The following is a 47,876-nucleotide window of genomic DNA, read 5'->3' on the forward strand; positions in this document are numbered from 1 at the left end:
CTGCGTTTTGCGCCCGTATCCATTGCACCTTCCTGATAAGAAGTCAGAAGGTGTAAACCTTATTCAGGACGAGACAGCGAGCACAAAAAAGCCCCTGAACCTTTCGATTCAGGGGCTTTTTGATTTTGCTGTCTGGCTTACGACCTGGACTCGAGCGGAACCGTATTTTATTGGAGTTCTTTCGATATCGTTGGATCAGGAAAAAACATTCCAACACGAGCATTTGAGTCGTCTCGCTGCCAGCCGCCTCCCAATGCTTTGAACGTGGCCACTGCAGCGCGAGCCGATTCAATTTGTGCCTGGGCTCTGCCATCAGATGCCGCTAGGAGATGTTCATCGGCATCCAGCACTTCGATCAAGCTGACCACGCCTTTTTCATAGGCGGCAAACGACGTCGCTCTGGCTTTCGCATACGCCGACTCGCCCTGGGCGAGCTGGGTCGATTGTTGCTCGCGGTTGATCCGTGCCGAAACAGCGCTTTCCACATCTTCGCAGGCTCGCAGAACGGACTGGCGGTAAGCGGCCAAGGCTTCGGCTTCCTGGCCCTTTGCCAAATCAATCTGGGCGTTGATGCGGCCAAAATCGAACAGCCGCCAGCGTAATCCCAGTGCCGCCGAAGCCTGACTGGCGCCGTTGCTGAACAGGTTTGCGCTGGATACCGATGTAGCGCTGCCGAGCAGCGCCCCCACAGACAGTTTGGGGTAGTACTCGGACATGGCTTCGCCGATGCGCGCGCTGGATGCCGCAAGCCGGCGCTCAGCGACGATCAAGTCTGGACGCCGACGCAGCAGGTCGGCCGGAGAGCCCATGTAGGCGAGACCGGGCACATCAGGGATGGGCGCCGGCTTAGTCAACTGCGCGCTATAAGTGCCCGGTGCCTTGCCCAGCATGACATCCAGCGCGTTCATTGCCGCGTCAAGGCCAGCTTGCAGTACCGGCACGGTGGCCTGCGCTTGATTCAGCGCGCCTTGGGTCTGGTTCAACTGCAATTCAGCTGCCAGGCCTTTTGCGTAGAGGTGTTCGATAGTGGTGAGCAGTTGTTGTCGCGTGTCTACTTGATGCCGGGCAATTTCCAGGCGTGCTTGAAGGCCACGGATGCTGATGTAAAGATCGGCTGTCTGCGCAACCACTGCCAGGCGTGTGGCAATCGCTCCGGCTTGCGAGGCCTGATAATCGGCGAAGGCGGCTTCTTTACCTCGGCGCAGCCCGCCAAACACATCCAGCTCCCAGCTGGCATTCAAGTTCGCCTCATAGGCACTGCCGTAGCGATTATAGGAAGGGTCTGAATTCAGCACTTGGCCCAACGGAGTCTCCAATGACTGATGGGCCCGGGCCGCTTGACCGTTGACGGTAGCCGACGGCAGGAGAGCTGCGTTAGCTGCGCCCAAACCGGCGCGAGCCCGCTCGATCCTTGCGCTTGCCTGGGCTAAATCGAGGTTCTGTTCAAGTGCTCGATTTATCAGCTGACTGAGTATTGGGTCATTAAATGCGTTCCACCAAGCGGCGAGATCGGCATTGGCGGCGCCCAGTTGTCGTGCCTTGGACGTTTGCGCCGAGAAATGCTCGGGCAATTCCATACTGGGTTCTGAGTAGTCGGGGCCCACTGCGCAACCTGCAACCATACCCAAACACAGTAAGACGGCGAAACGAGGAGGAGGGGGCATGCGGCACCTACGAAAGGGTCGGTTTGTGACGATATTACAATTTGGTCACAAGTTGTCAACCATCTTTGGGATGAGTAAGCTGTTCGCATGAATCAGTCATCAGTTTCTTCGCCCAGCGCCCGTGGCCCAGCCGATCACGACATTCGAGATCAGATTGTTGCGGCGGCCAACGAACATTTCAGTCAGTACGGTTATGGCAAAACAACGGTGTCTGACCTAGCCAAGGCCATCGGTTTTTCCAAGGCTTACATCTACAAGTTCTTTGAATCCAAGCAGGCGATTGGTGAAGCAATCTGTACAAATTGCCTGACTGAAATCGTTGCAGCTGTGGAGCAGGCCATCAATGCAGACGGCCTCTCGCCGACTGAACGTTTTCGGCGCCTGGTCAAAACCTTAATCGCTACAGGTGTGAGTCTGTTCTTTAACGACCGTAAACTCTATGACATCGCAGCGTTCTCCGCGTCGGAGCGCTGGCCTAGCTCGCAAATCTATGACGCTCAGATCAAGAGCTTCGTGTTGCAAATCGTGCGTGAGGGGCGAGAACTCGGCGAGTTTGAACGCAAGACACCGCTGGACGAGACGGTAGAGGCGATTCATCTCGCTCTGCGGCCCTTCATCAATCCTCTGCTATTGCAGTACAACCTCGATCTTGTTGAAGAAGCCCCTTCTCTCATCTCCAATCTTGTTCTGCGCAGCCTGATGCCTTAAACCATCTGCTGATGGATGCGCTGTGCATCCGTCTCAACGTGCGCGCCTGAAAAACGGGGATCTTCAACCTTTCTGCGTTGCTCTGATCAACAGGGCGACGTTGATTTGTCTAAATGGTGACTATTGACATAATTGGTCACTTGAATAAGCATGAGGCATCCGCTACTAAGAGGTCTCTATGATCCAGCGCCACCACCTGTCATTAATTTTCATTGGCTTGTTGCCGTTTGCCCTGACGGCCTGCAACGAGGCCACGCCTGCAGATCCTCGTCTCCAGATGCCCTTGGTGCGCATCGGCGTGGTTCAACCCGCCGCGCCTGCGGCACGGGTATTCACCGGTATCGTCGCAGCTCGAGTTCAGAGCGATCTCGGTTTTCGGGTGTCAGGGAAAGTCTTGGAGCGCTTGGTGGACGCTGGGCAGAGTGTCAAACGTGGGCAGCCACTCATGCGCATCGATGCCAACGACCTGACGCTGACCGCGCGGGCACAGCAGGAAGCAGTACTGGCCGCCATGGCCCGAGCTCGGCAGGCCTCCGATGACGAGCTTCGCTACCGTGATCTGGTGTCCGTCGGAGCGGTATCTGCTTCAGCTTACGCAGGGTTCAAAGCAGCTGCCGACTCGGCGAAAGCCCAACTCAACGCTGCCCAGGCCCAGGCTGATGTGGCGAAAAACGCCACCGGTTATTCGACGTTGCTGGCGGATGCTGACGGGGTGGTAGTGGATACCTTGGCGGAGCCTGGGCAGGTAGTTGGCGCAGGGCAGGTGGTGGTACGCGTTGCCCATTCAGGGCAGCGCGAGGCCGTGATCCAGTTACCCGAGACGCTACGTCCTGCACTGGGCTCGGCGGCGACGGTTGAGCTATATGGCCAGCACCAGACTGCAGGTAAAGCGCGTTTACGCCAGTTGTCCGACTCTGCCGACCGACAGACCCGAACGTTCGAAGCGCGTTATGTGCTGGAGGGGGCGCTCTCCAACGCCACACTGGGTTCGACGATCTCAGTGGTTATCGCTGACACGGATGTTGCTGATGCCAAGGAATTACAGGTGCCCATGGGGGCTCTCCACGACGCCGGTAAAGGCCCGGGGGTCTGGGTGGTGGGCGGGGAACCTGAGCAGGTGGCATGGCGCCCGATCAAGGTTCGCGGCCTGAATAATGAGGCCAGCGTGCGCGTGACGGGTGATCTGCAGGTGGGTGATCGTGTTGTCGCATTGGGTGCTCACTTGCTGAGCGAGGGAGAGAAGGTCAGGACTGAACTTGCCGATGCTCCGCAAAATTCAGTGGTTGAGGTGAGTCGATGAGCGGCTTCAATCTTTCGGCGCTGGCAGTGCGCGAGCGCTCAATCACCCTGTTTTTGATCCTGCTGATTTCTGTGGGTGGGTTATATGCCTTCTTCAAACTGGGGCGTGCGGAAGATCCCGCATTTACCATTAAACAAATGACGGTAGTCACTGCCTGGCCTGGGGCGACGGCCCAGGAGATGCAAGACCAGGTGGTAGAAAAGCTGGAAAAACGCATGCAGGAGCTGCGTTGGTACGATCGGACCGAGACCTTTACCCGGCCCGGCTTGGCATTCACTACGGTATACCTGCTCGACAGCACGCCGCCCTCAGCCGTCCAGGAGGAGTTTTATCAGGCGCGCAAGAAAATTCTGGATGAGCAGAAGGGATTGCCGCCTGGGGTGATCGGCCCGATGGTCAATGATGAGTATTCCGATGTCACCTTCGCCCTCTATGCGCTCAAGGCCAAGGGCGAGCCGCAACGTCTGTTGGTGCGCGAAGCCGAGAGCTTGCGCCAGCGTCTGCTGCATGTGGCGGGTGTGAAGAAGGTCAACATTATCGGTGAACAGGCCGAGCGCATTTTTGTCGAGCTGTCCTACGAGCGTTTGGCGACACTGGGCATTTCCGCACGAGACATCTTCAGTGCGTTGAGTGCGCAAAACATGATAACCCCGGCAGGTTCGGTAGAAGCGAAGGGCCCACAGGTTTTCATCCGCCTGGATGGCGCGTTTGATGACCTGCAGAAGATTCGTAATACCCCACTGACGGTGCAGGGCAGAACGCTCAAGTTGTCCGATGTGGCTGAGGTCAAGCGTGGTTATGAGGACCCCGCGACGTTTCTGGTGCGCAACAACGGCGAGCCGGCCCTGTTGCTCGGCGTGGTCATGCGCGACGGCTGGAACGGCCTGGATCTGGGGAAGTCGCTGGACGCTGAGGCCACAGCGATCAACGAGCAGATGCCTTTGGGCATGAGCCTGACCAAGGTCACGGATCAGGCGGTGAATATTGGCGCCTCCGTCAACGAGTTCATGGTGAAATTTTTTGCTGCCCTGGGCGTGGTGCTGCTGGTGTGTTTTCTCAGCATGGGCTGGCGTGTCGGCGTTGTGGTCGCCGCAGCGGTGCCGCTTACCCTGGCGGCCGTGTTCATTGTCATGGCGGCCACGGGCAAAGACTTCGATCGAATTACCCTGGGCTCGTTGATTCTGGCGCTGGGGCTGCTGGTGGACGATGCAATCATTGCCATTGAAATGATGGTGGTGAAGATGGAGGAGGGCTACGACCGAATCAAGGCCTCCGCTTATGCCTGGAGCCACACGGCCGCGCCGATGTTGTCGGGGACGTTGGTGACGGCGATCGGCTTTATGCCCAACGGTTTTGCCAAGTCGACCGCTGGTGAGTACACCGCGAACATGTTCTGGATCGTTGGCATTGCGTTGATCACTTCCTGGGTGGTGGCCGTGGTGTTTACACCTTACCTGGGCGTCAAACTGCTGCCGCAGATCAAGGCGCCTGAAGGCGGGCATACGGCGATTTACGGAACACCGAACTACCAGCGTTTCAGGCGCCTGCTGGGCAGCGTGATCCGCCGCAAAGGCCTGGTGGCGACATCCGTCGTGGGCTTGTTTGTTGTTGCGATTCTGGGCATGGGCGTGGTCAATAAGCAGTTCTTCCCAACGTCCGACCGACCTGAGGTGCTGGTTGAGGTGCAGATGCCTTACGGCACCTCTATCGAACAGACTGATGTGGCGGCGGCCAAGGTTGAGGCGTGGTTGGCTCAGCAGCCAGAGGCCAAGATCGTCACCGCTTACATTGGCCAGGGCGCGCCGCGCTTCTACTTGGCGATGGCCCCTGAACTACCCGATCCATCCTTCGCAAAAATCGTCGTCCTGACCGCGAATCAGCAAGAGCGTGAGGCGCTCAAGCTCCGCCTCAGACAAGCGGCGGCCGATGGCTTGGCGCCTGAGGCCCGGGTGCGGGTGACGCAGTTGGTATTTGGTCCTTATTCACCGTATCCGGTGGCTTTTCGGGTGATGGGCGCCGACCCCGCGGTGTTACGAGATATCGCCGCGCAGGTGCGTGCGGTCATGACCGCCAATCCCATGATGAGGACCGTAAACACCGACCTGGGCGAGCGCACACCGGCGCTTCATCTCACGCTGGATCAGGATCGCCTGCAAGCATTCGGCTTGACCTCGACCGATGTCGCGCAACAGCTGCAATTCCTGCTCACGGGGGTGCCTGTCACCGAGGTGCGTGAGGACATTCGCTCGGTGCAGGTGGTGGCTCGCTCGGCGGGTGAAACGCGTCTGGATCCGTCGAAAATTGCCGCCTTCACGCTGACCGGCGCCCAAGACCAGCGCGTGTCCCTGTCCCAAGTAGGGGCGGCGGATGTGCGCATGGAAGAGCCCATTCTGCGACGTCGTGATCGTACGCCGACGATAACCGTGCGCGGTGACGTGGCTGAAGGTCTTCAGCCTCCCGATGTCTCCAATGCCTTGATAACGCAGTTGCAGCCCATCATCGAAAAACTGCCGGCGGGCTACCGCATTGAGTTTGCCGGCGCAATCGAGGAGTCAGGTAAAGCAAACAAGGCATTGCTGCCGTTGTTCCCGATCATGATCGCGCTGATGTTGCTGACCATCATCATTCAGGTGCGCTCGATGTCGGCAATGATGATGGTGTTTGCCACCGCGCCTTTGGGCCTGATTGGTGTGGTGCCAATTCTGCTGCTGTTCCAGCAGCCGTTCGGGATCAACGCCTTGGTGGGACTGATTGCCTTGTCAGGGATTCTGATGCGTAACACCCTGATCCTCATCGGCCAGATTCACTCCAATAAGCAAGCCGGCCTGTCGCCTTACAACGCCGTGGTCGAAGCCACTGTGCAGCGCGCGAGGCCCGTGATTCTCACGGCGTTGGCGGCGATGTTGGCGTTCATTCCTCTGACCCATTCGGTGTTCTGGGGAACGCTGGCCTACACCCTGATTGGCGGTACGTTTGCCGGCACAGTGCTGACCCTGGTGTTCCTGCCAGCGATGTACGCCCTCTGGTTCAAGATCAAGCCTGAGCCCGCGCATGAACTTGCAGTGAGCACTCATGTTGCTTGAGGCATGGGCCGGATTTACTACCATTCAAGTCCGCGCAGTTTTATTTATAGGCCGATTACAGTGGGTGGTTCATAGGTGCGCAACCTGAGCGCTGTCTTATGAATAAGTACTAATTTATGATGCTGCATCAATAAATTTGGAAACGGCATCATGAGTACACGTTCCGACCTCCTGACCAGTGCTGAGATCCTGTTGCGTACCAAGGGCTACGCAGCCTTCAGCTATGCCGATCTGGCGGAAGACATCGGTATCAAGAAGGCGAGTATTCACCACCACTTTCCCACCAAGGAAAGTCTGGCGATTGCCATCGTTGAGAGTTATCTGTTCCGGTTCAAGAATCAGCTGGAATGCATCAATGATGAAAATACCGGCATTATCGATCGGCTCAATGCCTTCGCCTCGATGTTCGCACAAAGCAGTAAAAACGCGATGCTTCCGCTCTGCGGCGCTCTGGCGGCGGAACTGCTGGCTTTGCCTGAAAGCCTGAAGGAGTTGACGCGGGACTTTTTCGAAATCCATCTCAATTGGCTTCAGGCCAATATCGTACTGGGCCAAGCGGCAGGGGAACTCAAAGCTGAGCTGGACGGCGTGAAGGTTGCCAGGTTCATCTTGAATACGTTGGAAGGTGGCAGCTTTGTATCTTGGGCGCTGAGCGACAATTACGAACAGTCTTCTGGATTTGATTTCATTTTAGATGGACTTCGGGTTATCGAAACGCCTCACTAAGGTTCAATCAGCTTTTTTCTGCGTCATAAAACGACCGATTCTGCCCCTGCGGGCTCGGTCCGTTTTCCCGCCTCGTAAGTGGTTTCAGCCACTTAGCTCACGCTTTCTGATCTAGTCTCGCATTTGGATTGCGGATACCTATCCATGTCTGCACTTTCGGTGTGTGACCCACAGTTATCCTATCGGTTGAAGCTGTTTTTTGGGCGATTGGTTATAAGGAAAATAGTCTCTTGATAGCTTACCTACTAGTTGGTAGGCTTGTTTCTCTCCGGGCCAAAGGCCCAGTCCATCCGAAGAGGAACGAACACATGAGCAACAACCTGAATGGTATCGATGTCGCCGCACTCCAGCAGTTTGCCCAAGGCGTTGCTGAGGATGCGATCAAGCGCCACGCGAGTTTCAACGTAAAGACTCAGTGGAAAGGCCAGACTCGCTCTGTGGCCAAAGTCAATCGCTACAGTCTGGCCGGTGAAACCTATTCGCGGGATTTCGAAATCGTCGCCGATGAGCCTAATGAATTGCTGGGCCAAAACACTGCGCCTAATCCTCAAGAGCTGCTGATGGCCGCTCTCAACGCCTGCATGTCGGTCGGTTATGCCGCCAACGCCGCGATGATGGGTATCAAGATTCACAGCCTGGAAATCGAAACGGACGGCACCCTTGACCTGCGAGGCTTTCTGGGCCTCGACGAGAGCGTCAACCCAGGTTACGACGAAGTAAGCGTGATGATTCGACTGCACACCGACGCCTCCCGTGAGCGCGTTGAAGAGCTGCATAAAGTGGTGCTCAAAACCTCGGTCAACTATGCCAACTTCTCGAAAGCCATCCGCATGGTGCCAACCCTCGAAGTGCGTGAGGGCTGATTCGCTCGTTTCAAAGAGATTTAAACCTTGCCTGCACCAGCAGGCAGCCAGCCCACCGTGGTGCCGACACTAATTAGTTCGGGATAACCGGAGTCTGCAATGAACGATTTTTTCAAAGGTAAAAAACTGCTAGTTGTCGGCGGCACTAGTGGCATGGGCCTGGAAACGGCCCGCATGATACTCAAGGCAGGCGGCAGCGTGGTACTCACCGGCAGCAAGCAAGACAAGGCCGAAGCGGTGCGTCACGAGCTGAGTCCGCTGGGCCCTGTGTCGGTGATCGTCGCTAACCTGATGACTGAAGAAGGCATGAATTTCGTTCGTAAGGAAATCAATGCCAACCATAGCGATATCAGCCTGATGGTGAACTCCGCCGGGATCTTTATTCCCAAGCCGTTCACCGAGCACGATGAGGCCGAGTACGACATGTACCTGTCTCTCAATCGTGCGACCTTCTTCATCATTCAGGCCGTGGTCAAGAACATGCTGGCCGCCAAGCTTGAAGGGGCAATTGTCAACGTCGGCTCCATCGGTGCACAGGCTGCATTGGCAGGTTCGCCAGCCTCTGCCTACTCCATGGCAAAGGCAGGTTTGCATGCGCTGACACGCAACCTGGCAATTGAGTTGGCTCACTCGGGTATTCGGGTCAACGCTGTCTCGCCAGGGATCGTTCACACCTCGATCTATGAGGGGTTCATGGACAAAGAGGCGATCCCGGAAGCGATGAAGTCGCTGAACGATTTCCACCCGTTGGGACGAGTCGGCGTTCCCGAAGACGTCGCGAACACCATCCTGTTCCTGCTGTCGGACAAGACGTCTTGGGTGACCGGCGCAATCTGGGACGTGGATGCTGGAATTATGGCCGTTCGGGCCTGACCACTGTGTCGAGCGCGGTCTGACGAAAGCTCCTATCGCGGGAGCTTTCACGCCTTCACTCAGTTCAAGTGAAAGAAGTCTGGCCGCAGGAGTCTTGAATGTCGATCCCGACAAATTGATTTCTTTGAGTACAGGACGAGTCATGCAAACTTCTTCAAAAAAATATGCAGTGGATATCTGGTCTGATTTTGTTTGTCCTTGGTGCTGGGTAGCCAAGCGTCGATTCGAGCAGGCGCTCGATAAATTTGCGGAAAAAGACAATGTACAAATCAACGTCAGGGCCTATCGTCTGGCGGCGAATCACGCGCCAGAGCCTATGATCGCTGCCCTTAAACGCAAGCTCGGCAATCCGGATTCCGCTATCGCGATGATGAACACCGTCAGTAAATATGGTCGGGCCGATGGGCTTGATTACCGCTTTGACAGCATGCTGTTTGGCGATACCGCAGATGCCCATGTACTGGTCAAGGCGGTTGCGGACGAAGTCGTTAAAAAACGCTTGGTCGAGGCGTTGTATGAGCAAAGCACCTCCCATGGTCAGTCGCTGTTTGATCGCGGCAGCCTGGAGGCCATAGCCAAGGCAGGCGGTGTTTCGGACGCGTTAATCCAGCGGGCGTGGTCATCCGTTGAATTGCGCGAAGAGATGGAGGAAGACGAACATATCGCCGCGCAACTAGGTTCGGGCGTGCCTTTGTTTGTATTCGATAATGCCTTCTCGTTGTCCGGTGCTCAGCCTGAGGCTGCCTTTCTTGAAGCGCTGAACAAGATGCAGGAGAACTCGAAAGTCGAAGATGACGCATTCAGCAGTCAAGTCTGCGGCATAGATGGCTGCAAAATTTGATCAGCAGAAGCGGTGCGGCACTGGGTTGTGCCGCCCTTCATCCATATTGAGAGCGAGATCCAAATGAGCCGTATCGTCGAGTTGAGTGCTCAGCAGTTCGCACGCTTTGTGGCCAAAGGCAGCAGCGTCGTGCTGTTTTCAGCGTCCTGGTGCAAGCCGTGTCAGGAGATGAAGCCGGTCTTTCATGCTTTGGAAGAAAAGCTTCACTCCCGGGCGGCTTTTGCAAAGATTGATGTGGCGGTATCTCCGACGATCGCGCAAATGTACGGTATCCGAGCGGTGCCATCCTTGGCGGTTTTCCATGAGGGGCGGCTGCTGCGGGTCATGCCCGGATCCCGTTCAGTTGGAACAATTAAAAAAAACATTCTTGCGGAGTTGGAAGAGGCGATTTAACCGAGCCTTCTCCATCTGCGGTCAGGCTGATCAGCCTGGCCTTTTTTTTCATCCATCGAGTGTGGATTTGCCCCTGACCAGTTATCGATGGGATGAGCGCGGTCTTCGTTGAAGTCTTCCGCTAACAGCGCGTTGGCCCGTTTGTAGGCGTCATATTTGAACTCAGTATCATTCACCGGCGGTGCGGCCATTTCTTCCAGCATTTCCTGGGTTCAGGCGACGGAATCGATCCACTCGTTCCACGACAAATCGCGAGTTCATTCAGAACGAAAAAACTCTCTGGTCGTTGGGGATGAAGATGCCCAACGACCAGAGAGTCGCTTTTTGGGGGTGGACCCCTTTACTTACCTGCTTGCAGTTTCAATACGTCCTGCGCAGTCACGGGTTCGGCAGCGATTCCCCAATCTCCGCTTTTGACCTCTTCGAAGATGACCCAGGTGAGGGCGCGCATGTTTTCCCCTTCCACAGACACCATGGCGTCCGTCACTTTCTGGATGACTTCGGCTTTCTGCTTGTCGGTAAAAACGCCTTCAATACCTTTGATGGTAACGAGAGGCATGGTGTGCTCCTTAATGTCTGAAGTGGGCGGTGGTGAAGCAGCGAATAATCAGGCTTTGGCTGCAACGTATTCCGGGTAGTCGGTGTAACCCTTGGCAATACGATCGCTGACACCGTAGTAAGTCGCGCGATCACCCTCTGCCAGTGGCCAGCCGTTCTGCATGCGCTCCACCAAATCGGGGTTGGCGATGTAGGCCGTACCGAAGGCGATCAAGTCAAGTTCACCTTTAACCAGTTCCGACTCAGCGAGGGCTTGGTTAAACCCACCGGCGGCCATCAAGGTGCCCTTGTAGGCTTCGCGGAACGCGGTGCCGAACCCCAGCGGCGTTTCAGCGGCGACGATGGTTGGTTGGTAGTTCAGGTGGACGTAGGCCAGTTCGCGTTCATTAAGCGCTGCCGCCATGCTCATCCAGGTTTCTGCTTCACCTTCGTACACACCAAAGTCATACAGGCGGCCAAACGGCGAGAACCGTACGCCAATCTTCGAGCCGCCGATTTCGGCAGAAATCGCGTCAAGGGTTTCCAGCAGAAAGCGTTGGCGATTGGCGATCGAGCCACCGTACTGGTCGGTACGGGTGTTCAAGGCGCTGCTGAGGAACTGATCGAACAGGAACCCGTTGGCAGCCATGATTTCGATACCATCAAAACCGGCCGCCATCGCCATACGCGCAGACTTCACAAAGTCAGCGATGACACGTTTCACTTCTTCCGTTTCCAACGCACGAGGCACGCTGGGTTGCACAGCGCCGGATTCGCCAGGCTCGATCCAGGCATACACCGTGGTATCGACCGCCGGCTGGGTACCCGAAGAAACCGGAACCATGCCATGCACCGAAATATGGGACATACGGCCAACGTGCCATAACTGCGCGAAGATCTTCCCACCCTTGGCATGCACCGCCTCGGTGACCTCACGCCAGCCGGGCAAGTGTTCGTCGGCATAAATACCTGGGGTGTACAAGTAGCCACGGGCTTCGTCGGAAATCGGCAGGCCTTCAGTGATCAGCAGGCCAGCAGAAGCACGCTGTGCGTAATACAGCGCGGTGAACTCATTAGGGATGTTGTTTAGTGTCCGGGTGCGGGTCATGGGGGCCATGACGACCCGGTTTTTTAGCGCAGTACCGGACAGATCGTAAGGGGTGAGCAGCTTATTCATGATGAGTCTCGAAGTCGTTAGCAGGTTGAAAGTCAGCGTTTGATTTACGATTTATCGAATGCGTCCAGCACATGTGTGCTGTACACCAACGCGGCACCGGCGTTCATGTTGATTGCCACGCTCAGTGCTTCGGCGACTTCTTCACTGGTAACGCCAAGTTTCTTGGCTTCGGCGGCGTGGAAGGCGATGCAACCGTCGCAGCGGGTGGTCACGGCCACGGCGAGGGAGATCAGTTCCCGGGTCCTCGCGTTCAGGTGATTGGTCTTGCCGCCGGCAGCGCCAAGCGACGCCATGCCTTTCATTGTTTCCGGAGACAGGCCGTTTAGTTCTACCAAGCGGGTATTGATGTCCTTGCGGGTTTGCTTCCAATCGTGCATGGGATTCTCACAGAGATGGTGTTGATTACAGTTATTTAGAACTGTTAACAAGCTACCATCCAGTTGGTAGGCAATCAAAGTGCTCGTACCGATTTTCACTATTAACGCAATCGAAGGTATTGATAATTTGCTCCCATGCAACAGGAAAATCGCTCCATCGGCATGACATGACTGGACTGTTGATTGTCGGAGGCTGCGCTGGCTGACGGGACTTGGCGCCGCGAGATCCTGAGTCGGGTGAAGGCAGTGATGCGACCAGGCCGTGCCTGCCTGACTGTCAGGCAGGCAGGCAGGTGCAATCCATTCCGTGGGCTTCGGCACCATCATCTGCTGTCACGCCGGTATCACGAGGGGAAATGCCTCAATGTCTTGACGAGTTGGCTGCAGCAGTGGTGGGAGCGCATGAAATGGTCAAGTGGATAAGTTGCTGCAGAACAGCTAGGAGGGGGTGTGAATTGTCGCAGTAGGCTGTGTCTCGCGCATGATGCTCTGTAGGTAGTTTTGTACCCTTAAAGCAATGTCTATCTCAAGGTACCCACCGGAATCCGACAGAACGCCAAAACGAAAAAACCCGCCAGAAGGCGGGTTTTTTGGTAGTTTCAGAGATTTTGAAAGCCTTCTCTGGAACCTTGTCTGGCTCCACGACCTGGACTCGAACCAGGGACCCAGTGATTAACAGTCACTTGCTCTACCAACTGAGCTATCGCGGAATGGCGTCTATGTTACTGATTCAAAAAGAGAAGTCAAGCCTCTATTGGCAGCTTGATGTTTTCATCGGATCAGAGGGAGTTATCAGCCATTGGCGGTTACCAGAATCGCGGTAGAGGTCTACCATGGTCGCCCGGAAGTGGTGACACGCGCTGCCGGCCCTCAGCCGAAAAGGTACGCGCCATGAATCACCCAAGCCTCACACCAGAAAACAGCGGGGTGTTCGCATGAGCATCGCTCAGATCAGCCTGCCCAAAGGCGTTGGCCCGCACGCCGAGAAATTGTTCGACGCCATTACTCAGGCCAGCACCGCTGACGAATTGAACCGCGCGGGCGGCAAGGCCGAAGGTTTTGTTTTGGGCCTGGAAAGCGCCAAGGCGATCAAAAGCCAGGTAGCCGAGTCGCTTTATGTGGCCTATGACGACGCAGCCAGCCAGCGCGCGAGCGAACTGGCCTAACCGCCGAAGGTAATGGTGCCGAGCATTAGCTTGGCGTACAGCATCGTGGCGGTCAGTTGCACCAGCCACAACGCCAGGCCGCCCAGGAACACGCCTGCAGCCACTTGCAGCACCAGGTTGTTACCGCGCTTGGCCGAGGAGCGGGGCACGAAATGGTCCAGCTCGTCGCGATCGGCGCGTAGGTCATCGTTTTTCATGTCGTTTCTCAAGAATTCTCGGGTTTACTCATAACCTGTGGGAGCGGGCTTGCCCGCGATAGCGGTCGATCAGCTAACATCAATGTTGAATGTGATGGCCTCATCGCGGGCAAGCCCGGCTCCCACAGTGGGATGGTGTGCAGTCTAGAGTGACCGGTCGCCGAACTGGGAATTATCAAAGACAAATAAAAAACGGGAAGCCACATGGCTTCCCGTTTTCACATCATGCGACCATCAGATCACCTGAACGATGGCCTTGGTCACGGCTTCGATGTTGTTCTGGTTCAGCGCGGCAACGCAGATGCGGCCGGTGTCCAGGGCGTAGATGCCGAACTCGCTGCGCAGGCGGGTTACCTGCTCAACTGTCAGGCCGGAGTAGGAGAACATGCCGCGCTGGCGACCGACGAAGCTGAAATCACGCTGTGGAGCGTTTTTCGCCAGCAGGTCGACCATCTGGGTGCGCATGCCGCGAATCCGCAGGCGCATTTCTGCCAGTTCTTCTTCCCATTGGGCGCGCAGTACCGGGCTGTTCAGCACGGCGGCGACGATGCTTGCACCGTGAGTCGGCGGGTTGGAGTAGTTGGTGCGGATCACGCGTTTGACTTGCGACAGCACGCGCGCGCTTTCTTCTTTCGATTCGCTGACGATCGACAGGGCGCCGACGCGCTCGCCGTACAGCGAGAAGGATTTGGAGAACGAGCTGGAAACGAAGAAGGTCAGGTCCGACTCGGCAAACAGACGCACGGCAGCGGCGTCTTCATCGATACCGTCACCAAAGCCCTGGTAGGCCATGTCGAGGAACGGCACGTGACCTTTGGCCTTGACCACTTCCAGCACGTTTTTCCAGTCCGCCGGGCTCAGGTCCACGCCGGTCGGATTGTGGCAGCAAGCGTGCAGCACAACGATGGAGCCGGACGGCAGGGCGTTCAGGTCTTCCAGCAGGCCGGCGCGGTTAACGTCGTGGGTGGCGGCGTCGTAGTAGCGATAGTTCTGCACCGGGAAACCGGCGGTTTCGAACAGCGCGCGGTGGTTTTCCCAGCTTGGGTCGCTGATTGCCACGACGGCGTTCGGCAGCAGTTGCTTGAGGAAGTCGGCGCCGATTTTCAGCGCGCCGGTACCGCCGACGGCTTGGGTGGTGATAACCCGGCCAGCGGCGATCAGCGGCGAATCATTGCCAAACAGCAGTTTCTGCACAGCCTGGTCGTAGGCAGCGATGCCGTCGATCGGCAAGTAGCCACGGGAAACGTGTTGAGCGGCGCGAACCGTCTCGGCTTCGACAACGGCGCGCAGGAGTGGAATTCGCCCCTCCTCGTCGCAGTAAACACCGACCCCCAGGTTGACCTTGTTGGTACGGGTATCGGCATTGAATGCTTCGTTGAGGCCCAGGATTGGATCGCGTGGTGCCATTTCGACAGCGGAGAACAGGCTCATTATTGCGGCGGCTCTGAATGGAGTGTGGAGGGACGTGTAGCGCTCCAGCCGAATGCACTAGAGCGGTGCACAAACGGGGAGCTAGTATAGAGGCCATCAGCGATTGAAGGCGACAGGCGATTCGGCTTTTACGGTAAGTTTTTCCAATTATTTTTCGATCGTTGGTCGAGCGGTGTCATCAAAGGTTTTATCCGATGTAGGGCGTTTGCCTTGAAAGCGAGGGCAATCGGCTCCACATTGAGCGCAATCCAGTTTTTTCCTCGGGCGACATCGGTCGTTTGCGGTCTTTTTCGTTGCTGTCCGGTTTGTCCGGGCAGGCGCGAATCCAGAGGTATGTATGTCTGAATTCCAGCTAGTCACCCGCTTTGAGCCCGCCGGCGATCAGCCGGAAGCCATCCGCCTGATGGTCGAGGGCATTGAGGCCGGGCTGGCGCACCAGACGTTGCTCGGTGTGACCGGCTCGGGCAAGACCTTCAGCATTGCCAACGTGATCGCCCAGATACAGCGCCCGACACTGGTGCTGGCGCCCAACAAGACTCTGGCCGCGCAGTTGTATGGCGAATTCAAGGCGTTCTTCCCGAACAACGCCGTTGAATACTTCGTGTCCTATTACGATTATTACCAGCCCGAAGCCTATGTGCCGTCATCCGACACTTTCATCGAGAAGGATGCCTCGATCAACGACCACATCGAGCAGATGCGCCTGTCCGCGACCAAAGCGCTGCTGGAGCGCAAGGACGCGATCATCGTCACCACGGTGTCCTGCATCTACGGTTTGGGCAGTCCGGAAACCTATTTGAAGATGGTGTTGCACGTCGATCGCGGCGACAAGCTCGACCAGCGTGCGCTGCTGCGTCGCCTGGCCGACCTGCAATACACCCGCAACGACATGGATTTCGCCCGGGCGACCTTCCGGGTGCGCGGCGATGTGATTGATATCCACCCGGCGGAATCCGATTTCGAGGCAATCCGCATCGAGTTGTTCGATGACGAAGTGGAGAGCCTGTCCGCCTTCGACCCGCTGACCGGTGAAGTCATCCGCAAACTGCCGCGTTTCACCTTCTATCCGAAGAGCCACTATGTAACGCCGCGTGAAACCCTGCTCGAGGCCACCGAAGGGATCAAGGTCGAATTGCGGGAGCGCCTGGAATACCTGCGTTCCAATAACAAACTGGTGGAAGCTCAGCGACTGGAGCAACGCACCCGTTTCGACCTGGAGATGATCCTCGAACTGGGCTACTGCAACGGCATCGAAAACTACTCGCGCTACCTCTCGGGCCGTGAGTCCGGCCAGGCGCCACCGACGTTGTTCGATTACCTGCCGGCCGACGCCTTGCTGGTGATCGACGAATCCCACGTCAGCGTGCCGCAAGTTGGCGCCATGTATAAAGGTGACCGTTCCCGTAAAGAGACGCTGGTGGAGTACGGTTTCCGTCTGCCGTCCGCGCTGGACAACCGGCCGATGCGTTTTGACGAGTTCGAAAGCATCAGCCCCCAAACGATTTTTGTCTCGGCCACGCCGGGCAATTACGAAGCGGAGCACGCTGGCCGAGTGGTCGAGCAATTGGTGCGACCGACTGGCCTGGTGGACCCGCAAATCGAAATCCGTCCGGCGTTGACTCAGGTCGACGACTTGCTTTCGGAAATCACCAAGCGCGTGGCCCTGGAAGAGCGGGTGCTGGTTACCACGCTGACCAAGCGCATGTCCGAAGACTTGACCGACTACCTGGCCGACCACGGCGTGCGCGTGCGTTATCTGCACTCGGACATCGACACCGTGGAGCGGGTGGAAATTATCCGTGATTTGCGTCTTGGCGTTTTCGATGTGCTGGTAGGGATCAACCTGTTGCGTGAAGGCCTGGACATGCCGGAAGTCTCGCTGGTGGCGATTCTTGACGCCGACAAGGAGGGCTTCCTGCGTTCCGAGCGCTCGCTGATCCAGACTATCGGCCGGGCGGCGCGCAACCTCAATGGGCGGGCGATTCTGTATGCGGATCGCATCACCGGTTCGATGGAGCGGGCGATTGGCGAAACCGAGCGTCGTCGCGACAAGCAGATCGCCTTCAACCTGGCCAATGGTATTACGCCGAAGGGGGTGTTCAAGGACGTCGCCGACATCATGGAAGGCGCGGTCGTGCCGGGTTCGCGCAGCAAGAAGCGCAAAGGCATGGCCAAGGCCGCCGAGGAAAGTGCCAAATACGAGGCCGAACTGCGCTCGCCGAGCGAGATCAGCAAACGCATTCGTCAGTTGGAAGAAAAGATGTACCAACTCGCCCGCGACCTTGAATTCGAAGCCGCGGCGCAGCTGCGCGACGAAATCGGCAAGTTGCGGGAGCGGTTGATCGTGGTTTGAGATATGCAGTGAAGGGTCGGGCCTCATCGCGGGCAAGCCCGCCCCCACAAGGATTGAGGGTATTCACACCATATGTGGCCACCTACGGATCCTGTGGGAGCGGGCTTGCCCGCGATGAGGCCCGACGGAACACTACAAATATCAATTGTGCACTTCCCAAGCCTTCAGCCCTGCCTGCAACCTCCTAGTAGCTCCCCCAATGCAATATTGGCTTATATGCCCTGCTGACTGGAGCCGGGCAGCTATCGCCTGTTACCATTCGCCGCTTATCTGATCTTCGCTTTTATTCTTTTCGAGACATGCCATGACCACCGTCCGCACTCGCATCGCGCCATCGCCTACCGGGGACCCCCACGTAGGTACCGCTTACATCGCTTTGTTCAACTACTGCTTTGCCAAGCAGCATGGCGGTGAGTTCATCCTGCGGATCGAAGATACCGACCAACTGCGTTCGACCCGCGAGTCCGAACAGCAGATTTACGACGCCCTGCGCTGGTTGGGTATCGACTGGAGCGAAGGCCCGGACGTCGGTGGCCCGCACGGTCCTTACCGTCAGAGCGAGCGCGGCGATATCTATCAGAAGTACTGCCAGCAACTGGTCGACATGGGGCATGCCTTCCCGTGCTTCTGCACCGCCGAAGAATTGGACCAGATGCGCGCCGAGCAAATGGCGCGTGGCGAAACTCCACGTTACGACGGCCGTGCGCTGTTGCTCCCTGCGGATGAAGTCGCGCGCCGCCTGGCCGCCGGCGAGCCACACGTCATTCGCATGAAAGTGCCGACCGAAGGCGTGTGCGTGGTGCCTGACATGCTGCGTGGCGACGTCGAGATCCCGTGGGATCGCATGGACATGCAAGTGCTGATGAAGACCGACGGTCTGCCAACGTACTTCCTGGCCAACGTGGTCGATGACCACTTGATGGGCATCACTCACGTTTTGCGTGGTGAAGAGTGGCTGCCATCGGCGCCGAAACTGATCCTCTTGTACGAATACTTCGGCTGGGAACAACCGCAGCTGTGCTACATGCCGCTGCTGCGTAACCCGGACAAGAGCAAGCTGTCCAAGCGCAAGAACCCGACCTCGGTGACGTTCTACGAGCGCATGGGCTTCATGCCGGAAGCGATGCTCAACTACCTGGGCCGCATGGGCTGGTCGATGCCGGACGAGCGCGAGAAGTTCTCGCTGCAGGAAATGGTCGACAACTTCGACCTGCAGCGCGTCTCTCTCGGCGGGCCGATTTTCGACATCGAGAAGCTGTCGTGGCTCAACGGCCAATGGCTGCGTGACCTGCCAGTGGAAGAGTTCGCCGCTCGTTTGCAAAAGTGGGCACTGAACCCTGAATACATGATGAAGATCGCACCGCACGTGCAAGGCCGGGTTGAAACCTTCAGCCAGGTCGCGCCGCTGGCCGGCTTCTTCTTCGCCGGTGGCGTGAACCCGGACGCCAAGCTGTTCGAATCCAAGAAGCTCTCGGGCGATCAGGTTCGTCAGTTGATGCAGTTGATTTTGTGGAAGCTGGAAAGCCTGCGTCAGTGGGAGAAGGACAGCATTACCGCGACGATTCAGGCGGTGGTCGAATCTCTGGAATTGAAGCTGCGTGACGCCATGCCGCTAATGTTCGCCGCAATCACAGGCCAGGCCAGTTCGGTGTCGGTGCTCGACGCGATGGAAATCCTCGGTCCGGACCTGACCCGTTTCCGTCTGCGCCAGGCTATCGACCTGCTGGGCGGCGTATCGAAGAAGGAAAACAAGGAGTGGGAAAAACTGCTGGGCAATATCGCCTAAACGGCGTTTGACTCTGTAGGAGTTGCCGAAGGCTGCGATCTTTTGATCTCGATCTTCGGCGCTTCTCCCGAATTTACGGGGGAGGGCGGTAAGTGATTGTTATGGCGACAAAAAATTTTGAAAATTGTTAAAAATAAGTTTGACAGCCTTCCGATGCGCCATTAAGATTCGCCCCGTCCTCAGCGATGAGGGGCTATAGCTCAGCTGGGAGAGCGCTTGCATGGCATGCAAGAGGTCGACGGTTCGATCCCGTCTAGCTCCACCAATTTACACTTCAAGGTCTGGCCACACCGGCCTTGAAGCGATCAACACTCAGCGTTGATCTGTTGTATAGAAGGGTTTGCGTCCCCTTCGTCTAGTGGCCTAGGACACCGCCCTTTCACGGCGGTAACAGGGGTTCGAGTCCCCTAGGGGACGCCAGTTTTACAGAAGCGATGTTGCAAGATGTCGCTCCGCCGCGAGGCGAAAAATCCGGGGCTATAGCTCAGCTGGGAGAGCGCTTGCATGGCATGCAAGAGGTCGACGGTTCGATCCCGTCTAGCTCCACCAATTTTACAGTTCAAGGTCTGGCCACACCGGCCTTGAATCGATCAGCTCTCAGCACTGATCAGTTGTATAGAAGGGTTTGTGTCCCCTTCGTCTAGTGGCCTAGGACACCGCCCTTTCACGGCGGTAACAGGGGTTCGAGTCCCCTAGGGGACGCCACGATTACCCGCTCTGCGGGATTTTTAAGGGTCATTCAATTATTGAATGGCCCTTTTGTTTGTCTGGCGTTTGGCCAACTCTCCTTTTTCCTCAAAACTGTTCTTCAGACCAGCGGTCACATCCACGACTTGCGAAAAATTATTATGAGAATAATATTCTAGTCGTAATATTCGGAGGCAACGATGAACGATAAAAAAGCTCAAACCCGCGAACGCATCCTCAAGGCTGCCAGTGCAGCGCTGATCCAGCGCGGCCCGGCCGAGCCGAGCGTGGGCGAAGTGATGGGCGCGGCTGGCCTGACGGTCGGCGGTTTCTATGCGCACTTCGAAAGCAAGGACGCCTTGATGCTGGAAGCGTTCAAGCAGCTACTCAGCCATCGTCGTGGCTTGATCGCCGACATGGACGCCGAGTTGACCGGCGAAGAGCGTCGCGCGTTGGTCGCAGCGTTCTACCTGTCGCGCAAACACCGTGATTCCACCGAGCATGCATGCCCGATTCCGGCGTCGGTCGGTGAGCTGGGCCGTCTGCCGGACGAATTTCGTGTGGCATTGAATGAACATGTTGAATTGATGGTCGCGCAGTTGGCGGCCAGTCCGGAAGACGCCGACAAAGCCTTGGCGGACATGGCCTTGATGGTCGGTGGTTTGGCGCTGGCGCGGGCGCTGGGGCCAGGAGAGTTGTCCGATCGATTGCTGCGCGCCGCCAAGTCGGCGGTGCTATGACCTAAAGGCGTCAGCCTGAGGAGATGGGCGATGAACACGTTGAGCTGGGTTCGTGGCGTTAATGGCACCTTGGGCTGGTTCGCGCCGAAACTGGTGGCGAGCAAAATGCGACTGGCATTCATGACGCCGCGGGAACTGCCGCCGCGTGATTGGGAATTGCCGCTGCTGGCGAAATCCGAACGAATCACTTTGCGCTTCGGTCTCTCTGCGCTGCGTTGGGGCCAAGGACCGGCGGTGTTGTTGATGCACGGCTGGGAGGGCCGGCCGACACAGTTTGCCGCGCTGATCACGGCGCTGGTCGATGCCGGTTACACTGTGGTTGCGCTGGACGGTCCGGCCCACGGTCGCTCGCCGGGTCGCGAGGCTAATGTGGTGTTGTTCGCTCGGGCGATGCTCGAAGCGGCCGCTGAATTGCCGCCGCTGCAAGCGGTGATCGGTCACTCCATGGGCGGCGCCAGTGCCATGCTCGCGGTTCAGTTGGGCTTGCGCACCGAAACCCTGGTCTCGATCGCCGCTCCGGCGCGAATTCTCGGGGTGCTGCGTGGGTTCGCCCGCTATGTGCGCCTGCCGCCCAAAGCCCGTTCGGCGTTTATTCGTCAGGTCGAGAAAGACGTCGGCATGCGCGCCGCCGCGCTGGATGTTGCGCGCTATCAGCTCGACATGCCGGGGTTGATCGTCCATGCCGAGGACGACAACTTTGTTCCAGTCAAGGAATCCCAATTGATTCACGAAGCCTGGTTTGACAGCCGTCTGTTGCGCCTGGAAGAAGGCGGGCATCAACGGGTGCTCGCCGATCCGCGGGTGATCGACGGCGTTCTCTCGCTGCTGGCCGGTCGCAGCCTGCAATCGCGCCAATCGGCCTGAGCATCCGTTACACTGCCCCGGTCGAAATAATCTGACCGGGAGTGGGGCATGGGCTGGGATCGGGCAACGCCGTTTATCATTGATCTGGAAGTAGGCGCCGAGGACATCGACGGGCTGGGCCACGCGAACAACGCGGTGTACGTGACCTGGCTCGAACGCTGCGCCTGGCGCCACTCGCAACGGCTGGGCCTGGACCTGGTCGAGTACCGGCGGCTGGATCGGGCGATGGCGGTGGTGCGGCACGAGATCGATTACCTGGCGGCGGCCTATGAGGGCGATGAGTTGCAGTTGGCGACCTGGATCGTCGATTGGGATCAGCGCCTGAAAATGACCCGACACTTTCAGTTGAAGCGCCCCAGCGACAACACCACGTTGCTGCGCGCGCAGACCACATTCGTATGCATCGAACTGTCGACCGGTAAGCCCAAGCGCATGCCGGCGGAATTCATCGAAGGCTACGGCCCTGCATTGCAAGTCGCGATCTAATTGACGCCTTCGCGGGCAAGCCTCGCTCCTACGAGGTCAGGTATTCCATCTGTAGGAGAGAGGCTGCCCGCGAAGGCGTCCGCACATTTACCACCGCCCGGTCTGACGAAATACCTTCTGCGGGCCGAAACCAGTAAACTGCCGCACGTTTTTCGTCGAGTGTGTTTTTCATGCAAATTGCTTTGGCGCCCATGGAGGGGTTGGTCGACAACATCCTGCGGGACGTGCTGACCCGTGTGGGCGGTATTGATTGGTGCGTGACCGAATTCATTCGGATCAACGATCAGCTGCTAACGCCTGCCTATTACCACAAGTTTGGCCCGGAATTGCTGACCGGCGCCCGGACCACCTCCGGTGTGCCGCTGCGGGTACAACTGCTCGGCTCCGATCCGGTGTGCCTGGCGGAAAACGCCGCGCTGGCCTGCGAGTTGGGTTCCGAAGTCATCGACCTGAACTTCGGCTGCCCGGCCAAGACTGTCAACAAATCCCGGGGCGGCGCGGTACTGCTCAAAGAGCCTGAACTGCTCAACCAAATCGTCGAACACGTCCGTCGTGCGGTGCCAGCGCACATTCCAGTGACCGCCAAGATGCGCCTCGGTTTCGACAGCCCGAACGGTGCACTTGTCTGTGCCACGGCCCTGGCCGAAGGCGGCGCGGCGCACATCGTGGTCCATGCGCGGACCAAGACCGATGGCTACAAGCCGCCGGCTCACTGGGAATGGATCCCTCGGGTGCAGGACGTGGTCAAGGTCCCGGTGTTTGCCAACGGTGACATCTGGAGCGTTGAAGACTGGCGCCGTTGCCGCGAAATCAGCGGCGTCGAAGACATCATGCTCGGTCGTGGTCTGGTATCACGCCCGGATCTGGCCCGGCAAATCGCCGCCGCCCGCGCCGGTGAAGACGTCGTCGAGATGACCTGGGACGAGCTGCTGCCGCTGATTCAGGACTTCTGGCTGCAAGCCAAGGCGCAGATGACGGCACGTCAATCGCCGGGTCGCTTGAAGCAGTGGCTCGCGATGCTGACCCGCAATTATCCCGAAGCGGTAGCGCTGTTCACCGTCCTGCGTCGTGAGACAGAGCTGGATAATGTCTCGCGTTTACTGGGTCTGCAGGTGTCTGAAGCAGCCTGAAAAAATCTTCAAATAATCTCTTGAAAAGTAATCAGCGGTCCTTATCTAAGGATTACGCGATGCCGAATTCGGGTCGCGGAGACAAAAAAACTTGCTGATTATGCTCAGGAGATTTGAATCATGAATACTGCATTTTCCCTGGCCCCACTGTTCCGTTCCTCGGTAGGTTTCGACCGTTTCAACGACCTGTTCGAAACCGCTCTGCGCAATGAGCCAGGTAGCACCTATCCACCCTACAACGTTGAAAAATACGGTGATGATCAATACCGCATTGTTGTAGCGGCCGCCGGTTTCCAGGAAGAAGACCTGGACCTGCAAGTGGAGAAAGGTGTGCTGACCATCAGTGGCGGCAAACGTGACGCGGATGAAAACGTCACTTATCTGTACCAAGGCATCGCTCAGCGTGCTTTCAAACTGTCGTTCCGTCTGGCGGACCATATTGAAATCAAGGCCGCCGAACTGCGCAACGGTTTGTTGAGCATCGACTTGCTGCGCGTGATTCCGGAAGAGGCGAAAGCCAAACGCATCCCGATAAACGGGACGGAAAAACCGGCTTTGCAGCACTGAGCCAAGCAACAAAAAGGGCGCCATCCACTGGCGCCCTTTTTTTGTGCGTATTTGTAGCACTGTAGCAGCTGTCGAGCTTGCGAGGCTGCGTTCGGCTGCGCAGCAGTCGTGAATTCAGACGGCGCGGTGTTTCAAGTAAGACCTTGCAGGCAGGTTTTACGACTGCTGCGCAGCCGAACGCAGCCTCGCAAGCTCGACAGCTGCTACAGCCGAACGCAGCCTCGCAAGCTCGACAGCTGCTACCGCCGAACGCAGCGGCTCGGCAGTTGCTACATCGACTCATTTGAGCAGTTTCTGAAACTCCTCCACCGGCAACGGCCGACTGTGCAAATACCCCTGATACAAATGGCAGCCCAGCCCCTGCAAAAACGCCAATTGCTCCAGGTTTTCCACCCCTTCGGCGATGACTTCCAGCTCCAGACTGCGGGCCATGGCGACGATGGCGCGAATGATTTCGGCATCGTTGGGATCGGTGGTGGCGTCGCGAATAAACGACTGGTCGATTTTCAGGGTGTCTACCGGCAGGCGCTTGAGGTAGGTCAGCGATGAGTAACCGGTACCGAAGTCGTCCATGGCAAAGCTCACACCGAGTTTTTTCAGGCGCCGCATTTTGCTGATGGTGTCATCCAGGTTCTGGATGACGATGCCTTCGGTAATTTCCAGTTTCAGCAATGAGCAGGGCAGGCCATGGCTGCCGAGGCTGTGCTCGACGCGTTCGACGAAATCGTTCTGGCGGAACTGCCGGGGGCTGATGTTTACGCACAGGCTGAAGTCGAGCGGGTCGATCAGGCCATTGGCGATCAGATGTTTGAAGGCCGCGCAGGCTTCGTCGAGGATCCATGTGCCGACTTCCAGAATCAGCCCGCTGTCTTCCAGCACTTTGATGAACTCGGTGGGCGATTGCGCGCCCAGCTGCGGATGATGCCAGCGTACCAAGGCTTCGGCGCCGGTTATGCGGTTGTCTCGAGCGTCCACCTGAGGTTGGTATTGCACGCTGAACTCACCCCGGGAAAGGGCAAGACGCAGGTCGGTTTCCATGCGCAGGCGTTCGCTGGCGGCCTTTTGCATGGTGTTGTGATACATCTGCGTGGTATTGCGGCCCGAGTCCTTGGCGCGGTAGAGGGCGATATCGGCGCGTTTGAGCAGGTCGGTCGGGGTCGAACCGTGGTCGGGGATCAGCGCGATGCCGATGCTCGGCGTCACTTGCAGGCGCTGTCCATCGAGGAACATCGGTTCGGACAGCAGTTCGCGCAAGGTGTCCGCCAACTCCCGGACCTGAGCGCTGACATCGCTACGCGAGCCTTCCAGGCCGCTGAGCAACACCACGAACTCGTCACCGCCCAGACGCGCGACGGTGTCTTCCATGCGCACGCTGGCTTCAAGGCGCGCGGTGATGATCTTCAGCACCGTATCGCCCACCGGGTGGCCGAGGGAGTCGTTGATGTGCTTGAAGTGGTCGAGGTCGAGGAACATCAGCGCGCCGCGCAGGTTGTGGCGTTTGAGCAGGGCGATCTGCTGGCTTAAGCGATCCATCAACAGTGCGCGGTTGGGCAGATTGGTCAGCGGGTCGTGGTAGGCCAGATGACGGATCTGCGCTTCGGCATTTTTCAGCAGGCTGACGTCCCGGGCGGTCAGCAGCAGGCACGCCGTTTCGTTGAGGGTGATTGGCTCCACCGAGACTTCGACGGTCAGCAATTCGCCGCGTTTGTTGCGCCCGAGCATTTCCTGATGATGAACCCGGCCCTTGATCTGTAGTTCCGCCAGCAACGCCGAGCGTTGTTTTTCTTCGGCCCAGATACCGACTTGATACACCGTTCGGCCGATCACTTCATCAGCGCGGTAGCCGGTAAGGCGACAGAAGCCGTCGTTAACCTCCAGGTAGCGTCCGGTGTCGCGCTCGGTAATGGTGATGGCGTCGGGGCTTGAGTGGAAAGCCTTGGCGAACTTCTCTTCGCTGGCCTTGAGCGCCGCTTCCGAGCGTTGCTGCTGGGTGATATCGCGCAGGGTGGTGACGATGCACGGTTGGTCACCGACGCTGATCTGTCGGCTGGAAATAACACAGGTCAGGGACTGCCCGTTCTTGTGCTGAACGATGATCGCCACATTGTTCAGGCCTTGTTCGCGGATGACCTGCTCGATCCTTTGCAGACTCTTTGCCGAAGCGTCCCACAGGCCGATTTGGTCGGCGCTGCGACCAATCACGTCGGTGGTGCTCCAGCCGAACGTCTGAGTGAAACTGGAGTTGATCTCGATGAAATGGCCGGTGTCCTGGCGTGTGACGCAGATCGGGTCCGGGCTGACCTGAAACAAAGTGGCGAATTTCTCTTCCGAGGCCACCAGTTGCTGTTCGCGTTCCACCTGATCAGTGATGTCCAGCAGTGTGCCGGCCATGCGCAGCGGGTTGCCATGGTCGTCTCGATAAAGTCTGGCGCGGCTTTCCAGGTAGCGCGAACTGCCGTCTTCCAGTTGCACCCGGTACGTCAGTTGATAATTGCCGGCCGGGCCTTCGCGCAAGCTGCGGTAGGCATCGCGCATGGTGTCGCGTTCTTCGCCGGGCACGCCTTCGAAAAACGCATCGAAGGATTCATGGAAGGGTTTGGGCTCCAGGCCATGCAACTGGGCGGCCCGTGCCGAGCCGTAAAGCATGCCACTGGGAATGTGCCAGTCCCAGGTGCCGAGTTGCGCCGAATCCAGGGCCAGGTCGAGGCGTTCCTGGCTGTCCTTGAGGGCGTGTTCGGCGATTTTACGTTCGGTGGTGTCAAGGAACGTGCTCAGCAGATAAGGCTGGCCTTCGAGTTCGACCTTCTGCGCGCTGAGGATGCCGTCGTGAACCTGCCCATTGCTGGCGCGAAACTGCACCTCCATGTTGATCAGTTCGCCTTTGGCCTTGGTGGCCTTGACCAGTTGCGCCCGTTGCTCCGGATTCACCCAAAGCCCCAGTTCTAGCGTGGTTCGGCCGATGGCGTCCTGCACCGGCCAGCCGAACAGGCTTTCGAAATACTGGTTGGCTTCGCTGATCAAGCCGTCTTCCTGACGGGTCAGCAGGACCATGTTCGGGCACAGGTGAAACAGCGTGGCGAAGCGTTTTTCCGAGCTGCTCAGCGCCTGTTCGCGCTGGCGCTGGTGGGTGATTTCACGAATGACCCCAATCATTCGCGGCCGGCCGTTTTTGTCCGGCAGCAGGCTGCCGTTGATTTCCAGCCAGTGCAGGCTGCCGTCGGGCCAGCGGATGCGGTGGTGCATCGCCTGTTCCAGCGGGGCGCCGGCGATCACCGCATGAAAGGCGCGAATGGTTTTCGCCCGATCCTCCTGGGGCAGCAGGTCGAGGTATTCCAGGTCCTCGGGCAACGGTTGCCGGGGATCGAAGCCGAACAACGCCTGAGTCCCCCGGGACCAACTGATTTGCCCCCGCTCGATGTCCCAATACCAGGCGCCCAGCCGCGCACCATTGAGGGCCGCCAGCAGCTGCGGGGCGCTTTCCCAGCTCTGCTCGGACCGTTTGGGGTCAAGTGCCTGAATTCGCGGCATCGGCGGCATACGTTCAACAGATTTGGGCATGGATAACAGGCCTTGGGCTGAATTGGGCGTTAGGCACAGGGTTTTGGGGCTCTATAGGCGTAGCACAAAAAGAAGAAGCACAGCTTAGCCGCGAGTCCCTGGCTGATCGATTTGTGCATCCAGCAGAGCCATGAAGGCCCGTGCCGCGTTCGACAGCGTCCGTTCGGTGTGCAGGATATAGCCTAGCTGGCGAGTGAGCTGTATGCCCGGCAAAGGTATGCGCGCCACTTGATCGTCCAGCATGGTGCGCGGCAAAACGCTCCAGGCGAGGCCGATCGAGACCATCATCTTTATGGTTTCCAGATAATTCGTGCTCATGGCGATGTTCGGCGTCAGGCCCTGGGCCTCGAACAGGCGCTGCACGATGTGGTGGGTAAAAGTATTGCCGCCGGGGAAAACCGCGGGGTGCAGGGCAATATCCGCCAGGCTGACCGGCCCGTTAGCGATCAGTGAATGCTCCGGGGCGACCACAAAATCCAGCGGGTCGTCCCACACGGGCGTGGCCTGGACCAGTGCGTGGGGCTCCGGTGCAAGGGTGATTACCGCCAGTTCGGCGCGGCCATGGAGGATTTCTTCGTAAGCCACTTCCGAATCGAGGAACTGAATATCCAGCGCCACTTGTGGGTAACGTCGAGTGAACTCCCTTAATAAGGGCGGCAAACGGTGCAGGCCAATGTGATGACTGGTGGCCAATGTCAGACGACCGGAGACTTCGCCGGTCAGGTTGGTCAGAGCGCGGCGGGTGTCATCCAGCACATTGAGGATCTGATAGGCCCGTGGCAGCAGGGCGCGACCGGCTTCGGTCAGGCTGACTTCCCGACCCAGTCGATCAAACAGCCGCACCTTCAATTGCTGTTCCAGCCCGGCGATGCGCTTGCTGATGGCGGGCTGCGTCAGGTGCAGCCGTTCGCCGGCGCCGGAGAAGCTTCCGGTCTCGGCAATCGCGATAAAAGCATTGAGGTTGGCGAGGTCCATGATGAGGTCTCAGTTGTATTCCAGATGGTTATGCAAAGCATGAAAAATATGAATTTGAGTTATTTAATGTAACCCCCTAGGATCGACCTCACAAGCCAAGGGGTTATTGAAATTGCTCAACACCCAGGGCATAGAAACAAGCTGATGAGGAAACCGTCTGATGGCCGGCAAAACGCTCTACGACAAGCTCTGGGATTCGCATTTGGTCAAGCAGCGCGACGATGGCTCGGCGCTGATCTATATCGATCGTCACATCATCCACGAAGTGACCTCGCCGCAAGCCTTCGAAGGCCTGCGTCTGGCCGGGCGCAAGCCTTGGCGCATCGATGCCAACATCGCGACCCCGGACCACAACGTTCCGACGACTCCGGAGCGCAAGGGCGGCATCGAAGCGATTGTCGACCAGGTCTCGCGTTTGCAGGTTCAGACCCTCGACGATAACTGTGACGAATACGGCATCGTCGAATTCAAGATGAACGATGTCCGCCAAGGCATCGTCCACGTCATCGGCCCGGAGCAGGGGGCAACTTTGCCGGGCATGACCGTGGTTTGCGGCGACTCCCATACTTCGACCCACGGCGCGTTCGGTGCCTTGGCTCACGGTATCGGCACGTCCGAGGTCGAGCACGTGCTCGCCACTCAGTGCCTGGTCGCAAAAAAAATGAAGAACATGCTGGTGTCCGTCGAAGGCCAATTGCCGTTCGGCGTGACGGCCAAGGATATCGTTCTCGCGGTGATCGGCAAGATCGGCACCGCCGGCGGTAACGGCCATGCCATCGAGTTCGCCGGTAGCGCGATTCGCGACTTGTCCGTTGAAGGCCGCATGACCATTTGCAACATGGCGATCGAGGCCGGCGCTCGCGTAGGTCTGGTGGTCGCCGACGAAAAAACCGTGGCTTACGTCAAGGGCCGTCCATTTGCTCCGAAAGGCGCGGAATGGGACTTGGCTGTCGAGGCCTGGAAAGACCTGGTTTCCGACGCGGATGCCAAGTTCGACACCATCGTCGAACTCGATGCCACGCAGATCAAACCGCAAGTCAGCTGGGGTACCTCGCCCGAGATGGTCTTGGCTGTCGATCAGAACGTTCCCGATCCTGCGAAGGAAATGGACCTGGTCAAGCGTGACTCGATCGTCCGAGCCTTGAAATACATGGGTTTGACCGCCAATCAGGCGATCACCGACATTCAGCTGGACCGCGTATTCATCGGCTCTTGCACCAACTCGCGGATCGAAGACCTGCGTGCCGCTGCCGTGATCGCCAAGGGCCGCAAAGTCGCTTCGACGATCAAGCAGGCCATCGTGGTGCCGGGTTCGGGACTGGTGAAGGCTCAGGCCGAATCCGAAGGCCTGGACAAGATTTTCCTCGAGGCCGGTTTCGAATGGCGCGAGCCGGGTTGCTCGATGTGCCTGGCGATGAACCCGGACCGTTTGGAGTCGGGCGAGCATTGCGCGTCGACCTCCAACCGTAACTTCGAAGGCCGTCAGGGCGCCGGTGGCCGTACGCACCTCGTCAGCCCGGCCATGGCCGCCGCCGCCGCTGTGAACGGTCGTTTCGTCGACGTCCGTGAATTGATCTAAAGGAGCGCAGCATGAAAGCTTTTACACAGCACACTGGTCTTGTCGCGCCTTTGGATCGTGCCAACGTCGACACCGACCAGATCATTCCGAAGCAGTTCTTGAAATCGATCAAACGCACCGGTTTCGGTCCGAACCTGTTCGATGAATGGCGTTACCTGGATGTCGGGCAGCCGTATCAGGACAACTCCAAGCGCCCGCTGAACAAGGATTTCGTCCTCAACGCCGAGCGTTATCAGGGCGCCAGCGTGTTGCTGGCCCGCGAGAACTTCGGTTGCGGCTCCAGTCGGGAGCACGCGCCGTGGGCGCTGGAAGAGTACGGTTTCCGCAGCATCATCGCGCCGAGCTACGCCGACATCTTCTTCAACAACAGCTTCAAGAACGGCTTGCTGCCGATCATCCTGAGCGACGCCGAAGTGGATGAGTTGTTCCAGCAGGTAGAGGCGACTCCGGGCTATCAGCTGCAGGTTGATCTGCAAGCCCAGACCGTGACCCGTCCGGATGGCAAAGTGTTGAGCTTTGAGATTGACGCGTTCCGTAAGCACTGCCTGCTCAATGGCCTGGACGATATCGGCCTGACCTTGCAGGACCACGAGGCGATTGCCGCGTTTGAAGCCAAGCATCGCGCGAGCCAGCCGTGGTTGTTTCGTGATGCGTGATTGATCCGGGATTGATGTAAGCAGTACCGGCCTCATCGCGGGCAAGCCCGCTCCCACAGGTTCTGTGAACACCGCCAATCCCTGTAGGAGCGAGGCTTGCCCGCGAAGAGGCCAGCCCAGACAACACAAGGCTAAACCCCAAAAGGAAGTCCCCATGACCAGCACCGCCCAGCACAGTCAGGTAGTACAAAAGCAATTCGGTGAACAGGCCTCGGCCTACCTGAGCAGCGCCGTACACGCTCAAGGCACTGAATTCGCGCTGCTACAGGCTGAACTGGCGGGGCAGGGCGATGCCCGTGTGCTCGACCTCGGTTGCGGCGCCGGTCACGTGAGTTTTCACGTGGCTTCACTGGTCAAGGAAGTGGTGGCTTACGACCTGTCTCAGCAGATGCTTGACGTGGTTGCCGCTGCTGCCATCGATCGCGGCTTGAGCAATGTGTCCACGGTACTCGGTGCCGCCGAGTGCCTGCCATTCGCCGATGGCGAGTTCGATTTCGTCTTCAGCCGTTATTCGGCACACCATTGGAGCGATCTTGGCCTGGCCCTGCGCGAAGTTCGTCGGGTACTGAAACCGGGCGGGGTGGCGGCATTCATCGATGTGTTGTCGCCGGGCAGCCCGTTGTTTGACACTTATTTGCAAAGCGTCGAAGTGCTGCGCGACACCAGCCACGTGCGCGATTATTCTGCCGGTGAGTGGTTGCGTCAGGTCAACGAAGCGGGGTTGCATACCCGCAGCACCACACGCCAACGGCTGCGCCTTGAATACACGTCCTGGGTCGAGCGCATGCGCACGCCGCAAGTGATGCGCGCGGCGATCCGCGAGTTGCAGCAATCGATGGGCAATGAAGTTCGCGAATATTTTGAGATTGAGGCCGATGGTTCGTTCAGTACCGATGTGCTGGTGCTGATGGCTGAACGATAAGCGCCAAGACTTTTTCCGGGTACGCCCAAGGGCGCACCGACTGATGACATGAGGAAAGCATGAGCAAGCAGATTCTGATTCTCCCGGGTGACGGTATTGGCCCGGAAATCATGGCCGAAGCGGTCAAGGTGCTGGAGCTGGCGAACGACAAATACAGCCTGGGCTTCGAACTGAGTCATGACGTGATCGGTGGCGCCGCCATCGACAAGCACGGCGTGCCGCTGGCCGACGAAACCCTGGCCCGTGCCCGTGCCGCCGATGCGGTATTGCTGGGCGCCGTGGGCGGCCCGAAATGGGACACCATCGAACGTGACATCCGCCCTGAACGCGGTCTGCTGAAAATCCGTGCGCAACTGGGCCTGTTCGGCAACTTGCGTCCGGCAATCCTGTACCCGCAACTGGCCGACGCTTCCAGCCTGAAGGCAGAAATCGTTGCTGGCCTGGACATCCTGATCGTCCGTGAACTGACCGGCGGCATCTACTTCGGCGCACCACGCGGTGTGCGTGAACTGGAAAACGGCGAGCGTCAGGCCTACGACACCCTGCCGTACAGCGAAACTGAAATCCGCCGTATCGCCCGTGTCGGTTTCGACATGGCCCGCGTGCGCGGCAAGAAGCTGTGCTCGGTGGACAAGGCCAACGTGCTGGCGTCCAGCCAACTGTGGCGTGAAGTCGTCGAGCAAGTGGCCAAGGACTACCCGGACGTCGAACTGAGCCACATGTACGTCGACAATGCCGCCATGCAACTGGTGCGTGCACCGAAGCAATTCGACGTGATCGTCACCGACAACCTGTTCGGCGACATTCTTTCCGACGAAGCGTCGATGCTCACCGGCTCGATCGGCATGCTGCCATCGGCGTCGCTGGATGCCGACAACAAAGGCATGTACGAGCCGTGCCACGGTTCGGCGCCGGACATCGCTGGCAAGGGCATTGCCAACCCGTTGGCGACCATTCTGTCGGTGTCGATGATGCTGCGTTACAGCTTCAATCTGCAGGACGCGGCCGATGCCATCGAGAAGGCCGTGAGCCTGGTATTGGATCAAGGCCTGCGCACGGGCGACATCTGGTCGGCTGGTTGCACCAAGGTCGGTACGCAGGAAATGGGCGATGCAGTAGTCGCCGCGCTGCGGAATCTGTAATCTCTTTGGCCCGCTGCAACTTTCAACCATGAAAGCAGCGGCCCACTTTTAAGAAGGTGTAGTTGCGATGAAACGTGTAGGTCTGATCGGTTGGCGCGGTATGGTCGGTTCCGTGCTCATGCAGCGGATGCTGGAAGAGCAGGATTTCGATCTTATTGAGCCGGTGTTTTTCACCACTTCCAATGTCGGTGGCCAAGGCCCGTCCGTGGGCAAGGACATTGCTCCGCTCAAGGACGCTTACAGCATTGAAGAGCTGAAAACCCTCGACGTGATTCTGACCTGCCAGGGTGGCGACTACACCAGCGAAGTCTTCCCGAAACTGCGCGAAGCCGGCTGGCAGGGTTACTGGATCGACGCCGCTTCCAGCCTGCGCATGCAGGATGACGCGGTGATCGTGCTGGACCCGGTGAACCGCAAGGTCATCGACCAGCAGCTCGATGCGGGCACCAAGAATTACATCGGCGGTAACTGCACCGTCAGCCTGATGCTGATGGGCCTGGGCGGCCTGTTTGAAGCCGGTCTGGTCGAGTGGATGAGCGCCATGACCTATCAGGCGGCCTCCGGTGGCGGCGCGCAGCACATGCGTGAACTGATCAAGCAAATGGGTGTGACCCACGGCGCTGTCGCCGATCAACTGGCCGATCCGGCCAGCGCCATCCTCGACATCGACCGCCGTGTCGCCGAAGCCATGCGCAGCGACGCGTACCCGACCGAAAACTTCGGCGTTCCGTTGGCCGGCAGCCTGATCCCGTGGATCGACAAGGAACTACCGAACGGTCAGAGCCGCGAAGAGTGGAAGGCCCAGGCCGAGACCAACAAGATCCTCGGTCGCTTCAAGAGCCCGATCCCGGTCGACGGCATCTGCGTGCGCATCGGCGCCATGCGTTGCCACAGCCAGGCGCTGACCATCAAGCTGAACAAAGACGTGCCGATCGCCGACATCGAAGGGCTGATCAGCCAGCACAACCCTTGGGTCAAACTGGTGCCGAACAATCGCGAAATCAGCATGCAGGAACTGAGCCCGACAAAGGTTACCGGTACCCTGAACGTGCCGGTTGGCCGCCTGCGCAAGCTGAACATGGGTTCGCAATTCGTCGGTGCCTTCACCGTCGGCGACCAACTGCTATGGGGCGCGGCCGAACCGCTGCGTCGCATGCTGCGGATCCTGCTTGAGCGTTGATAGATTGATGTAATGAAGAACCCGCGCCTTGAAAGAGGTGCGGGTTTTTTATGCGCGGCAGTCCGACGATGCTCGGTTGTCAGTTATTCCGTCATCGCGGGCAAGCCCGCTCCCACAAGGTTGGGGTCGTATGCAAAATATGGGAGCCCCACAAAACCTGTGGGAGCGGGCTTGCCCGCGATGAAGCCGGTATAGGCGCCACAAATCCCTGGCAGAAATTGCCTGCACGCCAACCACCCGGTAAAGTGCCGCTCCCCCCGTTTCGCCAGAGGTAGAACCATGAGCCAGTCCTTTGATATTGCCGTGATCGGCGCCACCGGTACTGTCGGCGAAACACTCGTCCAGATTCTCGAAGAGCGGGATTTTCCGGTCGCTAACCTGCACCTGCTGGCGAGCAGTGAGTCGGCCGGGCATTCGGTACCGTTTCGCGGCAAGAACGTGCGGGTGCGGGAAGTCGATGAATTCGATTTCAGCAAAGTCCAATTGGTGTTCTTTGCCGCCGGCCCGGCGGTGACCCTCAGTTTCGCCCCGCGTGCCACGGCCGCCGGTTGCTCGCTGATTGACCTGTCCGGCGCCTTGCCGGCCGATCAGGCGCCGCAAGTGGTGCCTGAGGCCAATGCTGAAATTCTGGCCGGCCTGAAAAAGCCTTTCCAGGTCAGTAGCCCAAGCCCTTCGGCCGCGACGCTGGCGGTGGTGCTCGCGCCATTGCGCGGTTTGCTCGACCTGCAACACATCAGTCTGACAGCGTGTCTGGCGGTTTCTGCCCAAGGCCGCGAAGCCGTCACCGAGCTGGCCCGACAAACCGCCGAGCTGCTCAATGTGCGTCCGCTGGAGCCAGCGTTCTTTGATCGACAGATGGCTTTTAACCTGCTGGCGCAAGTCGGCAAGCCTGATGATCAGGGCCATACGTTGCTGGAAAAGCGCCTGGTGCGCGAACTGCGTCAGGTCATGGCGCTTCCTTCATTAAAGATTTCCGTCACTTGCATTCAAGCTCCAGTGTTTTTCGGCGATAGCTTTAGCGTGACCTTGCAGTCTTCAAGCGCTGTCGACCTGGCGAAAGTCAACGCGGCACTGGAAGCGGCACCCGGTGTCGAACTGGTCGAGGCCGGCGATTACCCGACCCCGGTGGGCGATGCGGTAGGGCAGGACGTGGTTTACGTTGGTCGGGTTCGCAGCGGGATCGACGACCCGGCGGAACTTAATGTGTGGCTGACGTCAGATAACGTACGCAAAGGGGCCGCGCTCAATGCTGTGCAGGTGGCTGAATTGTTGATAAAAGACCTGCTGTAAAAGATACTTGGCAACAATTTATCGAATGATTCCCGTCGAGCGTCATGCTTGGCCGGAATGCTTAAGGTGAGCCACTCCGCAGGGCTTCCCATTGCATGAATAAAATGATCGCGCGCGACGACCCTTCGCCGCCGCGCGCAACGCCTTACGGCAGCGGCAATCAACACCTTCTCGCTGGCCGAGGAATGTTCAAACAAAGGAAGAGGTTATGGTTCAAGTTCGCAAACTGGTGTTAGCAATAGCGGCCGCCTCGGCGCTGTCCTCCGGTATGGCGCATGCCCTCGGGCTCGGGGAATTGACCCTGAAATCGACGCTGAACCAGCCTCTGGTCGCGGAAATCGAGTTGCTCGACGTCAAGGACCTCACGGCCGCCGAAGTGGTGCCGAGCCTGGCCTCGCCCGAAGATTTCGCCAAGGCCGGTGTCGACCGTCAGGCATTTCTCAATGACCTGACCTTCACTCCGGTGCTTAACGCCAGCGGCAAAAGCATCCTGCGCGTCACGTCCAGCAAACCGCTGTCCGAACCGATGGTGAAATTCCTGGTTCAGGTGATGTGGCCCAACGGTCGCCTGCTACGCGATTACAGCGTGCTGCTCGATCCGTCCAAATTCTCGCCGCAGACCGCCGATGCCGCCGCACAACCGGCACCAGCCCAAACGGTGACCGCGCCGGTCACTGGCGCGACCAAATCGTCGCAATACACCACCACGCCGCGCGATACCCTGTGGGAAATCGCCGCGAAGGCGCGTAATGGAGGTTCGATTCAGCAGACCATGCTGGCCATCCAGGCGCTGAACCCGGATGCGTTCATCGACGGCAACATCAACCGGCTGAAAACCGGTCAGGTGCTGCGTCTGCCTGATCAGGTGCAGAGCACCAACCTGCCACAACCCAAGGCCATCGCTGAGGTCGCCGCGCAGAACACTGCATGGCGTCAGGGCCGTCGCTATGTTGCGAAACCGGGAACCGGTCAACAGCAACTCGACGCCACCAAGCGCGCTCGCGGTGAAGGTGCTTCATCGCAACCTGCCGCAGACAAGCTGAGCCTGGTCTCTGCCGATACCGGCAAGGGCGGCAAAGGTGCCGCCGGTGATGCGAAAGCTTTAAGCGATAAGCTGGCCGTCACCGAGGAAAGCCTCGACGCCACTCGTCGTGACAACGCCGAATTGAAAAGCCGCATGAGCGATCTGCAAAGTCAGCTGGACAAGCTGCAACGTCTGATCGAACTGAAGAACAACCAATTGGCCAAGTTGCAGGCAGAAGGCGGCGCGGATGCACCGGCTTCGGGCGCTCCGGCGATGTCAGCCGAGCTGGCGGCCAACCCTGCGGCAATGCCTGCGGACGCGGCTCCGACAACACCTGCACCAGAGGCTGCTGCGCCAGAAGCCGTTCCGGCAGAAGCCGTCGAGCCAACGCCTGCGACATCCGATGATCAGAAATTCAACGAGCTGCTGACCAACCCGATCCTGCTGGGTCTGGTGGGTGGTGGTGCGGTGGTGCTGCTGCTCTTGCTGTTGTTGCTGGCCCGTCGCCGCAAAGCTCAGCAAGAGGCCGAGAAGCATCTGCGCATGGCCCGTGCCTTGGAGGAGGAACAAGAGTTCTCCGCCGACCAGGATCTGCCGGAAAGCAGCTTCGAAGGTCTGGAAGTTCCGCCACCGAGTGTGAAACTCGCGACCGCACCAACGCCAGCACCCGCGCCGGCCCCGGTGATTGCTCCGGTTGTGGTGACGCCGCCGATCGCTGCGCCACTGGTATCACCTGCCGCCGAGCGTTCCGAGCGTTCCGATGACGTACTGGCTCAGGCGCAGTCGCACATTGCAGGCGGTCGTCTGAATCAGGCCGCCGCATTGCTGGAAGACGCTATCAAACAAGAGCCGCAACGCAGTGACCTGCGCTTGAAGCTGATGGAAGTCTACGGTCAGCAGGGCGACCGCGATGCGTTCGTCGCTCAGGAACGTCAACTGGTGGCCAACGGCGATAACTTCGCCCGGGTCGAAGAGTTGAAAAGCCGCTTCCCGGCCATGGCTGTTGTGGCGGCCAGCGGTCTGGCTGCCGCCGCCATCGCCGCGGAGCTGGATGCGCAATACGTCAAGGACCTGCTGCTGGACGAACCGCAATCCCCAGAACCGGCATTGTCCGACTTCGACAGCGCATTCGATCTGAGCCTGGACGATCTGGAAGCGGCTACTCCGATCGCGCCGGTTGTTTTGGCGGAACCAGAGCCAGCACCGGAGCCAACACCAGTACCAGAACCAGTACCAGAGCCAGAAGCTCTGCCTGAGCTGGACGACTTCCCGCTGGACGACGATCTGAGCTTTGAGTCGGTGTTGCAACAACAGACTGAAATCAAGGAAAACCTCGACGATTTGTCGGACTTCGACCTGGACATGGATCTGGGCGGCAATGCCTCGCCGGCAACGTTGGCCGAAGACGACTTCCTGCTGAGTCTGGATGAAGATCTCAAGGACTTGCCTGCCGCCGAAGCGCTGCCCGTGACCGAGCCGACGCTCGATGATCTGGAGCTGCCTGCGGATTTCGATCTGTCACTGGCCGATGAAATGGACGTCGCCCCGGATCAGCCTGACGCCTTCGAAAGCGAACTCAATGACGTCAATGCAGAGCTGGATCGTCTGTCCCAGAGCCTCGTTGAGCCGAGCTTCACCGAGGAAGACGCTTTGGCCTCCGCGGCCGATGAGCCGGACTTCGATTTCCTCTCCGGCACCGACGAAGTCGCCACCAAACTCGACCTGGCTCAGGCCTACATCGACATGGGTGACAGCGACGGCGCCCGGGACATCCTCAATGAGGTAGTGACCGAGGGCGATGACGGTCAGAAGAACGAAGCCAAGGAAATGCTCTCGCGTCTGGCGTGAAGCGTCGGTAAGGCATAAACAAAACGGCAGCCCATCGAGGCTGCCGTTTTTGTTTCAGCCGACGACAGATCGTTCCCACGCTCCTGCGTGGGAATGCATCCCGTGACGCTCTGCGTCACATTCAGAAGCGGAACGCGGAGCGTCCCTGGCGGCATTCCCACGCGGAGCGTGGGAACGATCAATATTCAACACCGTGTCGACTGTTGCACTGGCGTCCCCGTCCGGCGGCCTTATAATGCCTCCTTTGCGTAGATCAGCAGGCTGTCACCCCTTGGCAAATATAGATAACCCGGCCGCCGAAATGGCGGCCGACGGCTTTTTCCGGATCGCGTTGGGCGTTGAATACAAAGGTTCGCGCTATCGCGGCTGGCAGCGTCAGGCCTCCGGTGTGGCCACGGTGCAGGAAACCCTCGAAAAGGCCTTGTCCAAAGTCGCCGACTCACCGGTGTCGCTGCATTGTGCCGGGCGCACCGACGCCGGTGTGCATGCTTGCGGGCAGGTGGTGCATTTCGATACCCAGGTCGAACGTTCAATGAAGGCCTGGGTCATGGGCGCCAACATCAACTTGCCGCATGACGTCAGCGTCAGTTGGGCCAAGGTCATGCCGGCGGATTTCCATGCGCGATTCAAGGCCATCGCCCGTCGTTATCGTTACGTGATCTACAACGATCAGATCCGCCCGGCGCACCTGAACGAAGAAATCACCTGGAACCACCGTCCACTGGACGTCGAGCGCATGTCCGAGGCCGCTCAGTATCTGGTCGGCACCCACGACTTCAGCGCATTCCGCGCCGGCCAGTGCCAGGCCAAATCGCCGATCAAAGAGCTGCATCACCTGCGTGTCACCCGCCACGGCAAAATGATCGTGCTGGATATCCGCGCCAGCGCGTTCCTGCACCACATGGTGCGCAACATCGCAGGCGTGCTGATGACCATCGGTGCCGGCGAGCGTCCCGTGGAGTGGATGAAGGAAGTCCTGGAAAGCCGCGTGCGTCGTTCCGGCGGGGTGACGGCCCATCCGTATGGCCTGTATCTGGTGCAGGTCGAGTATCGCGACGAGTTTGAATTGCCCGAGCGTTACATCGGTCCACACTTCCTCACCGGATTCTCGGAACTTGACGGCTGACGCCCTCGAACGCTTTTGTTACCATCCGGGACTTTCCCGGATTTGTCCTGAGGTTCTATCGACATGTCAGCCGTTCGCAGCAAAATTTGTGGGATTACCCGCATAGAGGATGCGTTGGCGGCGGTCGAGGCCGGGGCCGATGCCATCGGATTGGTGTTCTACGCCAAAAGCCCGCGGGCCGTGACGTTCCAGCAGGCGAGGGCGATCATCGAAGCGCTGCCGCCATTCGTGACCACCGTGGGTTTGTTCGTCAATGCCAGCCGCTGCGAGTTGGGGGAAATCCTCGACGCCGTGCCGCTGGACTTGTTGCAGTTCCATGGTGACGAGACCGCGGCCGACTGTGAAGGGTGGCACCGACCGTACATCAAGGCGTTGCGGGTCAAGGCCGGTGATGACATCGCCGCCGCTTGCGATGCCTATGCCGGTGCCAGCGGGATCCTGCTCGACACGTACGTCGAAGGTATTCCCGGCGGAACCGGTGAAGCGTTCGACTGGTCTCTGATACCGCAAGGCCTGAGCAAGCCGATCATCCTGGCGGGCGGCTTGACACCGGACAACGTCGCCGAAGCGATTGCCCGGGTTCGGCCTTACGCGGTGGACGTCAGCGGTGGAGTAGAGGCGAGCAAGGGCATCAAGGATCACGCAAAGATTCAGGCATTCATCAAAGCAGTGCGCGGGAGCCTGCGATGATGTGACGGCTGGCAGACTGCCGCCGTCCACAGCTTGGTAGAAAAAAGGCTGAGGATTCTTTGGGTTGTACGAAGGTCAGTTTCGCTGACCCGGCCACCCGCCGATCATCGCCACATATGAATTTAGCTCAAGGGCATACGCGGGGCTGCGAACCAGAGCGTTCGGGCCGCCGGTACTGGAGAAAGAAAGCATGAGCAACTGGTTAGTAGACAAACTGATCCCTTCGATCATGCGTTCCGAGGTCAAGAAGAGCTCGGTGCCTGAAGGTCTGTGGCACAAATGCCCATCTTGCGAGGCGGTGCTGTATCGTCCTGAGCTGGAAAAGACCCTGGACGTTTGCCCCAAGTGCAACCACCACATGCGTATCGGCGCGCGCGCACGCATCGACATTTTCCTCGACGCTGACGGCCGTGCCGAACTGGGCGCGGACCTGGAACCGGTTGACCGTCTGAAATTCCGCGACGGCAAGAAGTACAAGGATCGCCTGACCGCTGCGCAAAAGCAGACCGGCGAAAAAGACGCACTGATCTCCATGAGCGGCACCTTGCTGGGCATGCCGGTCGTGGTGTCGGCCTTCGAATTCTCCTTTATGGGTGGTTCGATGGGCGCCATCGTTGGCGAGCGCTTTGTGCGCGCCGCCAATTACGCCCTGGAAAACCGTTGCCCAATGATCTGCTTCGCCGCCTCCGGTGGTGCGCGGATGCAGGAAGCGCTGATCTCCCTGATGCAAATGGCCAAGACCTCCGCGGTGCTGGCGCGTCTGCGTGAAGAAGGCATTCCGTTCATCTCGGTACTGACCGACCCGGTCTACGGCGGGGTTTCCGCCAGTCTGGCGATGCTCGGCGACGTAATCGTCGGTGAGCCGAAAGCCCTGATCGGTTTCGCCGGCCCGCGGGTTATCGAACAAACCGTTCGCGAAAAACTGCCGGAAGGCTTCCAGCGCAGTGAGTTCCTGCTGGAGCACGGCGCGATCGACATGATCATTCACCGTCAGGAGCTGCGTCCGCGTCTGGGCAACCTGCTGGCACAAATGATGGGCCTGCCGACGCCAAAATTCGTCGCCGCGCCGATCGAGCCGATCGTGGTTCCCCCGGTGCCTGCCAACCTATGACCCAACGCACCCTTGGCGAGTGGCTCGCCTACCTTGAACAGTTGCATCCTACGGCCATCGACATGGGGCTGGAGCGTTCGCAACAGGTAGCGTCCCGCATGGGACTGGGCAAACCGGCGCCTCGGGTGATCACGGTTACTGGCACCAACGGCAAGGGTTCCACTTGCGCGTTCGTGGCTTCATTGTTGCGGGCGCAGGGCCTGAGCGTGGGTGTCTACAACTCTCCGCACCTGCTGCGTTATAACGAGCGGGTGCAGGTCAATGGCGTCGAAGCCACTGACGCCGAGCTGTGCGAAGCTTTCGCTGCGGTCGAGGCTGGTCGTGGCGACACTTCCCTGACGTACTTCGAAATGGGCACCCTGGCGGCGTTCTGGCTGTTTCAACAGGCAGGGCTTGATGCGGTGGTGCTGGAAGTCGGCTTGGGTGGTCGTCTGGACACGGTCAACGTGGTCGATGCGGACATGGCGGTGGTCACCAGCATCGGCGTCGATCATGCGGATTACCTGGGTGATACCCGTGAATCCGTGGCTTACGAAAAAGCTGGCATTTTCCGCCAGGGCGCGCCTGCGCTCTGTGGCGATCTGAATCCCCCTCAACCTCTGCTGGATAAAGCGCGCGAGCTCAATTGCCCGTTTTTCCTGCGTGGGCGCGATTTCGACCTGGGGATCACCGATCACAACTGGCAATGGCGCGGCCTCGATGCTCAAGGGCGTGCAGTCGAATTGCACGATCTGCCATTGCTTGATCTGCCGATGGAAAACGCCGCACTGGCCTTGCAGGCTTACCTGTTGCTTGGTTTGCCTTGGGTGGATGCGCAGATTATTGAAGCCCTGAAAGCGACGCGCGTGGTCGGTCGTCTCGATCGCCGTCAGTTCGACTGGCAAGGCAAGCGTCTGAATGTGTTGCTGGACGTGGGGCACAATCCCCATGCGGCAGAATACCTGGCCCGTCGTCTGGCCAGTCGACCGCCGGCAGGCAAGCGTCTGGCGGTGTTCGGGTTGTTGGCGGACAAGGATCTGGATGGTGTTGTCGGTGAATTGAATGCTAGTGTCCAGCATTGGGCTGTCGCTCCGCTGGATTCGCCGCGGGCGCGGCCCGTCGAGCAGTTGCACGCGGCGTTGCAGAATCTTGGCGCCTCGGTAACGTCTTATGACAGCGTGGCCGCAGCCCTGGAAGGGCAGTGCGCGCAGGCGACGAGCGACGACGAAATTCTGTTGTTCGGATCATTTTATTGTGTCGCCGAGGCCCTTGAATGGCTGGCCCGGCACTCCACGGAGGAAGCGGCAAATGGCTTTGCTGGATAAGGCGTACAAGCAGCGCATGGTCGGTGCCCTGGTGCTGGTGGCGCTGGCGGTGATTTTCCTGCCAATGCTGTTTTCCCGTCAGGACGAACAGCGCCAGGTGAGGGTCGACGCACCGGCCGCACCGCAAGCGCCGGCTGTAACGCAAGTGCAGGTCGAGCCGGTGGTGGTGCCTGAGCCGCAGGCATTGCCGCAGGAGCCTGTGCCAAGCGATGACGAAATTGCCGCGCAGCAAGCGCCATCGACACCGATTGCGCCAAGCGCTCCCGTGGCCCCAGCGCCACCGGCTGCCAAACCGGTCACGCCACCTCCGGCGCCAGTCGCCAAGCCAGTGCCGACACCTGCCCAACCAATTGCAGCCGCGCCGAGCAAGCCGGCTACCACCCCAAGCCGCGTCGATGCCAATGGCCTATCGGTCAGTTGGTCGGTGCAACTGGCGAGCCTGACGAGTCGAGAAAGCGCTGAAAGCTTGCAGAAAACCCTGCGCAGCCAAGGCTATAACGCCTATATCCGCTCCGCCGAGGGCAAGAATCGGGTGTTCGTCGGACCGCTGATCGAGCGCGCGGAAGCCGATCGCCTGCGTGACTTGTTGAGTCGCCAGCAGAACCTCAAGGGTTTTGTGGTGCGTTTCCAGCCTGAACGCGGTTAACACCGACGGCTCTTGGTAGCAGCTGCCGAGCCTGCGAGGCTGCGTTCGGCTGCGAAGCAGTCGTAAATCCTGCTAATGCGATGTGCCTGATGCACCGCGGGGCTCCATTTTACGACTGCTGCGCAGCCGAACGCAGGCTTCGCCAGCTGCTACACGGGCGGGGCGAAGCTTAGGCAAGGGAAAACTATCGCCCTGATTTGAAAAGCACTGACAATCTCAGCTTACCGACAGCCATGGGCTCTGCTAAAATGCGCCGCCTTATCTGTCTGTAGGCTGCACTGTGCCATTTACCTGGGTTGACTGGGCGATCGTTGCAATCGTCGCCATCTCCGCTTTGATCAGTCTTAGCCGCGGCTTCGTCAAAGAAGCACTCTCGCTGCTGACCTGGATCATCGCAGGAGCCGTTGCCTGGATGTTCGGTGGCTCATTGTCCGAGTACCTCGGCGGATACATCGAAACGCCGTCGGCTCGCGTGATCGCGGGCTGTGCCATCATGTTTGTCGCCACTTTAATCGTAGGCGCAATGATCAATTATCTTATCGGCGAATTGGTTCGCGTCACCGGGCTATCCGGGACCGATCGATTTCTCGGCATGGCCTTCGGCGCCGCGCGTGGCGTGTTGCTGGTGGTTGTGGCGGTCGGGCTGTTGAGCCTGGGGCCGGTACAGCAGGACGGGTGGTGGCAAGAGTCACAGCTCGTGCCAAAATTTCTATTGGTTGCAGACTGGTCCAAAAACCTGATCCTGGGTTGGAGTAGTCAGTGGCTTGCCAGCGGAATCAGCGTACCCGCTGATATACCGTTCAAGGAGCACCTCTTGCCGACGGCCAAAACGCCTCAGTGAGTTGTGTTCAGTCAGATCCATTAAGTAGGGGTTGCGTCGCATGTGTGGCATCGTCGGTATCGTCGGTAAGTCGAACGTCAATCAGGCGCTGTATGACGCGCTAACCGTCCTCCAGCACCGCGGCCAGGACGCTGCCGGTATCGTGACCAGCCATGATGGCCGGTTATTCCTGCGCAAGGACAATGGGCTGGTGCGTGACGTGTTTCATCAGCGTCACATGCAGCGCCTGGTCGGCCACATGGGCATTGGCCATGTGCGTTACCCGACCGCGGGCAGCTCGACTTCGGCCGAGGCCCAACCGTTTTACGTCAACTCGCCGTATGGCATCACCTTGGCGCACAACGGTAACCTGACCAACGTTGAACAGCTGGCCAAGGAGATTTACGAATCTGACCTGCGCCACGTCAACACCAACTCCGATTCGGAAGTGCTGCTCAACGTGTTCGCACACGAACTGGCCCAGCGCGGCAAGTTGCAGCCGACCGAAGAAGACGTGTTCGCTGCCGTCACCGACGTGCACAATCGTTGCGTCGGCGGTTACGCGGTCGTGGCGATGGTGACCGGTTACGGCATCGTCGGTTTCCGCGATCCGCACGGCATTCGCCCGATCGTTTTCGGTCAGCGTCATACCGACGAAGGCGTCGAGTACATGATCGCCTCCGAAAGCGTTTCGCTGGACGTGCTCGGTTTCACCCTGATTCGCGACCTGGCACCAGGCGAAGCGGTCTACATCACTGAAGACGGCAAGCTGCACACCCGTCAGTGCGCGACCAATCCGTCGCTGACGCCGTGCATTTTCGAACACGTCTACCTGGCGCGTCCGGACTCGATCATCGACGGCGTCTCGGTCTACAAGGCCCGCCTGCGCATGGGTGAGAAGCTTGCCGAGAAGATCCTGCGCGAGCGTCCGGATCACGACATCGACGTGGTCATCCCGATTCCGGACACCAGCCGCACCGCGGCCCTGGAGTTGGCGAACCACTTGGGCGTCAAGTTCCGCGAAGGCTTCGTGAAGAACCGCTACATCGGCCGGACCTTCATCATGCCAGGCCAGGCTGCGCGGAAAAAATCCGTACGCCAGAAGCTCAACGCCATCGAGCTGGAATTCCGCGGCAAGAACGTAATGCTGGTGGACGACTCCATCGTTCGCGGCACTACCTGCAAGCAGATCATCCAGATGGCTCGCGAAGCCGGCGCCAAAAACGTCTATTTCTGCTCCGCGGCACCGGCCGTGCGTTACCCGAACGTCTATGGCATCGACATGCCGAGCGCTCACGAGCTGATCGCCCATAACCGTTCGACCCAGGACGTTGCCGACCTGATCGGCGCTGACTGGTTGATCTATCAGGACCTGCCTGACTTGATCGAAGCGGTCGGTGGCGGCAAGATCAAGATCGAGAAGTTCGATTGCGCGGTGTTCGACGGCCAGTACGTCACCGGCGACGTCGATGAGGCTTACCTGAACAAGATCGAGCAGGCGCGCAACGATGCCTCCAAGGTCAAGACCCAGGCAGTCAGTGCGATCATCGATCTGTACAACAACTGAGTAACTACCGGCCTGTATCTGTAGGAGCGAGGCTTGCCCGCGAAGGCGGTATCACAGGCAACATTGATGTTGAATGTGACGACCCCTTCGCGGGCAAGCCTCGCTCCTACAGTAATGGGTGTTCCCTCCAGGCCGGTTTTGTATCCATTACCGAACAGGGCAAGGAGTGACAGCATGAGTCAGGATTGGGATGCCGGTCGGCTGGACAGCGACCTCGAAGGCGTAGCGTTCGATACCCTGGCCGTACGCGCCGGTCAGCACCGCACGCCGGAAGGCGAACACGGTGATCCGATGTTCTTCACTTCCAGCTACGTATTCCGTACCGCCGCCGACGCGGCCGCGCGCTTTGCTGGCGAAGTGCCGGGCAACGTTTACTCGCGCTACACCAACCCGACCGTGCGCGCGTTCGAAGAGCGTATTGCCGCGCTGGAAAGCGCCGAGCAAGCCGTGGCCACCGCGACCGGCATGGCCGCGATCATGGCGGTGGTGATGAGCCTGTGCAGCGCCGGCGACCATGTTCTGGTTTCGCGCAGCGTGTTCGGCTCGACCATCAGCCTGTTCGAAAAGTACTTCAAACGCTTCGGCATCGAAGTCGATTATGTGCCGCTGGCGGACTTGTCTGGCTGGGATGCGGCGATCAAGGCCAACACCAAATTGCTGTTCGTCGAGTCGCCGTCCAACCCATTGGCCGAGTTGGTGGACATCGCCGAGTTGTCGAAAATCGCTCACGCCAAGGGCGCGATGCTGGTGGTCGACAACTGCTTCTGCACGCCTGCGTTGCAACAGCCGTTGAAGCTGGGCGCGGACATCGTTGTGCACTCGGCGACCAAGTTCATCGACGGCCAAGGCCGTTGCATGGGCGGTGTTGTGGCCGGTCGTAGCGAGCAGATGAAAGAAGTCGTCGGTTTCCTGCGTACAGCCGGGCCGACCCTGAGCCCGTTCAACGCCTGGATCTTCCTCAAGGGCCTGGAAACGCTGAGCCTGCGCATGAAGGCGCACTGCGCCAATGCTCAGCAACTGGCCGAATGGCTGGAGCAGCAGGACGGCATCGAGAAAGTCCATTACGCCGGTCTCAAGAGCCATCCGCAACACGAGTTGGCCCAGCGTCAGCAGAAGGGTTTCGGTGCGGTCGTGAGTTTTGAGGTCAAGGGCGGCAAAGAGGGCGCCTGGCGCTTTATCGATGCGACGCGCCTGATCTCCATCACCGCCAACCTGGGCGACAGTAAAACCACCATCACGCACCCGAGCACCACCTCTCACGGCCGTCTCGCGCCGCAAGAGCGTGAAGCAGCGGGCATTCGTGACAGCCTGATCCGCATCGCGGTCGGTCTGGAAGATGTGGCAGACCTGCAGGCCGATCTGGCGCGCGGGTTGGCTGCCTTGTGATCGAGTTGGCGACGCCGACCACAGGCACCCATGGCCGCGTCGCGCTGGTCACCGGTGCTGCGCGCGGCATCGGTTTGGGGATTGCGGCCTGGCTGATCAGCGAAGGCTGGCAGGTGGTGCTGACTGATCTGGATCGTGAGCGGGGTTCGAAAGTGGCGAAGGTGCTGGGCGAAAACGCCTGGTTCATCGCCATGGACGTCGCGAATGAAGCGCAGGTGGCAGTGGGCGTGGCCGAGGTGCTGGGGCAATTCGGGCGTCTGGATGCGCTGGTGTGCAATGCGGCGGTGGCCGACCCGCACAACATCACCCTGGAAAGCCTCGATCTGGCCTACTGGAACCGGGTGCTGGCGGTGAACCTCAGCGGGCCAATGCTGTTGGCCAAGCACTGTGCGCCGTACCTGCGCGCTCACAGCGGCGCCATCGTCAATCTGGCCTCGACCCGTGCCGCGCAGTCGGAACCCGACACAGAGGCTTATGCGGCGAGCAAGGGGGGTCTGTTGGCCCTGACTCATGCCTTGGCCATCAGCTTGGGGCCGGAGATTCGCGTCAATGCGGTCAGCCCGGGCTGGATCGACGCACGAGACCCTGCGGCACGGCGTGCCGAACCGCTGACCGACGCCGATCATGCGCAGCATCCGGCGGGCAGGGTAGGGACGGTGGAGGACGTGGCGGCGATGGTGGCGTGGTTGCTGTCGAAGAACGCCGGATTCGTCACGGGCCAGGAATTCGTGGTCGATGGTGGCATGACCAAGAAAATGATTTACAGCGAGTAATAGGGCGGCGCGGTCTCCGGCATTGATGTTGAATGTACCGCCATCATCGCGAGCAGGCTCGCTCACACATTAGAAAGCATGTTGCCCGAAGAAACGCGGTCCACTGTGGGAGCGAGCCTGCTCGCGAAAGCGGTCTGGCGGTTACCGGCCTCGTTCGGATTGACACGATTTTGTCTTTTTCAGAAAAACTTCAAGCGGGGTATTGACTTAGCTTCGGTACCTGCGTAAATTTCGCGGCCTCGGAGATGCAAACGGGTGATTAGCTCAGCTGGGAGAGCGTCTGCCTTACAAGCAGAATGTCGGCGGTTCGATCCCGTCATCACCCACCAC

41 protein-coding genes and 6 tRNA genes are annotated in these 47,876 nt (G+C 59.0%); 37 read left to right on the top strand and 10 right to left on the bottom strand.

Going from position 1 to position 47,876, the window contains the following annotated elements:
* Positions 1-167 precede the first annotated feature (167 nt).
* Positions 168-1,664: an efflux transporter outer membrane subunit gene (locus NHU87_RS26505; RefSeq protein ID WP_253553979.1), complete on the bottom strand. Its 1,497-nt coding sequence runs from the start codon at positions 1,662-1,664 to the stop codon at positions 168-170.
* Positions 1,665-1,751: 87 nt separating this feature from the next.
* On the opposite strand from NHU87_RS26505, the gene NHU87_RS26510 reads away from it, so the two are divergent.
* From NHU87_RS26510 to NHU87_RS26545, 8 genes are all read left to right on the top strand, one after another.
* Positions 1,752-2,372: a TetR/AcrR family transcriptional regulator gene (locus NHU87_RS26510; protein WP_253553982.1), complete on the top strand. Its 621-nt coding sequence runs from the start codon at positions 1,752-1,754 to the stop codon at positions 2,370-2,372.
* 178 nt (positions 2,373-2,550) lie between these two features.
* The gene (locus NHU87_RS26515) at positions 2,551-3,672 is read left to right on the top strand and encodes an efflux RND transporter periplasmic adaptor subunit (RefSeq protein WP_253553986.1); all 1,122 of its coding nucleotides are present in this window, start codon (positions 2,551-2,553) and stop codon (positions 3,670-3,672) included.
* Positions 3,669-6,755, top strand: coding sequence for an efflux RND transporter permease subunit (locus NHU87_RS26520; RefSeq protein ID WP_253553989.1), 3,087 nt, complete (start codon positions 3,669-3,671; stop codon positions 6,753-6,755). Before NHU87_RS26515 ends, NHU87_RS26520 begins: the two co-directional genes overlap by 4 nt.
* 150 nt (positions 6,756-6,905) lie before the next feature.
* Positions 6,906-7,481 (top strand): TetR/AcrR family transcriptional regulator, encoded by a 576-nt coding sequence (locus NHU87_RS26525; protein WP_253553991.1) that lies wholly within the window; start codon positions 6,906-6,908, stop codon positions 7,479-7,481.
* A 308-nt stretch (positions 7,482-7,789) separates the two neighbouring features.
* On the top strand, positions 7,790-8,344 hold the full coding sequence (locus NHU87_RS26530; protein WP_253553993.1) for an OsmC family protein: 555 nt from the start codon (positions 7,790-7,792) through the stop codon (positions 8,342-8,344).
* Positions 8,345-8,443: 99 nt separating this feature from the next.
* On the top strand, positions 8,444-9,217 hold the full coding sequence (locus tag NHU87_RS26535; protein WP_253553995.1) for an SDR family NAD(P)-dependent oxidoreductase: 774 nt from the start codon (positions 8,444-8,446) through the stop codon (positions 9,215-9,217).
* A 142-nt stretch (positions 9,218-9,359) separates the two neighbouring features.
* On the top strand, positions 9,360-10,058 hold the full coding sequence (locus NHU87_RS26540; protein ID WP_253554094.1) for a DsbA family oxidoreductase: 699 nt from the start codon (positions 9,360-9,362) through the stop codon (positions 10,056-10,058).
* A 63-nt stretch (positions 10,059-10,121) separates the two neighbouring features.
* Positions 10,122-10,451, top strand: a complete 330-nt coding sequence (locus NHU87_RS26545) for a thioredoxin family protein (protein ID WP_253554008.1) — start codon at positions 10,122-10,124, stop codon at positions 10,449-10,451.
* Here the strand turns inward: NHU87_RS26545 and NHU87_RS26550 are convergent.
* The 5 genes from NHU87_RS26550 to NHU87_RS26570 form a co-directional block, all read right to left on the bottom strand.
* Positions 10,448-10,654 (bottom strand): hypothetical protein, encoded by a 207-nt coding sequence (locus NHU87_RS26550; protein WP_437180860.1) that lies wholly within the window; start codon positions 10,652-10,654, stop codon positions 10,448-10,450. The genes NHU87_RS26545 and NHU87_RS26550 overlap by 4 nt on opposite strands.
* 137 nt (positions 10,655-10,791) lie before the next feature.
* Positions 10,792-11,010 carry a tautomerase family protein gene (locus NHU87_RS26555; protein WP_253554011.1) on the bottom strand — a complete coding sequence of 73 codons (219 nt, stop codon included), beginning with the start codon at positions 11,008-11,010 and terminating at the stop codon, positions 10,792-10,794.
* A gap of 48 nt (positions 11,011-11,058) precedes the next feature.
* Entirely contained in the window at positions 11,059-12,165 is a 1,107-nt protein-coding gene (locus tag NHU87_RS26560) for an alkene reductase (protein ID WP_253554014.1), read from the bottom strand.
* Between the two features lie 44 nt (positions 12,166-12,209).
* Positions 12,210-12,542 (bottom strand): carboxymuconolactone decarboxylase family protein, encoded by a 333-nt coding sequence (locus NHU87_RS26565; RefSeq protein ID WP_253554016.1) that lies wholly within the window; start codon positions 12,540-12,542, stop codon positions 12,210-12,212.
* A 634-nt stretch (positions 12,543-13,176) separates the two neighbouring features.
* Positions 13,177-13,252: transfer RNA gene (locus tag NHU87_RS26570), tRNA-Asn, on the bottom strand.
* A 225-nt stretch (positions 13,253-13,477) separates the two neighbouring features.
* Here NHU87_RS26570 and NHU87_RS26575 point away from each other — a divergent pair.
* Positions 13,478-13,708 carry a hypothetical protein gene (locus NHU87_RS26575; protein ID WP_253554018.1) on the top strand — a complete coding sequence of 77 codons (231 nt, stop codon included), beginning with the start codon at positions 13,478-13,480 and terminating at the stop codon, positions 13,706-13,708.
* On the opposite strand, the gene NHU87_RS26580 is transcribed toward NHU87_RS26575, so the two are convergent.
* On the bottom strand, positions 13,705-13,905 hold the full coding sequence (locus tag NHU87_RS26580) for a hypothetical protein (RefSeq protein ID WP_007905992.1): 201 nt from the start codon (positions 13,903-13,905) through the stop codon (positions 13,705-13,707). The two genes, NHU87_RS26575 and NHU87_RS26580, sit on opposite strands and share 4 nt — an antisense overlap.
* 234 nt (positions 13,906-14,139) lie before the next feature.
* A complete protein-coding gene (locus NHU87_RS26585) occupies positions 14,140-15,336 on the bottom strand; it encodes an amino acid aminotransferase (RefSeq protein WP_253554020.1) in 1,197 nt (398 codons plus the stop codon).
* A gap of 337 nt (positions 15,337-15,673) precedes the next feature.
* Between NHU87_RS26585 and uvrB the strand changes: the two genes are divergently transcribed.
* From uvrB to NHU87_RS26640, 11 genes are all read left to right on the top strand, one after another.
* On the top strand, positions 15,674-17,689 hold the full coding sequence (gene uvrB / locus NHU87_RS26590; RefSeq protein ID WP_253554022.1) for an excinuclease ABC subunit UvrB: 2,016 nt from the start codon (positions 15,674-15,676) through the stop codon (positions 17,687-17,689).
* Positions 17,690-17,993: 304 nt separating this feature from the next.
* Entirely contained in the window at positions 17,994-19,475 is a 1,482-nt protein-coding gene (gene gltX, locus NHU87_RS26595) for a glutamate--tRNA ligase (protein WP_253554024.1), read from the top strand.
* A gap of 189 nt (positions 19,476-19,664) precedes the next feature.
* Positions 19,665-19,740, top strand: a tRNA-Ala gene (locus tag NHU87_RS26600).
* Positions 19,741-19,819: 79 nt separating this feature from the next.
* A tRNA-Glu gene (locus NHU87_RS26605) sits at positions 19,820-19,895 on the top strand.
* 53 nt (positions 19,896-19,948) lie between these two features.
* Positions 19,949-20,024: transfer RNA gene (locus NHU87_RS26610), tRNA-Ala, on the top strand.
* Positions 20,025-20,104: 80 nt separating this feature from the next.
* Positions 20,105-20,180 (top strand) — tRNA-Glu (locus NHU87_RS26615).
* 182 nt (positions 20,181-20,362) lie between these two features.
* The gene (locus NHU87_RS26620) at positions 20,363-20,902 is read left to right on the top strand and encodes a TetR/AcrR family transcriptional regulator (protein WP_253554026.1); all 540 of its coding nucleotides are present in this window, start codon (positions 20,363-20,365) and stop codon (positions 20,900-20,902) included.
* 30 nt (positions 20,903-20,932) lie between these two features.
* Positions 20,933-21,766, top strand: coding sequence for an alpha/beta fold hydrolase (locus NHU87_RS26625; protein WP_007905981.1), 834 nt, complete (start codon positions 20,933-20,935; stop codon positions 21,764-21,766).
* A 48-nt stretch (positions 21,767-21,814) separates the two neighbouring features.
* Positions 21,815-22,252 carry an acyl-CoA thioesterase gene (locus NHU87_RS26630; RefSeq protein ID WP_123365482.1) on the top strand — a complete coding sequence of 146 codons (438 nt, stop codon included), beginning with the start codon at positions 21,815-21,817 and terminating at the stop codon, positions 22,250-22,252.
* Positions 22,253-22,422: 170 nt separating this feature from the next.
* Positions 22,423-23,382, top strand: a complete 960-nt coding sequence (locus NHU87_RS26635) for a tRNA dihydrouridine synthase (protein WP_253554029.1) — start codon at positions 22,423-22,425, stop codon at positions 23,380-23,382.
* Positions 23,383-23,502: 120 nt separating this feature from the next.
* Positions 23,503-23,949, top strand: coding sequence for an Hsp20 family protein (locus tag NHU87_RS26640; RefSeq protein ID WP_253554031.1), 447 nt, complete (start codon positions 23,503-23,505; stop codon positions 23,947-23,949).
* A 279-nt stretch (positions 23,950-24,228) separates the two neighbouring features.
* Here the strand turns inward: NHU87_RS26640 and NHU87_RS26645 are convergent, their stop codons facing one another.
* Together NHU87_RS26645 and NHU87_RS26650 are read right to left on the bottom strand one after the other, a co-directional pair.
* A complete protein-coding gene (locus tag NHU87_RS26645; protein WP_253554039.1) occupies positions 24,229-27,507 on the bottom strand; it encodes a PAS domain S-box protein in 3,279 nt (1,092 codons plus the stop codon).
* An 84-nt stretch (positions 27,508-27,591) separates the two neighbouring features.
* Positions 27,592-28,482, bottom strand: coding sequence for a LysR family transcriptional regulator (locus NHU87_RS26650; protein WP_253554041.1), 891 nt, complete (start codon positions 28,480-28,482; stop codon positions 27,592-27,594).
* A 160-nt stretch (positions 28,483-28,642) separates the two neighbouring features.
* Between NHU87_RS26650 and leuC the strand changes: the two genes are divergently transcribed.
* From leuC to NHU87_RS26735, 17 genes are all read left to right on the top strand, one after another.
* Positions 28,643-30,061, top strand: coding sequence for a 3-isopropylmalate dehydratase large subunit (leuC, locus tag NHU87_RS26655; RefSeq protein ID WP_253554043.1), 1,419 nt, complete (start codon positions 28,643-28,645; stop codon positions 30,059-30,061).
* 11 nt (positions 30,062-30,072) lie between these two features.
* A complete protein-coding gene (leuD, locus tag NHU87_RS26660) occupies positions 30,073-30,717 on the top strand; it encodes a 3-isopropylmalate dehydratase small subunit (protein ID WP_253554045.1) in 645 nt (214 codons plus the stop codon).
* 154 nt (positions 30,718-30,871) lie between these two features.
* Positions 30,872-31,639 carry a class I SAM-dependent methyltransferase gene (locus tag NHU87_RS26665; protein WP_253554047.1) on the top strand — a complete coding sequence of 256 codons (768 nt, stop codon included), beginning with the start codon at positions 30,872-30,874 and terminating at the stop codon, positions 31,637-31,639.
* 59 nt (positions 31,640-31,698) lie between these two features.
* Complete coding sequence (leuB, locus tag NHU87_RS26670; protein ID WP_253554049.1) at positions 31,699-32,781, top strand: 3-isopropylmalate dehydrogenase; 1,083 nt, start codon at positions 31,699-31,701, stop codon at positions 32,779-32,781.
* A gap of 67 nt (positions 32,782-32,848) precedes the next feature.
* The gene (gene asd, locus NHU87_RS26675; RefSeq protein ID WP_007935182.1) at positions 32,849-33,961 is read left to right on the top strand and encodes an aspartate-semialdehyde dehydrogenase; all 1,113 of its coding nucleotides are present in this window, start codon (positions 32,849-32,851) and stop codon (positions 33,959-33,961) included.
* Between the two features lie 279 nt (positions 33,962-34,240).
* Positions 34,241-35,251: an aspartate-semialdehyde dehydrogenase gene (locus NHU87_RS26680; RefSeq protein WP_253554052.1), complete on the top strand. Its 1,011-nt coding sequence runs from the start codon at positions 34,241-34,243 to the stop codon at positions 35,249-35,251.
* Positions 35,252-35,459: 208 nt separating this feature from the next.
* Entirely contained in the window at positions 35,460-38,123 is a 2,664-nt protein-coding gene (locus tag NHU87_RS26685) for a FimV/HubP family polar landmark protein (protein ID WP_253554055.1), read from the top strand.
* Positions 38,124-38,424: 301 nt separating this feature from the next.
* Positions 38,425-39,249, top strand: a complete 825-nt coding sequence (gene truA, locus NHU87_RS26690; RefSeq protein WP_253554112.1) for a tRNA pseudouridine(38-40) synthase TruA — start codon at positions 38,425-38,427, stop codon at positions 39,247-39,249.
* A 63-nt stretch (positions 39,250-39,312) separates the two neighbouring features.
* Complete coding sequence (locus NHU87_RS26695) at positions 39,313-39,939, top strand: phosphoribosylanthranilate isomerase (protein WP_253554059.1); 627 nt, start codon at positions 39,313-39,315, stop codon at positions 39,937-39,939.
* A gap of 190 nt (positions 39,940-40,129) precedes the next feature.
* On the top strand, positions 40,130-41,050 hold the full coding sequence (gene accD, locus NHU87_RS26700; protein ID WP_038980081.1) for an acetyl-CoA carboxylase, carboxyltransferase subunit beta: 921 nt from the start codon (positions 40,130-40,132) through the stop codon (positions 41,048-41,050).
* Positions 41,047-42,354 carry a bifunctional tetrahydrofolate synthase/dihydrofolate synthase gene (folC, locus tag NHU87_RS26705; RefSeq protein ID WP_253554062.1) on the top strand — a complete coding sequence of 436 codons (1,308 nt, stop codon included), beginning with the start codon at positions 41,047-41,049 and terminating at the stop codon, positions 42,352-42,354. Before accD ends, folC begins: the two co-directional genes overlap by 4 nt.
* Positions 42,338-43,000: an SPOR domain-containing protein gene (locus NHU87_RS26710; RefSeq protein ID WP_253554075.1), complete on the top strand. Its 663-nt coding sequence runs from the start codon at positions 42,338-42,340 to the stop codon at positions 42,998-43,000. The genes folC and NHU87_RS26710 overlap by 17 nt, the downstream gene beginning before the upstream one ends.
* Positions 43,001-43,280: 280 nt before the next feature.
* Positions 43,281-43,841, top strand: a complete 561-nt coding sequence (locus NHU87_RS26715) for a CvpA family protein (protein ID WP_253554077.1) — start codon at positions 43,281-43,283, stop codon at positions 43,839-43,841.
* Between the two features lie 40 nt (positions 43,842-43,881).
* Positions 43,882-45,387, top strand: a complete 1,506-nt coding sequence (gene purF, locus NHU87_RS26720; protein WP_007905939.1) for an amidophosphoribosyltransferase — start codon at positions 43,882-43,884, stop codon at positions 45,385-45,387.
* 174 nt (positions 45,388-45,561) lie between these two features.
* Positions 45,562-46,773, top strand: a complete 1,212-nt coding sequence (locus tag NHU87_RS26725) for an O-succinylhomoserine sulfhydrylase (RefSeq protein ID WP_253554079.1) — start codon at positions 45,562-45,564, stop codon at positions 46,771-46,773.
* Positions 46,770-47,546: an SDR family oxidoreductase gene (locus NHU87_RS26730; protein ID WP_253554091.1), complete on the top strand. Its 777-nt coding sequence runs from the start codon at positions 46,770-46,772 to the stop codon at positions 47,544-47,546. Before NHU87_RS26725 ends, NHU87_RS26730 begins: the two co-directional genes overlap by 4 nt.
* 253 nt (positions 47,547-47,799) lie before the next feature.
* A tRNA-Val gene (locus NHU87_RS26735) sits at positions 47,800-47,875 on the top strand.
* Position 47,876: the final 1 nt, after the last annotated feature.

The organism is Pseudomonas mandelii (assembly GCF_024138395.1).
GTDB classification, from domain to species: Bacteria; Pseudomonadota; Gammaproteobacteria; order Pseudomonadales; family Pseudomonadaceae; genus Aquipseudomonas; species Aquipseudomonas mandelii_E.

Excerpts from the sequence above, each read along its gene's own strand:
- NHU87_RS26505 (WP_253553979.1), bottom strand. The coding sequence starts at position 1,664 with ATGCCCCCTCCTCCTCGTTTCGCCGTCTTACTGTGTTTGGGTATGGTT.
- NHU87_RS26510 (WP_253553982.1), top strand. The coding sequence starts at position 1,752 with ATGAATCAGTCATCAGTTTCTTCGCCCAGCGCCCGTGGCCCAGCCGAT.
- NHU87_RS26515 (WP_253553986.1), top strand. The coding sequence starts at position 2,551 with ATGATCCAGCGCCACCACCTGTCATTAATTTTCATTGGCTTGTTGCCG.
- NHU87_RS26520 (WP_253553989.1), top strand. The coding sequence starts at position 3,669 with ATGAGCGGCTTCAATCTTTCGGCGCTGGCAGTGCGCGAGCGCTCAATC.
- NHU87_RS26525 (WP_253553991.1), top strand. The coding sequence starts at position 6,906 with ATGAGTACACGTTCCGACCTCCTGACCAGTGCTGAGATCCTGTTGCGT.
- NHU87_RS26530 (WP_253553993.1), top strand. The coding sequence starts at position 7,790 with ATGAGCAACAACCTGAATGGTATCGATGTCGCCGCACTCCAGCAGTTT.
- NHU87_RS26535 (WP_253553995.1), top strand. The coding sequence starts at position 8,444 with ATGAACGATTTTTTCAAAGGTAAAAAACTGCTAGTTGTCGGCGGCACT.
- NHU87_RS26540 (WP_253554094.1), top strand. The coding sequence starts at position 9,360 with ATGCAAACTTCTTCAAAAAAATATGCAGTGGATATCTGGTCTGATTTT.
- NHU87_RS26545 (WP_253554008.1), top strand. The coding sequence starts at position 10,122 with ATGAGCCGTATCGTCGAGTTGAGTGCTCAGCAGTTCGCACGCTTTGTG.
- NHU87_RS26550 (WP_437180860.1), bottom strand. The coding sequence starts at position 10,654 with ATGCTGGAAGAAATGGCCGCACCGCCGGTGAATGATACTGAGTTCAAA.
- NHU87_RS26555 (WP_253554011.1), bottom strand. The coding sequence starts at position 11,010 with ATGCCTCTCGTTACCATCAAAGGTATTGAAGGCGTTTTTACCGACAAG.
- NHU87_RS26560 (WP_253554014.1), bottom strand. The coding sequence starts at position 12,165 with ATGAATAAGCTGCTCACCCCTTACGATCTGTCCGGTACTGCGCTAAAA.
- NHU87_RS26565 (WP_253554016.1), bottom strand. The coding sequence starts at position 12,542 with ATGCACGATTGGAAGCAAACCCGCAAGGACATCAATACCCGCTTGGTA.
- NHU87_RS26575 (WP_253554018.1), top strand. The coding sequence starts at position 13,478 with ATGAGCATCGCTCAGATCAGCCTGCCCAAAGGCGTTGGCCCGCACGCC.
- NHU87_RS26580 (WP_007905992.1), bottom strand. The coding sequence starts at position 13,905 with ATGAAAAACGATGACCTACGCGCCGATCGCGACGAGCTGGACCATTTC.
- NHU87_RS26585 (WP_253554020.1), bottom strand. The coding sequence starts at position 15,336 with ATGAGCCTGTTCTCCGCTGTCGAAATGGCACCACGCGATCCAATCCTG.
- uvrB (WP_253554022.1), top strand. The coding sequence starts at position 15,674 with ATGTCTGAATTCCAGCTAGTCACCCGCTTTGAGCCCGCCGGCGATCAG.
- gltX (WP_253554024.1), top strand. The coding sequence starts at position 17,994 with ATGACCACCGTCCGCACTCGCATCGCGCCATCGCCTACCGGGGACCCC.
- NHU87_RS26620 (WP_253554026.1), top strand. The coding sequence starts at position 20,363 with ATGAACGATAAAAAAGCTCAAACCCGCGAACGCATCCTCAAGGCTGCC.
- NHU87_RS26625 (WP_007905981.1), top strand. The coding sequence starts at position 20,933 with ATGAACACGTTGAGCTGGGTTCGTGGCGTTAATGGCACCTTGGGCTGG.
- NHU87_RS26630 (WP_123365482.1), top strand. The coding sequence starts at position 21,815 with ATGGGCTGGGATCGGGCAACGCCGTTTATCATTGATCTGGAAGTAGGC.
- NHU87_RS26635 (WP_253554029.1), top strand. The coding sequence starts at position 22,423 with ATGCAAATTGCTTTGGCGCCCATGGAGGGGTTGGTCGACAACATCCTG.
- NHU87_RS26640 (WP_253554031.1), top strand. The coding sequence starts at position 23,503 with ATGAATACTGCATTTTCCCTGGCCCCACTGTTCCGTTCCTCGGTAGGT.
- NHU87_RS26645 (WP_253554039.1), bottom strand. The coding sequence starts at position 27,507 with ATGCCCAAATCTGTTGAACGTATGCCGCCGATGCCGCGAATTCAGGCA.
- NHU87_RS26650 (WP_253554041.1), bottom strand. The coding sequence starts at position 28,482 with ATGGACCTCGCCAACCTCAATGCTTTTATCGCGATTGCCGAGACCGGA.
- leuC (WP_253554043.1), top strand. The coding sequence starts at position 28,643 with ATGGCCGGCAAAACGCTCTACGACAAGCTCTGGGATTCGCATTTGGTC.
- leuD (WP_253554045.1), top strand. The coding sequence starts at position 30,073 with ATGAAAGCTTTTACACAGCACACTGGTCTTGTCGCGCCTTTGGATCGT.
- NHU87_RS26665 (WP_253554047.1), top strand. The coding sequence starts at position 30,872 with ATGACCAGCACCGCCCAGCACAGTCAGGTAGTACAAAAGCAATTCGGT.
- leuB (WP_253554049.1), top strand. The coding sequence starts at position 31,699 with ATGAGCAAGCAGATTCTGATTCTCCCGGGTGACGGTATTGGCCCGGAA.
- asd (WP_007935182.1), top strand. The coding sequence starts at position 32,849 with ATGAAACGTGTAGGTCTGATCGGTTGGCGCGGTATGGTCGGTTCCGTG.
- NHU87_RS26680 (WP_253554052.1), top strand. The coding sequence starts at position 34,241 with ATGAGCCAGTCCTTTGATATTGCCGTGATCGGCGCCACCGGTACTGTC.
- NHU87_RS26685 (WP_253554055.1), top strand. The coding sequence starts at position 35,460 with ATGGTTCAAGTTCGCAAACTGGTGTTAGCAATAGCGGCCGCCTCGGCG.
- truA (WP_253554112.1), top strand. The coding sequence starts at position 38,425 with ATGGCGGCCGACGGCTTTTTCCGGATCGCGTTGGGCGTTGAATACAAA.
- NHU87_RS26695 (WP_253554059.1), top strand. The coding sequence starts at position 39,313 with ATGTCAGCCGTTCGCAGCAAAATTTGTGGGATTACCCGCATAGAGGAT.
- accD (WP_038980081.1), top strand. The coding sequence starts at position 40,130 with ATGAGCAACTGGTTAGTAGACAAACTGATCCCTTCGATCATGCGTTCC.
- folC (WP_253554062.1), top strand. The coding sequence starts at position 41,047 with ATGACCCAACGCACCCTTGGCGAGTGGCTCGCCTACCTTGAACAGTTG.
- NHU87_RS26710 (WP_253554075.1), top strand. The coding sequence starts at position 42,338 with ATGGCTTTGCTGGATAAGGCGTACAAGCAGCGCATGGTCGGTGCCCTG.
- purF (WP_007905939.1), top strand. The coding sequence starts at position 43,882 with ATGTGTGGCATCGTCGGTATCGTCGGTAAGTCGAACGTCAATCAGGCG.
- NHU87_RS26725 (WP_253554079.1), top strand. The coding sequence starts at position 45,562 with ATGAGTCAGGATTGGGATGCCGGTCGGCTGGACAGCGACCTCGAAGGC.